The sequence below is a fragment of the Gammaproteobacteria bacterium genome, assembly GCA_028819075.1.
Lineage (GTDB): Bacteria > Gemmatimonadota > Gemmatimonadetes > Longimicrobiales > Gaopeijiaceae > BD2-11.
On record JAPPMM010000014.1, the window covers coordinates 1 to 57,671 of the forward strand.

Sequence of the window (57,671 nt, forward strand, 5' to 3'; positions counted from 1 at the left end):
TACGTGACTTCTTGCCTTGATTTGCGATACTTCCGTCATGCCAGCCCGGCGCCTCACCGCTCTCGGTGCTCGCGCGGATTCATCCACGGACTGCTAGTCATCCCCCGACATAGCGGCAGCGGCCCATGCTGCAGCGAACTCCGGTCAGCTCCTGGCTCAACTGCTTGAGCCGCGCGCGTGCGCCGGCATTGTAGGCCTGGTCGTTGCCCCGGGTGGGCCTGAGCCCGCTGAAGTACTGCCCGCTCTCGTAGTCGTCCGAGTCCACCAGTTGCATCACGGCGTCCGCGCCCTCGTCGATGGTCGAGCGCGGCTCCACGCCCGCCCGGCGCACCATTCCGGTGGGCATGTAGGTAGCCGGATGCAGTGAGCCCACCACGATGCCGGTGCCCTCAAGGTCTTCGGCCAGGTCGAGCGTGAACATGACCTGTGCGAGCTTGCTCTGGGCGTAGGCGCGCCCTCCGCTGAAGTCCTTCTCGATCATGACGTCGTCGAAGTCGATGGGCGTCTGGGCCCCCGAGGAGACGTTCACGATGCGCGCCGGCGCGCTGTCCAGCAGCCGCGGCATCAGCATGTGGGTCAGCAGGAAGGTGGAGAGGTAGTTGACCTGGAAGCGATACTCGTGGCCGTCCTCGGTCAGCAGCCTTTCATTCGGCGCCGACCCGAAGCCGGCGTTGTTGATGAGGAGGTCCATGCGGCCGTAGTCGGCGAGCAGCGTCTCCGCGAACCGGCGCACGTCCGCGAGCGAGGCCAGGTCGGCGCGGTAGAAGCGCGCGCTGCCCGGCCCTTCGGTGTTGATGGCGTCCACCACCTCCGCGCCCCGCTCCTCGTTGCGCCCGTGCACGATCACGTGATGACCCCGGGCTCCCAGCCTGAGCGCCAGTTCCCTTCCCAGCCCCGACGTGGATCCGGTCACCAGCGCCACCTGCTGATCGGAAGCAGGGACGGCGGGCGCCTGGGCGAAGGCGTGGCTCGAAGAGCCGGCCCAGACGGCAACGAGCAAGGGAGCCGCGAGCAGGGGGCAACCGCGCCACGAGGCAGCCTTCACCGGCTCTCTCCCGATTTGAACAGAGCGCCAATGTGCCGACTGCTGCCTGATCCTCGTCATGACATACTCTCCTTCCCGGGCCGTGTCCTAGACTCGGCAGCAAGTTAGACGCGGCCATCCCGGGGCGACAGAGGCCACGCCCGAGCCAACCCTCCCCACGGTGCGAAACCGTCCGCAACCCGGCCTCGTACGGGCCGCCGATTCTTCAACAGACAACGGGAGGGGCGGGGATGAAGAGGAGACACGTGGGATACATGCTCGGACTGATGGTTGCGCTGGCGGGCCCCGGCGCGGAGATCCGGGCCCAGGAACAGGGATCCGCGCCATCGTCGGGCGGCGCGCCGGTCGTACCCGGATGCTGTGACAGCGAGGACGTGCCGATTCTCCCGGCGACTCGGGTCGCCGATGCGGACGTCACGGTGGACGGCGCCATGGAGGAAGCCGCGTGGGCAGCGGCCGCCGTGGCAACCCGGTTCACCCAGTTCGAGCCCGACGAAGGCCAACCCGCGACGCAGCGCACGGAGGCGCGCGTCCTCTACGGAGCCACTGCGCTGTTCGTGTTCATGCGTGCGCACGACACCAGTCCCGGCGAGATCGCGAGCCAATTGACGCGGCGCGATCAACAGTCGTATTCGGATCTGCTGGGCGTGGTCATCGACTCCTACTTCGACCGCCGCACGGCCTTCCAGTTCGTGGTGAACCCCGCCGGCGTGAAGCAGGACGTCTACAGGTTCGACGACACCGGTGAGGACGCCGGATGGGACGCGGTCTGGGACGTCGCGACCGCGCGCGACGATGCGGGATGGAGCGCAGAGTTCCGCATCCCCTACTCGCAACTGCGCTTCCGGGACCGGGAGGAACAGACCTGGGGCATCAACTTCATGCGCCACCTCGCGCGCCGGGAGGAACTCTCGGCGTGGGCGCCCACCACCCGCGCCGACGGCGGCATCGTGTCGCGCTTCGGGGAGTTGCGCGGGCTGCAAGACCTGGATCCACCCCGGCGGCTGGAGGTCCTTCCGTACTCGCTGGCCAGCCTCAGGCGCGCCCCCGGAGACGAGGCCAACCCGTTCTATCGACCGAACGACGCGCTGGGATCGGTCGGCGCCGACCTCAAGTACGGGGTGACTTCCGACATCACCCTCGACGTGACCATCAACCCGGACTTCGGGCAGGTTGAAGCAGACCCCGCCCAAGTGAACCTGACCGCGTTCGAGACGTTTTTCCCGGAGCGTCGGCCCTTCTTCGTCGAGGGCGCGGGCATCTTCAATTTCGGCATCGCGCTGGGAGACGGGGACCAGGCCAACGAGTCGCTGTTCTACTCGCGCAGGATCGGGCGCGCGCCCCAGGGATGGGCCGATCCGCAGGGGGGATACGCGGACGCCGACGACCAGACCACGATCCTGGGCGCCTGGAAGCTCTCCGGCAAAACGGCGGGCGGATGGTCGATCGGGGCGTTGCACGCCATGACCTCCGAAGAGCGCGCCGATATCGCGCCGGGGACGGGCAGTTCGTTCCAGCAGCCTGTAGAGCCGTTCTCCAACCATGGGGTCCTGAGGCTGCAGAAGGACTTCGCGGAGGGCCGTTCGGCCGTGGGATTCATTGGCACCACCGTGAATCGCAACGCGGGAGTCGCCGAGGAGTTGCGGCTGAGGTCCGCGGCCTACACCGGCGGCGTCGACTTCAGGCACCGCTTCGGGGGCGACGCCTGGCAGCTCGAAGGGCACGTCCTCGGCTCTCACGTGCGGGGTTCGCCGGACGCCATCGCCCGAACGCAGCGTTCGCCGGCCCGGTATTTCCAGCGTCCCGATGCGGGACATGTGAACTATGACGCCGAGCGCACCAGCCTGGCGGGAGGCGCGGCCAACTTCGGCATCATGAAGTTCGCCGGAAGCCCCTGGCGCGTCGGCACCGGATTCCAGACGCGTACGCCCGGCTTCGAGGTCAACGACATGGGCTACCAGCGCGACGCGGACTATCTCGTGCACTGGGTGTGGGGCGGATATCACAATTCCACGCCCCAGGGCCCCTTCCGCAACTGGTTCGTCAACCTCAACGCCTGGAACGTCTGGAACTACGATCGGGATCGTGCCGGGACCGGAGGCAACGTCAACGTTAATTTCCAGCTCCGGAACTTCTGGCACGGTTACGCGGGCGTAAACCAGGAGCTGGGGGCCTGGTCCGCCGGCATGCTGCGGGGCGGGCCGCTCGTCCGAACCGAAGGGCAGACCAACTTTTGGGGGGGATTCGGCAGCGACGCCCGCAAGCCAGTCCGGATCAACGTCAACTCCTGGGGCAACGTTCGCCCCGAGAGCGATTCGTGGTCCTTCGGCGTTGCGCCCACGCTACGCGTGCGGCCATCGGGCAGAGCCACCTTCAACCTCGGCGTCATGGTGAGCCGCAACCTCGACGACCGCCAGTGGGTCCGGCGTATCAATACCGACGCTCCCAACTACCTCTTCGGGCGCATCAACCAGACCACCGTGGGGCTGACCGCCCGCATGGACTACGCCTTCACGCCCAACCTCTCGCTGCAGGTGTACGCCCAGCCCTTCGTGGGGTCCGGGAGCTACAGCGAGTTCAAGCGTGTGGCCGACCCGCGCGCGGAGCGCTACGCCGACAGGTTCGAAGCCGTGGAGGTGCTCCCCGAGGACAGCCGCTATCTGGCCGAACTGGGCGGGAGCCCGGTGTCGTTCGGGAATCCCGATTTCAGCTTCAGGCAGTTCCGGTCCAATACGGTGCTCAGGTGGGAGTACTCGCCGGGGTCCGTGCTCTACCTCGTCTGGTCGCAGGGCCGCAATCACAGCGCCGGCACCGGGCAGTTCGACTTCGACTCGGACCTCGGTGAACTCTTCGGCGTCATGCCGGACAACATCTTCATGGTTAAGCTCAGTTACTGGCTGTCGCGGTAGCGGGGCGGCCACGAAGCAGGTGGACTCGCGGCCGCGGTACCGGGCGGCCCGGCGGGGAGGTCGGCGTTGGGCCTCCATCGGGAACTCGAGCAGGATCCGGCGGGCATGTTCTCACGGAAGACGAAGCGGGAACGGTTCGCCGACCGGCGGGCCAGGATGGTTGCGAGGCAGTTGCGGCGCAGGAACATCCGGGACGAGGACGTGCTCGCGGCCATGGGCGAGGTTCCGCGCGAGCACTTCCTGCCCCGGGAGCAACGCGCGGCGGCCTACCAGGACCGCGCCCTTCCGTTGACGGGTGGGCAGACGATGTCGCAGCCCTACATGGTGGCCGCGATGACCGAGGCTCTGGAGCTGTCGCCCGGGCAGCGCGTACTGGAAGTCGGGACCGGCAGCGGCTATCAGACCGCGATTCTCGCGCGTCTCGCCGCGGAGGTCTTTACCATCGAGCGCCTGCCCGGGATGGCCGCAGGGGCGCGCGGGCTCCTGCGGGACGCAGGATGCGACAATGTGCACGTGCGCGTCGGCGACGGCACGCTGGGCTGGCCGGAAAAGGCACCCTTCGACGCGATCCTGGTCACGGCCGCGGCGCCGGCCGCCCCGCGCTCCCTGGAAGAACAACTCCGCCCGGACGGCGGGTGCATGGTCATTCCGGTCGGGTCGCGTCGGATTCAGCAACTGGTGCGCATCCGGCGAACGCCCGCCGGGACGACCACGGAACGGCTGATGGAGTGCGCGTTCGTGCCCCTGATGGGAGCGGAGGGCTGGTAGCGCGGGCGCAGGGGGGCGCGAGCTCGGAGCGCCGGGGTCGACGTCCGCCCAAAGCGAGTCCGGAGGTCGGGCGGGGTGCGGCTGGCGGCTAGGAGCCGGACGCGCGCAGCTTTTCCAGGGCCGCCATCTCCGCCTTTCCCAACTCCCGCCACTCCCCGCGAGCGAGGCCCCGAAACCGGATGGGACCGAAGCGCACGCGCTCGAGCCGGCGCACCGGGTGGCCGACCGCCCGGCACATCCGCCGCACCTCCCGCTTGCGCCCTTCCGTCAGGACCAGTTCGAGGACGGCGCACGGCGGATCGCGAGCCAGCACGCGGGCGCGCCTCGCCCGCGCGACGCCGTCCTCCAGCTTCACCCCGGACACCAGACGTCTGAGAGCGGCGGCCGAGGGAGTTCCGGTGACCCGCGCCCGGTATTCGCGCTCGACGCGGTAGCGGGGATGCGCGAGCAGGTGCGCCACCTCCCCGTCGTTGGTGAAGAGCAGCAACCCCTCGGTGGCCTGGTCCAGCCGGCCCACATGAATGAGCCCGCGCAGCGATTCGGGCAGCAGATCGTACACGGTGTCGCGGCCCCGGTCGTCGCGGCGCGTGGTGAGGAATCCCGCCGGCTTGTTCAGCATCACCCAGCGGACCGGTCCCGGCCGCACGCGGGCACCGTCGACGACCACTTCGTCGACTTCCGGGCGCACGCGCGTTCCGAGCACGGTCGCCGTCCGGCCGTTCACCCGCACCCGTCCCGAAACGATCAGCGCTTCGGCCCGGCGGCGCGAGGCGACGCCCGCCCGGGCGATGAACTTCTGCAGCCGCTCGCCTCGATCCGGCCCGGTGACGGCGTCCGCTGGCCCGGTCACTCGGCGGCCGGCTGCTCCTCTGCCGGCTCGACCTCGAGCGGCCCCGGCTCCCGGAGCACGACCGGGAGCTCCGCCGGTCGCGGCAGCTCGTCGAGCGACTGCAGGCCGAAGTGTTCGAGAAAGTGACCGGTGGTCCCGTAGAGAAGCGGTCTGCCGATCCCTTCTCCGCGTCCGGTGACTTCGATCAGGTCGCGGTCGACGAGGGTGCGAATCACGCCCGCGCAGTTCACCCCGCGGATGTACTCCATCTCGATGCGGCCCACGGGCTGGCGGTAGGCGACGATGGCCAGCGTCTCCAGCGCCGGCCTGGAGAGGCGTGCCGGCCGCGGTACCGTGTCGAATCGCTCCAGGTAGGGCGCGAACTCCGGGCGGGTCAGCAACTGATGCCCGCCGGCGATCTCCACCAGTTGGAAGGCCCGTTCGCCATCGTCGTACTCGCGCCCGAGCGCCGCGATGGCCTCGGCGACCACGTCTTCGTCGAGGCTCTCGTCCGCGCGCGCGATCTCCTCCGCGGTCAGCGGGGCATCGCTCGAGAACAGGATCGCCTCGACCACCTGCGCCGGGTTCACGCAGCTTCCCCGCCGGCGTTCTCGGATTCCACCGCCGAGGCAGCCCGCCGATAGAGCCAGAGCTCGGCGAAGGGCCGGGTCTGGCGCAGGCGCACCTGTCGGCGGCGGGCGAGTTCGAGCCCGGCCAGCAGCGTCATGACCCCGTGCATGCGCGCGCGCCAGGAGCCGATCAGGCGGGAGAACTCGATGCGCCCGACGGCGCGCAGCCGATCGCGGATCAGGGCGATCTTCTCCTCCATCGACACCAGGCGGGTCTGTACGCGGGGGGGGACATGGGGCCGCGGAAGCTCGACTGCGAGCGCGGCTTCCCAAACCTCGTCCCACGTCGTGTCCAGCGGCGTGTCACGGGGCGCGGGGCGCGGACGCGGCGGCACGTAGCCCTTCGCCCAGCGGCGCATCCTGCGCGCCTCCATGATCTCCAGCCGGGACGAGATCTCGCGTACCTGCTCGTACTCCAGCAGACGCCGGACCAGCTCGGCGCGGGGATCCTCGTCCTCCTCCTCCCTGCGGTGCGGAAGCAGCAGGCGCGCCTTGATGCCGATCAGGATTGCGGCCATCTCGACGAACTCCCCGGCGCCCTCGAGTTCCTCCGCCCCGATCCCGCCGACGACCTTCAGGAACTGGTCGGTGATGGTGGCGACGGGGATGTCGAAGATGTCGATGTCCTGCTGCCGGATGAGGTGCAGCAGCAGGTCCAGTGGCCCCTGGAAGCGCTCCAGCGCGACCACGAACAGCTCCCGGCGCTCTCTCGCGGCGACGTCGAAGGGTGTCAGAGCCACAGGTCGATGAAGTCCTGGGCCGCTCCCATGAAAAAGCGAACCGGTGCCAGGACGATGGAGAAGAACGGACCCGGGAACAGGAAGAACACGGCGAGGAGGATGAGCATGCCGTAGCGTCCCAGACGACGGTAGGCGACGCCGAGGCGCGTGGGCAGCAGGTGGTAGAGGACGTGAGATCCGTCGAGGGGCGGGATGGGGACCAGGTTGAAGAACGCGAGCACGAGATTGATCAGGATGCCCAGCTCCGCGATGCGCACCGCCACGTCCATCGCCCCGGCCAGTGCCCCGCCGCTCACCTGAGCGGTCTTCACCAGCAGGGCGGCGAGCAGGGTGAACCCGACCGCCAGGATCAGGTTGGCGGCGATGCCGGCCAGCGATACGCGGATGTCGCCGCCCCGGTAGTTGTGATACTTGCGGGGGTTGACGGGCACCGGCTTCGCCCAGCCGAAGAGGAACCCGGCGTTCATGAAGTAGAGGCCGAGCGGCACCAGGATCGACCCGATGAGATCGATGTGCGGGAGCGGGTTGAGAGTTATGCGCCCGAGCGTGTAGGCGGTGTCGTCGCCCTCGCGCAGCGCGACCCAGGCGTGCGCGACTTCGTGGACGATGATGGATAGGAGCAGGACGGGAATCAGCAGGAGAATGTCCATTGCACCCGGAAGCTACCCGCGGGTGCACCCGACCGCTACCCGGTTGATTCCCAAGGCGCATTTGGGTATCCTCCGCAGCTTGCAGAAGAAGGACCGCACGATCCGGGGAACAGGATGCCGAACGTCAAGAGCGCGATAAAGCGGATGAACAAGAGTCGGGAGCAGAACGCCCGCAACCGCGCGAAGCGCTCCCGTCTGCGCACAGCGCTCAAGAAGGTGCGCGAAGCCACCGATGCCGAAACCGCCCAGACCTGTTTTCGCGAGGCCCAGGTCCTGCTGGATCGGGCCGCAACGTCCCGCCTGCTGCACCCGAACGCCGTCGCCCGCATGAAGAGCGCGCTGGCACGTCAGGTGAACTCCCTGGGTTGAGGTAAGCCCCCGGGGCTTTCTTGCCCCATCGCCTCCGCGCCCCAAGCTTTCCCGTGCACTTGTTGTCGGCGCATGGGGCCGCACCACGCCTCCGGCCACCGATGTCGTCGATCCGGCCCGGAGCGCACCCATGACGACCTCGCCCACCCCGCAGGACCGCTCGGCACGCATTCCTCCCGCCCTTGCCTTCTGTTGCTTCCTGGCCATCGCGGTCGTCTTCGGCCTTCTGTTCGCGACCTCGGCGGCTACGCCGCAGGAGTGGCGGCACCACGGGGGCAACCCGGCCGAGACCTACTACAGCACGCTCGACCAGATCGACGCCGCCAACGTTGCCGGGCTTGAGGTCGCGTGGAGCTGGGAGATTCCCAAGGCCGGCGCCCGGATCGAAGCCACGCCTCTGATCGCCGACGGCGTCCTCTACGCGACGGGCCCGTTCAGCGTGGTCTTCGCGCTGGATGCCGCCACGGGCGACGAGATCTGGCGCTGGGACCCCGGCATTCCCACCGAGGACCGCGGCGGCCCGCGCACCTGCTGCGGCGACGTCAACCGGGGCGCCGCGCTGCACGGCGACAAGGTCATCGCGGGGCTCCTGGACGGGCGGCTGGTTGCGCTCAACCGGGCGGACGGATCGATCGCGTGGTCAACGCAGACCACCCCTCCCGGGTCCGACTATTCCGTAACCGGCGCGCCCCGGGTCATGGGCGACATCGTGGTCATCGGCAACGCCGGCGCGGAGTACGGGGTGCGCGGCTACGTCACCGCCTACGATGCCGACACGGGGGAGCAGCTTTGGCGGACCTACACCGTCCCCGGCAACCCGGCGCTCGGGTTCGAGAGCGACGCCATGCGGGCCGCGGCCGAGACCTGGACGGGCGAGTGGTGGATCGTCGGAGGCGGCGGCACCGTGTGGGACGGGATGGCCGCCGACCCCGATGCCGGCCTCCTGTACATCGGCACCGGCAACGGATCGCCCTGGAGCCGCGACAACCGCAGCCCCGGCGGCGGCGACAACCTCTACCTCTCCTCGATTCTCGCTCTCGACCCCGCGGACGGCGCCCTGCGCTGGCACTACCAGACCACCCCCGGCGACGACTGGGACTACACCGCCACCCAGCCGCTGATGCTGCTGGACCTGACCATCGACGGGCGCGAGCGCGAGGTCATCGTCCAGGCGCCCAAGAACGGCTTCTTCTACGTCATCGACCGGCATACCGGTGAGTTCATCTCCGCCGAAGCCTTCGCCGACGACCTCACCTGGGCCACCCACGTCGACCCGGAGACCGGCCGCCCGGTGGAGACCCCGGAGGCGCGTTACGGCAAGACGGGCGCGGTGTGGCTGTCGCCCAGCCCCGGCGGCGCGCACAACTGGCATCCCATGTCGTGGAATCCGGAGACCGGCCTCGTCTATCTGCCCGCCAGGAACAACATCTCCTTCTTCGAGAAGGAAGAGGGTTTCGAGTACACCGCAGGCGTCTGGAACACCGGCACCGTGCGCGGCGCCGACGCCGGTCCCCGTCCCGAGCGCCCGCCGCTCAAGGGCCCCGCCAACCTGCTTCTGGCCTGGGATCCCGCCGAGAACCGGGAAGTCTGGCGCGTGCCGGCGGAGGGAGGTCACGGCGGCACGGTGTCCACCGGCGGCGGCCTGGTGTTCTGGGGCACCGGTTCGCGGCTGGTGGCCCTCGACGCCCACGATGGGCGGGAGCTCTGGGCGACGGAACTGGACGGGCGTCCCGGCTCTCCGGTGACCTACTCCGCAGGCGGGCGACAGTACGTGGTGATCGGTTCCGGGCAGGCGAGCGGGAGGGTCCTCCCGCGGCTGTGGGCGTTCGCGCTGCCGGAAGGGTCTGCCCGTTAGCCTCCGTCCCTCCAGACGACCTCCCCGCGGACGACGGTCATCACAGCCTTCCCGGTGAGTTCCAGCCCGGAGAAGGGCGTGTTGCGGCTCTTGGAGAGGAAGCGCGCCGGGTCCACGGCCCAGGTGCGGGCGGGGTCGATCAGGGTCACGTCGGCCACGCTGCCCGGGACCAGGGTTCCACCCGGCAGGTTGAAGGCGCGCGCGGGTGAGAGGCTCATGCGCTCGATGGCCGTCGGGAGGTCGATGACGCCCTCGCCGACCAGATGGGTGAGCACGAGCCCGACCGCGGTCTCCAGCCCCACGATGCCGAAGGGCGCGTCGTCGAAGGCGGACTCCTTCTCGTCGTAGTGGTGGGGGGCGTGGTCGGTCGCGATCACGTCCAGGGTGCCGTCGGCGAGGCCCGCGCGCACGGCGGCCACGTCCGCGTCGGTGCGGAGCGGCGGGTTCATCTTGGCGTCGGTGCGGTACCCCTCCACCGCCGCTTCGGTGAGGATGAGGTGGTGCGGGGACGCCTCCGCGGTCGCGCGCACCCCGCGCGCCTTCGCCTGCCGGATCGCTTCGACTCCCCACGCTGTGGAGACGTGCTGGAGGTGGATGCGGCCACCGGTGAGTTCGGCCAGCAGCAGGTCGCGTACGATGTGGATGTCCTCCGACGCGTTGGGCTTGCCCACCAGGCCGAGGCGGGCGGACACGAGACCTTCGTTCATGCTGCCGTCGCGTGAGAGACCCAGGTCCTCGGGGTGGTCGGCGACCGGAATGCCGAACGGCAGGGCGTACTCGAGCGCGAGCCGCATCAGCCCTGAGTCCATGACCGGATGGCCGTCGTCGGTGATGCCGACCGCGCCCGCCGCCACCATCTCGCCGATCTCCGCCAGCCTCTTCCCTTCCTGGCGGACGGAGATGGCCCCCAGCGGGTAGACGCGCGCGCCTCCCGCCCGCCGCCCTTCCGCCACCACGAAGCCCACCGAGGCGGGATCGTCGATGGGCGGGCTGGTGTTGGGCATCGCGCACACGGAGGTGAAGCCCCCCGCGGCTGCGGCGCGCGCGCCGGTGGCGATGGTCTCCTTGTGCTCCCCGCCCGGCTCGCGCAGGTGCACGTGCACGTCGATCAGGCCGGGCGCGACCACCAGCCCGCCCGCCTCCACGACCTGCGCATCGGCCGGACCCTCCACCCTGCCACCGCACTCGGCCACCCGCCCGCCAAGCAGAAGCAGGTCGCCGGTGGCGTCCATGCCCGCGGCCGGGTCGATGATCCTCCCTCCACGAATCCACAGCGGGCGCGGGCTCACGCGACCTCCTCCGCCTTGGCCGCCTCGGCCTTCTCGGGCCGCCCGCCCGCCAGCAGGTAGAGCACGGCCATGCGCACCGCCACCCCGTTGGTCACCTGCTCGAGGATCACCGAGTGGGGGCCATCGGCCACGTCGCTGTCGATCTCCACCCCCCGGTTCATGGGTCCCGGGTGCAGGATGAGGAGCGGCTCGGGCGCCGCCGCCAGCCGCGCGCGCGAGACCCCCCAGATGCGGTTGTACTCGCGCAGGCTGGGCACGAAGCCGGCTTCCATGCGCTCGAGCTGGAGGCGCAGCACGTTCAGGGCGTGAGCCCACTCGATCGCCTCCTCCACGCGATGAAAGATGCGCACCCCGAGTTCGCGCATGTGCGGCGGGATCAGCGTCGGAGGACCGCACACGCCGACTTCGGCGCCCAGCGTCAGCAGTCCGAAGATGTTGGAGCGGGCCACCCGCGAGTGGCGCACGTCCCCCACGATGCACACCCGCCGGCCGGCGATGGCGCCCAGGTGGTCGCGCAGCGTAAGCATGTCCAGCAGCGCCTGGGTGGGGTGCTCGTGGGCGCCGTCCCCCGCGTTGATCACGCTGGAGGGAATGCGCTCCGCCAGGAAGCGGGCCGCGCCCGACGCCCAGTGCCGCATCACCACCATGTCGATCTTCATGGCCTCGAGGTTGCGGGCGGTGTCCACCAGCGTCTCTCCCTTCGCCACCGACGAGCGGCTCGCGCCGATGTTGACGGTATCCGCCGCAAGGCGCTTCTCCGCAAACTCGAACGATATGCGTGTACGCGTGGACGCCTCGAAGAAGAGGTTGACGATGGTAATCCCGCGCAGGGTCGGCACCTTCTTGATGCGCCGCTCTGAGATTTCCTTGAACGGCTCCGCGGTGTCGAGGATGCTGGTGATCTGCCGGGCGCTGAGATGTTCGATGCCGACGAGGTCCTTGCCCAGCGCCGGAGCAGCGGCGGCGGAACGGCTCACGCAGCCTCCGGCGATGTCGTGACGACGTCCACGCCGAGCACCCCGTCGATGTCGGGCACCAGGACGTCGACGCGCTGATGCGGGAGCACCGTCACCGCCCGGCCCACGATGTCGGGCTGGATGGGCAGTTCGCGGCCCGCGCGGTCCACGAGGGCGCAGTAGTAGATGCGGGACGCGCGCCCCCAATCCATCAGCTCGTTCATGGCGGCGCGGGCGGTGCGCCCCGTGAAGATGACGTCGTCCACGACCACCACCGCGCGGTTGTCGATGCCTCCCGGGGGCAGCTTCGACTCACCGATCACGGGCCTGGGCCCGATCGCCATCAGGTCGTCACGGTACAGGGTGATGTCGATGGACCCGCGGGGCACGCGGACGCCGGCCGCGCGTTCGATCTCGTCCTGCAGCAGCCGCGCGATCTGGACGCCCCGGCGGTGGATCCCCATCAGCGCGAGGCGCTCCGTTCCCTCGTTGCGCTCCAGGATCTCGCGCGCCATGCGGGCGATCGCCCGTCCCACTGCGTCTTCTCGCATGATCGGGATGCGGAACTGATTGGGCATGGTCGGCTGTTGCGTTCGGTCGCGGAAACTCGGGGCCGAAGATACGGGCGCATGTTCGCCGGTGGCAACGCTCCCCGTGCCGCGATACCTTGCCAGCGGCTGTTCCCGACAGCCGCGCGCGGGTCTCCGGGCGCCCGCGCCCGGTCATCTCCCAATCCCTTGCGAGGACTCCCGATGCGGCGCATACCGTTCGCTCTCCTGCTCGTCCTGTCGATCCTGACTTCCGGTGCCGGCCGCCTCGTGGCCCAGGAGGTCGAAGAGTATCCGGCCGTCGTCATGGGAGGATTGCCGTTCACGCTCACGCTGGCGGGTGCACCCGAAGAGTCGAGCTGGTTCGAGGTCCGCTCCGCCGGCGGCACCCTGCTTCGCTCCGGCGCCGTCGACGCCGGCCAGTCGCTGGCGGTGGCCGATCTGTTCGTGGAGTCGCGGGCGGATCTGCCCCTGGAGGTGCGCGTGGGCGCGGCGACCGAGACCGTGGAGGCGCACTACGCACCCGCGTGGTATTCCATCGTGCCGCCGCTGGTCGCCATCCTGCTCGCACTGATCTTCCGCGAGGTGCTGGCCGCGCTGTTCGCGGGGGTCTGGCTGGGCGCGCTGGCGGTGGCGGGCTTCAACCCGCTCGCCGCCACCTGGCGCACGGTGGACACCTTCATCGTGCCCGCGCTGGCCGACGATTCGGGGCAGACGCAGATCGTGGTGTTCTCGCTATTGCTTGGCGGGATGGTGGGCATCATCGCCCGCAACGGGGGCACGCTCGGCATCGTCGAGGCCGTGTCGCCGGTCGCCACCACGCCGCGCCGGGGGAAGCTCGCCACCTGGCTCGCGGGGCTGACCATATTCTTCGACGACTACGCCAACACCCTGATCGTGGGCACCACCATGCGCCCCATCACCGACCGGCTCCGCATCTCCCGGGAGAAGCTGGCGTACCTGGTCGACTCGACGGCGGCGCCGGTGGCGGCCATCGTCCCGATCTCGACATGGGTCGGCTACGAAATATCGCTCATCGACCAGGGGCTGCAGCTCGCGGCGGAGCAGCACGCGTCCACGAACCCGGAGCTCGCTGCGTCGCTCACGTCGTCGAGCGCCTTCGCCGTGTTCCTCAGCACCATCCCGTACCTCTTCTATCCCCTGCTGGCGCTGGTCTTCGTGGCGCTGGTGAGCTACACCAACCGGGACCTGGGCGAGATGGCGACGGCGGAGCGGCGCGCCGCCACAGGGGGGGGATTGACCCGGCCCGGATCGACCCCGGTCACCGACACGACGGACACGCTGCTGCAACCGGTCGAGGGCGCCCCGCGGCGGTGGTGGAACGCCGCCCTTCCCGTGCTCACCGTCGTCCTCACCGTGCTGATCGGCTTGTACGTGTCCGGAAGCGCGGCGACAGGTCCGGGAGCGCCGCTGATGGACATCCTGGGGCAGGCGGATCCCTACGCCACCCTGCTGTGGGGTTCGCTGGCGGGGTGCCTGATGGCGATGGCCCTGTCGCTGGGACAGCGCATCCTCACGCTGCAGGAGACCCTGTCGTCCCTGGTCGCGGGGATGAAGGCGATGATGACCGCGATGCTGGTCCTCGTCTTCGCCTGGTCGCTGGGGGCAATCACGGGGGAGATCGGGACCGCGGATTTTCTGGCCCGGATCCTGGGGGATGCCATTCCCTTCGAGCTGATCCCCGTGCTGGTGTTCACCACCGCAGCCGCCATGGCGTTCGCAACCGGCACCTCGTTTGCGACCATGGCCATCCTGATCCCGCTGGTGATCCCCCTGACCATCACCCTCGGGGGAAGCGTCGGCTTCGACGGAGGCAGCGCGGAGGTCATCCTGCTCGGGGCGACCGGATCGGTGCTGGCGGGCGCCATCTTCGGAGACCACTGCTCGCCCATCTCCGACACGACCGTGCTCTCCTCCACGGCGTCCGGCTGCGACCACATCGATCACGTGCGCACGCAGCTGCCCTATGCCCTGCTGGTTGGCGTGGTGGGCATGGCGCTCGGCAACGTCGGCACCGCATACGGCCTGCCGCCGTGGCTGGCGCTGTTGCTCGGCGTGGCCGTGCTGTGGGCCGTCCTGCGCTTCCGGGGAACGTCGGTCGAGGCGGGGGTGCCGGGACAGGGGTAGCCCACGCGCCCCGTCGGCGGGCGCCCCTCCCCTAGCGGCGCGCCCTGAAGAACGACCGCAGCAGCTCCCCGGAGGGCTCCGCGAGCACCCCTGGCGTGAGCTCGACCGAGTGGTTGAGACGCGGATCCTGGACCAGGTTGTCCAGGCTGCCCGCCATCCCCGCCTTGGGGTCGGAGGCCCCGAAGACCAGGCGCGTGACGCGCGCGAGGACGATGGCGCCGGCGCACTGCGCGCAGGGCTCGAGGGTCACGAAGAGCGTGGCGCCCGGCAGGATCCTGAGCCCGAGCCTGCGGGCGGCCGCACGCAACACCACGACTTCCGCGTGCGCGGTGGGATCCGCATCGGCGCGCGTCCGGTTATGCCCCTCGGCCACGACCTGGCCGTCCAGCACCAGGACGGCTCCAACGGGGACCTCGGAGCGAGCTTCCGCCAGCCGGGCCATCTCCAGCGCGCGAGCCATGAAGGCCTGGTCCCCGGGCCGGCAAGTACTCGTCCCACGTGAAGAGCCGACAGCCACTGAACTGCGCGCAGCGCGTGGACTGCTAGCGCTGCTGCCGGCCACGCCTCCCGCGTCCCTCGCGGGCATCTGCGATTCGCCGGGAACCTCGGCGCCAGCGGCGGCCCGAGGGGGTGTCGCCGGATGCGTCCGTGCCGGGGGCCTCTCCCACCTGGCGCAGGCACGCCGTCACTCTCCCGGCCACCGCCATGGCCTCCAGGCGCATCGCGGGAATCGCGGCGGCCTCCGGTGAACCGGGATGCAGGAGATCTCCAGCGTGATCGTAGCGATAGAAGCCCGCCCCGTCGGCCACATGCACGGCGAGGATGTCGCCATCGCGGATCTCCGGCGCCAGGACGGGCTGCACCAGCAGGAGATCACCGTCCTCGTATCCCAGCGCGCCCGCGTCGTCGCCGGAAACCCTTACGAAAAACGATCCCGCCGCACCCGCCAGGCGGCGGTCGATGGCGTAGGACTGCGGCGGCTCCGCCTCGCGGCCATCGCCGCGCCGTTGTGCGATCCGCGTGTAGCAGGGCACCGAGCGCGTCTCGGCGTTGAGGTCCAGGCCCACGATGCGCGCGCCTCGCGACCGGGACGGGTCGCGCTCCAGGTAGCCCTTCGCGGCGAGCGCCTTGAGGTGTTCGGAGACGGTCTTGGTGCTCTTAATGCCGAATTTCGCCCCGATCTCGCGAACCGACGGCTGGTAGGTGTGGCGACGCAGATAGGACTCCATGTAGTCCAGAATGCGGCGCTCAATCTCGTTTGGAGGTGGGAGCATGGACAGTGGTTCGGCGCGCCCGTCGATTCAGTTGGCTGGTCCGCCGACCGACTCCGCGGCAGACCGGAAAGGGAGAAATACTAGGCCGCGCAGCGGTGGAGAGCAAGCACGGAATCCCGTACTGCCATGGCCGCGCCCGCGCCTTCCCGCCACCTTGTCCGTGGCGCGTCGATCGGCAACCCTTTGATGGCATCCGATCATCGAAAATGTCCAGTTGGAAGATCGTTTCAGTGTGCCGTGGGGTACACCCTGCGGATGCCCTTGGCGCCACCTCGCACCGCGGACAACGGCCCGTAGAGCCAGCGAACCGAAGGAACACGGCCCATGAGCTTTTCGAAGACGACGCTGGGAGTCACGACCGTGGTGATCATCGTAGTCCTGCTCGGTGGGGGGATCTACCTGAGGCTGCGCCCCACCCCGGAGGAAGAGGACGCCGCAGCCTCTGCTGAAGCGACGACGCTCGAAGTGCCGGAAGCCTCGCTGGAGAGCTTCGCCCGGCGCGCGCAACCGGTCAGCGGGGCGCGCGTGCTGCGCGATACGCTCTGGATCCGCATCACGGCCTCCGGGGGCGCGGCCGCGTTTCGGCGCGCCACTCTCTCGGCTCGGGTTGCCGGCCAGGTGCGGGAGGTGCGGGTGCGCGAGAACGACCCGGTTGATTCCGACGCCTTCCTCATCCAGATCGATACCACCGAGTACGCGCTGGCGCTGGCGCGCGCCAACAGCGCCCTCACCCAGGCGCAGGCCGACTACGAACAGCTCGTGCTCTTCGACGACGAAATCGCCGATCCCGAAGTGCGGGCTGAGCGGGCGCGGGTCGCTCGCTCGCGAAGCGGGCTGAACGAGGCCACGTTGAACGTCCGCCAGGCGGAGCTGGAACTCTCGTGGACGCGCATCGGCGCTCCCTTCGCCGGGCGGGTCGCCGACCTTCGGGTCGTGCCGGGTCAGTTCGTGACCGAGGCCGAAGAACTGGTCACCGTCGTGGAGCTGGACCCGATCAAGGTCGAGGCCCAGGTGCTGGAGGGGGAGATCGGACTCCTGGAGGAGGGCCGGCGCGCCACGATGACCTTCGCCGCGTTCCCGGGCGAGACCTTCACCGGCACGGTGGAAACGATCAACCCGGTCATCGACCTCGAAACCCGCTCGGCACGCGTGACCGTGCTGCTCGCCAACCCCGGCGGCAGGATCAAGCCCGGGATGTACGCCAGCGTCTCGCTGGACGCGCAGCATTTCACGGAGCGCATCCTGGTTCCGCGCTCGGCCGTGCTGGAGCGCGACCGGCGCACCATGCTCTTCGTCTTCAACGAGGAGGAGGGGGAGATCGGCCGCACGGAGTGGCGCTACGTCACTACGGGGCTCGAGAACGACCGGGTGGTCGAGATCGTGGAAAACCCGGAAACCTCGATGGTCGGTCCCGGCGAGATCGTGCTCGTCGACGGCCACCATTTCCTCGGGCACGATGCAGCCGTCCAGCTTGCGGAGGGCGACATGCCGGCGGGGGCGGGATCTTCCGGCGGGTCGGGACGATGAGGCGCCGGGAGGCGCTGCCGGGCGTCGTTGCGGGGTGCTTCCTCGCCGCAGTGCTCGCGGCGGCCCCACTCAAGGCGCAGGCGCCGCGCGTGCTTTCGCTCGATGAAGCGCTCGAATTAGCGAGCCAGAACAACCCCCTGTTGCGCCAGGCCATGAACGAACTGGACCTGACGCCAGCGAGCATGCGGGCTGCGTGGGGCGCCTTCCTGCCGAGGCTCGACCTGGGTATGGGCACCAACGTCAATCTCAACCGGCGTTTGCAGGCAGAGGACTTCTTCGGCAATCCGATCGCCAATCCCAATGTGGAATGGGTCACCGCCTCTCGTTCGAGCCAGGACATCTCGGCTCGCTTCAGCCTGTTCGAGGGTGGCAGGCGCTTCCATGAGCGCGGAGCGGAGCGCGCGCGGGGAATCGCCCGCGAGCGGAGGGTCGATGCGGAGACGACCGCCACGTGGGGGCGCGTCGCCACGAGCTTCTACGAGACCATCCGGCAGTCGGACCTTCTCGAACTGGAGATGGCGATCCTCGAGGGCAAGCGGCTGGATCAGGAGAGCACGACGAGGCTGTTCGAACTCGCGGTCGGCAGCCGGGTCGACGTCCTGGCCGCCGAACTGGAGGTCCAGCGGCAGGAGCGGGCGGTTCGCCAGGCGGAGAACGAGCACGCCAAGGCCGTGCTGTCTCTGCGCGCGGAGATCGTCGGGCCGGACATGGGCGAATTCACCACTCGCGGCATCGCTCCCGAACCATTCGATCCGGCCGCACTGGACGAGGTCGCGCTCATCGGCAGGGCGCTGGAACAGAGCCCCCTCATCCAGCAGAATCGGGCAGAGGTGGATGTGAGCCGGGCATCGCTGAGCGCGGTCCGTAGCGCGCGCCTGCCGACGATCAGCCTGAGCACCGCCTTCTTCCAGAGCGCCAACGCCCTGGAATACGCGGCCACCTTCCAACCCTTCTCCAGCGAATCCCGCTACGCCAGCGCCAGTCTGTCCCTGTCTCTGCCCGTCTTTACGGGTTTTTCCGCCGAGCGCAATATTGCCGACGCTCAGGTTCAACTGGCCAACGCCGAGGAAGGAGTCCGCCAGACCCGCCTGGAAATCGAACGGGACGTTCGCTCCCGCCTCATCGACCTGCGCGGCGCCTGGGACAGCTACCGGCTGGCGGAACGGTCGAGCGAGATCGCGGAGGAGCGCCTCAGGCTGGCGCGAGAGGGATACCGCCTGACGACGATTCCCTTCTCCGAACTGCAACTTGCGATCGAGGGCGCGGCCAACGAGCGGCGCACCGCGATCAACGCTCGCTACGACTTCGTCGCCGCCCGCATCGCCCTCGAGCAGGTCGTGGGCGGGCCCCTGGACGGCGGCACGCCGCTTCCCTGACGCATGTCGATCCCCCGCATCTCGACGCGGCGGCCCGTTGCCGTGGCCATGCTCTTCCTGGCCATCTCCCTGCTTGGCATCATCTCCTTCCTGCGGCTGCCGATCGACCTGCTTCCCGACGTGAGCTACCCGCGCCTGGTGGTCTACACGACCTATCCCGACGTAGCGCCGGCGGAAGTGGAGCGGCTCATCACCGAGTTGGTGGAGGCCCAGGGAGCTGCGGTGCCCGGGGTCGAGAAGGTGACATCGGTGTCGCGCGACGGTGTCAGCCTGGTGACGCTGCGTTTCGCCTGGGGCACGGACATGGATTTCGCCATGCTCAACGTGCGCGAGCGCGTCGACAACATCCGCGAGTTCCTTCCCGAGACCTCGGAGCGGCCGCGCATCCTGCGCATCGATCCCGAGTCCGAACCCATCATGGTGCTCTCCGTTGCCGGAGGCGCCGACCTGTGGGCGACCAAGGACTTCGTGGAGACGGTGTTCCGGCGCAGGCTCGAGCAGCTCGACGGTGTGGCGCAGGCGGCGGTCACGGGCGGACTGGACCGCGAGATCCAGGTGGAAGTGGATCCAGATCTGCTCCTCTCGTACGGGCTCGAGATGGAGGACGTGGCGGTCGCCCTCGACCGCGCGAACTTTTCCGCACCGGGCGGATCCATCTTGCGCGGGCGCTACCGCTACCCGCTGCGCACCCTGGGCGAGTTCCAGACCGTGGGCGAGATCGGCGAGGTCGTCGTGGGACGCCAGCAGACCGAGACGGGCGGACAGCAGGAGGAGGAGGGCAGCTTTCGCCTGGTGCGCATGGACGACGTGGCCCGGGTGGTCGACGGATTCGCCGACCGGGAGTCCATCGCCCGATACAACGGCACGGAGGCGGTGGGGCTGCTGGTGTACAAGGAGTCCGGGGCCAACACCGTGGCGGTGGCCGACGAGATCCGCGACGCGCTCGGCATTCTGGCGCTCGAGTTTCCCGACATCACCGTGGACATCGCCTACTCGCAGGCGGGCTTCATCTCCGACTCCATCAGCAACGTGGTGCAGGCCCTGGTGTTCGGGGGCATGCTGGCGTTCCTGGTGCTCTTTTTCTTCCTGCGCGACCCGCGCTACCCGTTCGCCATCGCGCTCGCGATTCCGATCTCCGTCGTGGGCGCCTTTGCGCTCATGGAGGCGTTCGGGGTTTCCCTCAACATCATGAGCCTCGGAGGGATGGCGCTCGGCGTGGGGATGCTGGTCGACAACTCCATCATCGTGCTCGAGAACATCTTCCGGCACCGGGAAGCGGGCGTCCCGTCGGCGGAGGCGTCCGCCCTCGGGGGCGAGGAGGTCCAGGGGGCGATCACGGCTTCGACCCTCACGACCATCTCGGTGTTCGGGCCGATCATCTACATCGAGGGGGTGGCGGGCGAACTGTTCGGCGACCTGTCGCTCGCGGTGGCCTTCTCCCTGCTGGCCAGCCTGCTGGTGGCGCTGACCCTGCTGCCGGGGATGGCGGCGCGCTTCGTGGACCGGGCACGGGCGCCCGATCGAGCCGAACGCACCCGGCCGGAGCTCCGGCGGGGGGTGCTGGCCAGGATCGGGCGGGCGCTTCGGTGGGTCGTGGTGCTCCCCTTCCGGCTGATCGCGGGAGCCTTCGCGCTGGGGCGCGCGCTGGTGGGCTTCTGGTGGGAGGGACTCGCCGGCGTGTGCAGCCGCCTGTTCGGGCCGCTGCTCGCCGCCTTCGACCGCGGGTTCCAGCGTTTCGCCGACCGTTATCACCGACTCCTCGAGATTTCACTCGACCACCGCGGGCGGGTGATGGCGGTTTCCGCCGCCGCGCTGGCCGCCACGCTGGCGCTCGCGCTGGCCCTGGATCGAGACCTGCTGCCCGACGTCGACCAGGGCGGGTTCCGCGTGCGTCTCGAGCTGCCGGAGGGTACCGCGCTGGCCGCGACCGCGCTGGCGGTGGAGGAGATCGAACGGACGCTTCGCGACGATCCCGGCGTCGAGACCGTCTTCTCTCGCGTGGGCGAGGACGTCCGATCCTACATGGAGAGCGAGGAGACGTCGGGCGCGCACACGGGCACCCTCGAGGTCCGCGTGCACCCGGGGATCGCGACGGACGACGTGCTGGAGCGGGTGCGCGCGGTCGAGGCCCGCTTCCCACCCGGGACGCTCGCCTTCGAGGCGGGACAGGCGACCGCTCTGGGCACGGTACTGGGCGGCGCCGACGCCGACATCGCGGTGCGCATCCGCGGCGAGAACCTCGCGGAGAGCTACGCCTACGCCGAGACCGTTCGCGAAGAGCTGTCGACGCTGGCGGACGTCGGCAACGTGCGCGTGGGCACCGGCCGCGGTCAGCCGCAGGTCCAGGTCGAGATCCTGCGCGACGTGGCCGCGCGTCACAACGTGGATCCGCGCCTGATCGCGGAGGAGATCGAGCGCGCCATGCGCGGCGACCGGGCCACCGAGTTCGTCGACTTCGACCGCAAGATCGACGTGGTGGTGAGGCTGCCCGACGCGCTGCGCTTTTCCGCCGAGACGCTCGACGCCCTGCAGGTGCGCGGCGTGCCCCTGCGGGAGCTGGTCACCGTGCGCGAGGCGGTGGGCCCGGCGGAGATTCACCGCGAGGACCAGGGGCGCGTAGTCACCGTCTACGCCGACGTGATCTCCGGCGGCCTCAACCGTGCCATCGCCACGGTGGACGACGAACTGGCTGCGCTTCCGCCGCCGTTCGACGTGCGCGTCGACGTGGGCGGGGAAAACGAGGAGATGCGCCGCTCGTTCCGCGACCTCGCCTTCGCGTTTGCGCTCGCCCTGGTACTTGTCTACATGATCCTGGCGGCACAGTTCGAGTCCTTCAGACACCCGGTGATCATTCTCATTTCGGTTCCGCTCGCGCTCTCCGGCGCAGTGCTGGCGCTGGCGCTCTCGGGCCAGAGCCTGAACACCATGAGCCTGATCGGGGTCGTCATCCTGGTGGGCATCGTGGTCAACGACGCGATCGTGAAAGTGGAGTTCATCAATCAGGCACGCGCCCGGGGCGCCGCGTTGCGGGAGGCGATCCTGGAAGCCGGGAGAGTCCGCCTGCGGCCCATCGTCATGACCACGGTGACCACCGTCTGCGGGCTTACGCCGCTGGCACTGGGCATCGGGCGCGGGGCCGACCTGCGCGCGCCGCTCGCCATCGCCGTGATCGGGGGGCTGGTTGTGGCCACCGCGCTCACACTCATCGTGGTGCCGGTGGTGTACTCGGTGGTCGAGAGCGGCCACGCGCGGTTGCGGGGGAGGGCTCGCGCGCCTCGCCCGGCCCGGGCGGCGGAGGTGCTCCCGTGAGCGCGGCCGGCGGTTCCGGGCGTTCCGGCATCGTGCCCGCGCCGGCGGCGGAGGTGGCGCGGTGATCGCCGGGAGCATCCGGCGGCCGGTGGCGGTGGCCATGGGCTGCCTGGCGGTCGCCCTCATGGGAGCCAGCGCCTGGCGCAATATCCCCATCGAACTGCTGCCGGAAACCCAACTGCCGCGGCTCAACGTGGAAGCGCGCTGGCCCGGCGCCTCCCCGGAGACGGTGGAAGCGTTCCTGACCTCCCCCATAGAAGCCGCCGTCCAGCAGGTCAAGGGAGTCGAGAAGGTCATCTCCCTCTCCCGGGAATTCCAGGGAACGGGAACATCCAGCATCGAGGTCCACTTCAGCCGTGACACGGACATGGACTTCGCGCGCCTTGACCTCTCCGAGCGGCTTTCGGCCCTCGAGGAGGAGCTGCCCGCGGCCGTACAGCGGATTCTCGTGCAGCCGTACGTCCCGCCCGAGTTCGAGTCCCGCAGCCAGCGCGGCTTCCTGCGCTACACCTACACCGGCCCCTATACGCTGGAGGCGCTCCGGGCCGATCTCGACGACCGGGTGGTGCCGGATCTCACGCAGATCGAGGGCGTGGCGCTGGTGCAGGCGAGCGGAGGACGCGAACGCCTCATAGAGATCGAGCTCAACGAGGATCGAGTCAGCTCGCTCGGGCTTTCGCCGGGTGTGGTCAACCGTCGGATCAACGACCTCGATCTTGTGCGCGAGGCGGGGGCCGTCCGGGCTGGCGATCAGGAATGGTCGGTCACCATCCAGAACCGCGTTGCGCGCGCCGACGAGATCCGGAATACGGTGCTGCTCGAGAACGGCGGAACACTGGTGCGCGTCTCCGATGTGGCGGATGTGCGCGACAGCTACGAGGAACCCCGAACCTACAACCGTATCAACGCCCAGCCCTCGGTCTCGTTCCTGGTGATCCGCGAGATCGGAGCCAACACGGTGCGCGCGGCGGACGCGGTCAAGGCCCGGGTGGCGCAACTGCAACGCGCGGGCCTCGCCGGAACCAGCCTGATCCTCGACTACGACGAGAGCGAGCAGATCAAGGAGCAGCTGACCGATCTGCGCACGAGGGCGCTCATCTCCGCATTTGTCATTTTCTCGGTGCTGCTCCTCTTCCTGCGCTCGTTCCGCTTCGCGGGGGTCGTCTTCATGACGATCGCGTTCTCGGTGCTGATCTCCCTGAATCTGATCTACTTCGGGGGCATGACCCTCAACCTGCTCACGCTCATGGGGCTGGCGATGGGGTTCGGTCTGATCGTGGACAACGCCATCGTGGTTCTGGAGAGCGTGTTCCGCCGCTGGCAGGCGGGACGGAACGCCGTGGGTGCGGCAACCGAGGGCGCCCGCCAAGTGGTGCTGCCGATCCTCACCTCCACTGCCACCACCCTCATCGTCTTCGTGCCCTTCGTGTACCTGCAGGGGGAGCTGCGGGTGTTCTACGTGCCTCTGGCGATCGTGGTGGCGCTGACGCTGGGGGCCTCGCTGCTGGTGGCGTTCACCTTCATTCCGGCACTGGCTGCGCGCGTCCTGCCCCGGGTGCGGAGGGACGAAGCCGCGACCAGTGCAGCCCATCGAAGCCAGCCCCGTGCCGCGGGGGCCGTCCCCGAGTCCGGCGACCCGGGCGACGCGCACTCCGCAGGTGCGCCGGTCGGGCGCGGACGGAAGACGCCGCTCTATACCCGCCTCTATTCCACCATCATCGGCTTCACCCTGCGCCGTGCCTGGCTCGCGGTGACGGTGGCGGTGCTGGCCTTCGGCGGGTCGTGGTATCTGTTCGAGAACCACGTCACCCGGGGCGTGCTCTGGGGCGGGGGAATGGGCGGCCTGGACACCTACGTCCTCATCAATATCGAGCTGCCGCGCGGCTCCGACCTCGAGCGGACCGACAATCTGGTTCGCTCGTTCGAAGAACGGCTGGCCGCGATTCCGGAGGTGGAACGCTTCACGTCGAGGGTGACCGGCACCTACGGGCAGATCACCGTCAACTTCCCCGATTCGCTCGAGAACACCGGCATCCCGATGGCCATCAAGGAACAGATGTTCAGCCACAGCCTGGGCTTCACCGGGGCCGAGGTGCGGGTGATCGGCCGCGGCCTGGGATTCTACGGCGGAGGCGGAGGCGCCTCGCCGAACTATTCCATGAAAGTACTTGGGTACAACTACGAACAGGTGCGCGAGATCGCCGAAGATCTGGGCGACCGGCTCGCACGGGTGCCGCGGGTGCGCACCATCGACACCAACTCCGCCGGGCGATTCGTCCGCGAGCGCGCGACCGAGTTCGTGGTCGAGATCGAACGGGACCAGCTGGCGCGCCACGACATGTCGGTGCAGGAGCTGGTCGCGCGCATGAACGCGGCCGTCAGGGGCCAGACCAGCGAGGCGCAACTCAAGATCGGCGGCGACGAGGTGCGCTACGAGGTAAAGCTGGAGGGATACCGCGACACCGATGTGCAGGAGTTGCTCGAAACCATCATCGCCACCTCAACCGGCACCGGCATCCGTCTGGGCGACGTGGTCTCGATCGCCCCCGTGGACGTGCTCGCCTGGATCCGCCGCGAGGACCAGCAGTACGAGCGCACCGTGGCGTACGAGTTCGCGGGTCCGCGCCGGCTGGGCGACCAGTACTACGACGGCATCGTCGAGTCCACCGAACTCCCGGTCGGCTACGTGATCGAAGAGGATCAGGGATTCCGGTGGAGCGAAGAGGACCGTCGCCAGATCTACGCGGTGCTGGCGGTGTCGATCCTCCTCATCTACATGGTGACCGCCGCGCTCTTCGAGTCGGTGCGCCTGCCCCTGTGCGTCCTGCTCACGGTGCCGATGGCGCTGATCGGGGTATTCCTGATGTTCTTCTACACGGGCGCATCGTTCACCCGGGAGGCGTACGTGGGGGTCATCATGATGGGCGGCATCGTGGTCAACAACGCGATCCTGCTGGTGGACAACATCAACCGCGTGCGGCGCGAATCCGGGGGTGATCTGCATGCTGCCATTCTCGCCGGCACCCTCGAGCGGGTGCGGCCGATCCTGATGACCACCGCCACCACGGTGCTCGGGCTGCTCCCGCTGGTGCTTTTCTCCGAGACGGCCGACTCCACCATCTGGAACGCGCTCGGCTACGCGCTCATCGGCGGGCTGCTGTCGTCCACGGTCTTCGTGCTGGCCACCACCCCGGCCATCTACCTGCTCATCGAGGGCCGGGGCGCACGAGCCGGGCAGGTGGCCGCGCGGGCGCCGGCCGCCTGATCCGTGCGCGTTCGCTTCGCTCCGTCGCCGACGGGGTTTCTGCATGTCGGCGGCGCCCGCACCGCGCTTTTCAACTGGCTGCTCGCGCGCCGGAGCGGCGGGACCTTCGTGCTGCGCATCGAAGACACCGACCGCGCCCGCTCGAGCGAGGCGATGACCGGGGCCATTCTGCACGGGCTGGAGTGGCTCGGCATCGACTGGGACGAGGGGCCCTTCTTCCAGAGCGACCGGGTGGGCGAGCACACGGCCGCCGGCCGCAAGCTGCTGGCCGGCGGGCATGCGTACCGGGACTTCTCCACGCCCGAAGAACTCGCCCGCGACCGCGCCAACATCGCCGTCCTGGCGGGCGAGGCCACCCGGGCGGCCCGGCGGCGGGCGGAGGCGCTGGCGCCCGGCGAAGCCGAAGAGCGCGCCGCGGCGGGCGAACCGCACGCGATGCGCTTCCTCGTCCCGGAGGGCTCGACCGAATGGGAGGACGCCGTCCACGGCCGCATGCGCTTCCGCAACCGGGACATCGACGACCTGGTCATTCTGCGCGCCGACGGCAGCCCGACCTACAACCTCGCGGTGGTCTGCGACGATGCCCACGCGCGCATCGACATGGTGCTCCGGGGCGACGACCACCTGTCCAATACGCCCAAGCAGATCCTTCTGGCGCGGGCCCTGGGCTTCCCGGTGCCGCGCTTCGGCCACGTGCCGCTCATCCTGGGACGGGACGGCAAGCGCCTCTCCAAGCGCCACGGCGCCACCGATATCGCCGAGTATCGGCGCGACATTCTGCCGGAGGCGATGGTCAACTTCCTGGCCCTGCTCGGCTGGTCCCCCGGCGACGACCGCGAGGTGATGGAGCTGGACGAGATCGTCCGGCGCTTCTCGCTCAAGCGCATCCTGCGCAAGGGCTCGGTGTTCGACGCCGACAAGCTCGCCTGGCTCAACGGCCGCCACCTGTCGCGCATGGATCTCGCCCGGCTGGGGTCGCTCGTGAAGGCGCAGCTCCCGCAGGCAGCGGATGCGACGATCAAGGACCGGCCGGGCTGGTACGAAGGCCTGCTCGACCTGCTGCGCACGCGGGCGCGCAGCCTGGACGCGCTGGCCCGCAACGTGTTGCTCTACCTGCCGGGCGAGATCTCTTACGAACCCAAGGCTGTACGCAAGCACTGGAAGCGCCGAGCGCAGGTAGAGGAGTATCTGAACGCCCTCCGCCGGAGGTTCGAGCACTGCGAGTGGCAGCCCGAGCCGCTGGAGAGCTCGCTCCGGAGTCTCGCCGAGGAGTTCGGCGTGGGCGCGGGGCGCCTGATCCATCCGCTCCGGGTGGCGCTCACCGGCCAGGCCGCGAGCCCCGGCATCTTCGACGTGCTGTACCACCTCGGGAAGCCCGTCTCCCTCGACCGCATCGGGCGCGCGCTGGAGACGCTGGCCGCAGGAGAGGCCGATCCCGCGCCCGCCGGCCAGACCGCTGCCGCGCCGGGTAGCCGGTGAGGCCGGTGATGCGCAAACGAGTGCCTACCGGACGGACGAGGCGACCAGACCCGGCGGTGTGGTATCCGGGGCGCCGGAGGCGAACAGCACGGTCGGCCGCCTTCGCGGTGGCCGCGATGACGACGCTGATCGCCCTCGCGCCTCCTGCGCTTTCGGCGCAACGGGCCAACCGCAAGGCCGTCGAGGTCATTTTCGACGTGCTGCCGCCAGGCGAGCAGCCCACCTTCTTCGCCGAACAGGTCGGGCGCCCACCCGGCGCCACCGGCCGCGCCCTGCTGGACGACGAGAACCGGAGCGCGCTGGAGCAGCTCGGCTACGTCGAGGTCGCCGCGGTCGAGGACGTGCTGCTCTGCCCCGACTTCCCGTCCCCCGAGGGTTGCCGCATCCGGGACGCGGGCGTGCTCTACCAGCTCGTCATGCCCGAACCCATCGCCGGCGGACGGCTCTCGATGCGCGTGGTTCGTCTGATCGACGGGGCCGGCACCAACGGCCTGATCCGCCGCGAAGTGTGGGACATCCTGATGGTGCCCGACGCCGAGATGGGATGGCGGGCCGTGCGCACGCGCCTCGACGCCACCAGCGATGGCCCTTGGGCCCCGCCGCCCGGTTCGTACGGGCTCGAAGGAGGACGCGTCAACATGAACAGATCCACCGCACACGACGATCCGGCCATAGCCGGCATTTCGGGCGGCTCCAGGCGGTGAGCGGGGCGGAGAAGCACGCGCGGGCACTCATCGTGAAGGCGTGGCGATCGCGCTGGGAGGCGCTGCAATCGCCACCGGCCGACGAGGCGGACCTGGGTGTCCTCATGGCACGGATCGAGGCCGACCTCGTCAGGGCCTGCGAGATCTCCCGGCAGGCAGGTGCGAGCAAGGAGCTGTCCGCCGCGCTGGGCAAGCTCGGCCACGTCGCGCTGGACCTGGGCCACCCGGACAAGGCCCGGACTCTGTTCGAGGAGTCGGTCGCGGCCGCGCGGGAGACCCGCGATCCGCTGCGGCTCGCACACGCGGTGCGGCACCTTGGCCAGGTGAACCAGCGCCTTGGTCGGCTCGATTCAGCGGGACGGTGTTACGAGGAGGCGCTCGACCTGTACGATCGCGACAGGACGGCCCATCCCCTGGACCACGCCAACGCCGTTCGGCCCATGGCCCTGCTCAGGGAGGAACTCGGCGACGCTGAAGGGGCGCGGCACCTGTGGCGCAGGGCCGCGAAGCTGTACCGAGCCGCCGGTGTCGAGGAGGGTGTGCGCGAATGCGAAACGCATCTGTCGAGCCCGTAGCCTCCGCCCCGCCTCCGGCTCAGGCGCCCGCGCCCGCGCCCGCCGTCTCCTTCATCCCGTACCGGCGACGCACGTAGTCGTCCACGATCTCCTTGAACTCGTCCGCCAGGCCTTCGCCCTTGAGCGTGCAGTAGTGGGCTCCGTCCACGTAGACCGGGGCCTTGGGCTCCTCGAAGGTGCCGGGCAGCGAGATGCCGATATCGGCGTGCTTCGACTCCCCGGGACCGTTCACCACGCAGCCCATGACCGCGACGCGCATCTCCTCGACCCCGGGATGCATCGACTTCCAGACCGGCATCTGCGCGCGCAGATAGCCCTGGATGTCCTCCGCGAGCTCCTGGAAGAAAACGCTGGTGGTCCGTCCGCATCCCGGACATGAGGTGACCTGGGGCTCGAAGTTGCGGATCTCGAGCGACTGCAGGATCTGCTTCGCGACTTGCACTTCCTCGGTTCGGTCCCCACCCGGACGGGGCGTCAGCGAGACGCGGATGGTGTCGCCGATCCCCTCGAGCAGCAGCGGGGCCAGCCCCGCGGCGCTGGCTACGATGCCCGGAATGCCCATGCCGGCTTCCGTCAGCCCGAGGTGAAGCGCGTAGTCGCTCAGGGGCGCCAGCTTGCGATAAACGGTCACAAGGTCCTGCACCTTGGAGACCTTCGCGCTTATCACGATGCGGTCGTGGCCCAGCCCGACCTCCTCGGCGAGGACGGAGGAGCGCATTCCGCTCTCCACCATCGCATCCAGGACCACCTCTCCGGCGTCACGGGGCCGCGCGCGCTTCGCGTTCTCGTCCATGAGCTCGGTCAGCAGCCGCCGGTCCAGCGAGCCCCAGTTGACGCCGATGCGCACAGGCTTGTCGTATTCGATGGCCAGCCGAATGATGCTGCTGAAGTTCTCGTCGCGCCGCTTGGCGCCGACGTTGCCGGGGTTGATGCGGTACTTGGCGAGGGCGCGCGCACACGCCGGATGCTCGGCGAGCAGGATGTGCCCGTTGTAGTGGAAGTCGCCCACGATCGGCACCTCCACGCCCTGGTCGCGCAGGCGCGCCACGATCTCGGGGACCGCGCGGGCGGCCGGGTGGTGGTTGACCGTGATCCGCACCAGCTCGCTCCCGGCGGCGGCCAGGGCGGCGACCTGCGCGGCGGTGGCCGCGGCGTCGGCGGTGTCGGTGTTGGTCATCGACTGCACGACGACCGGGTGATCCCCCCCGACCATGACTCCGCCGATATCCACGGCCGCCGAGGGCCTGCGTTTCACGTGACTCATGGCGCTTCCATCGCTCCGGGTTGTCATTCGCGCTCAATGGTGACAAATCTAGCACCCGGACGGCGGCCATACATGCGTGGCTGAATCTCCCCCCAATCCAGTGAGGAAACGAATGTCACAAGTGACCATCCGCGTCATCAGGAACGGACCCTGTCGAATCGATGGCGAAATCGAACTCCAGAACGACGCGGGAGACCCCATCGCGACGCGTCCCGGCAAGGCGACCTTCCTTTGCCGCTGCGGGGGCTCGGCGAACAAGCCTTTCTGCGACGGCAGCCACAAGCGCAACGGCTTCGAGGCGGACTGATGGACCGCGCGAGGCTCAGCCCCCAAGCCGTGACGCTTGCCTCGCTATTGGCGCTCCTGGCCGCATGCGGTGATGGATCCGCCCCCGGAGGCTCATCCGCCGCAGATGGCACCGCCGGCGGAGCGGGAATCGGCCTGTCCGCGATTGAATCCGTCCAGGCCACCACCGGCGACGCCTCCGGGCTCGCCGCGCGCGTAACGGCCCGGCTCGACGGCCTCCCGGCCCGCACCTCGCTCTTCGCCCGGCACCTGCCGTCGGGCCGCGAAATCGCCATCCGCGCCGACGAGCCGATGAACGCGCTCAGCGTCATCAAGATCCCGGTCATGGTGCTCGCGTACCGCGACGCGGAGGCGGGCAGGCTCGACCTCGATGAGCGCTACCGCATCCGGCCCGAGGATCTGCGCCGGGGAAGCGGCCTGCTCCAGACCTTCGCGCCCGGGTTGGAGCCGACCTGGCGCGACCTGATCACCCAGATGATCATCACCAGCGACAACACCGCCACCGACATCATGATCGCGCGCCTCGGCCAGGAGCGCGTCAACGAAATGCTGTCGGAACTTGGCTACGAGCAGACCCGCCTGCGCGCCACCATCGGCGATCTCTTCCGCCGGGTGTGGGTCATGGCCGACCCCGCCAACGAGGCGCTGTCCCACCGCGAGGTCTTCGAGCGCGGCTTCCCCTCCGACCCCGAGGCGTCCGCGCGCACCTTCCGCTTCGAGGGCGACCCGGAGGAATGGCTGGGCAGCATCACCGCCCGCGAGATCGCGGGCCTGCTGGCGCAGATCCACAACGCCGAGGTGGCGTCGCGCGCGTCGAGCGACGAAATGATCCGCATCCTGGAGCGCCAGTTCTACAGCACGCGCCTGCCCCGCTATATCCGTTTCCGCGCCTCCGTGGCCCACAAGACCGGCGACTGGCCGCCCTATGCCGGCAACGACGTGGGGATCCTGTACTACGAAGGCGGACCCACCGTGATCGCGGTCTTCACCAACCAGAACACGGGCGACTTCATCGAGCTGGAGTCCACGCTGGGCCGCATCGCCGAGGACATCGTCAACAGTTGGCGCTAGCTGGGCCGCGATCCTCCCGCGGCAGGCATACCCACTACCGGTAGGGGCATCCCACTACCGGTAGTGGGTGTTCAGGGCTCATTGGCCGCCGGGGCTCGTGAACAGCGGATCGACGCGGGCGTAGCTTGCCTCCATGCCCTGCTCCATCCCGGTTTCGATCATCGTCTCTCGGGTCGCCTCATCGGCGAAGACCATGCGCATTGTCAGGAGAGCGCCTTCGCCGTCGGCTTCGAACCGGGTCTCAACGCGGTATTCGGCCGTCGCGTCGTCCAGCTCCATCCGCTCGCTGTGGACGATGCGCGCGCCGGGCTCGATCTCGAGCATCTCACCCGTGATCCCGAACCGCTGGCCATCTTCATGCTGCCATTCGTAATGGATACGCCCCCCGGGCCTGGCCTCGTTCACGCACACCGTCATTGACCATCCAGGCGGCCCGAGCACCCACTGCCGGATGAGCTCCGGGTCGGTGTGCGCGCGGTAGAGCGCCTCGGGCGAGGCCTTGAAACGGCGCGTTGCGACGATGTCCGTCTCCCCGTCCCCGGTGAGCGCCAGGTTGCTCATTCGGCCCCCTTCGTGTGTGCAGATCACTTGGCTCCACTACGACAGCTGCCCCTTGGGAAAGCCTGGCGAGGATGGGCTGTAGACGGCAAGGTCCTGCAGGCCCACCGCGGAGTGGCCATCGAGGAAATGGTGATGATCGATCTCCCGTCTTCCCTGGTCCCTTGACTCGCTCGGCCGCTTCCCCTACTGTTGCATCTGTAGTACATGACTACAACAGTTGAGGCGCCATGAAGATCAGACTCAGCCACGCCGACGGCCGACCGCTGTACGTCCAGATCATGGACGCGGTGCGCAGCGGTCTCGTTCGGGGAAGTCTCCGTCCCGAGGATCCGCTCCCTTCGGTGCGCGATCTCTCCTCGAGTCTCCGCGTGAATCCGCGGACCGTATCGCAGGCGTATGCGGCGCTCGAGCGCGACGGCGTGGTACAGGTGCGGCACGGGAAGGGCACGTTCGTGGCGCCGGGGGTGCGGCCGGAGGAAAAGGAGCGGCCGCGCCTTGCGAGGGAGGTGGCGAGGCGGGCCCTGGCTGACGCCTCGCGGAACGGACTCGCGCTGGCCGATCTGATGACGGCGCTGCGGGAGGTGGAGGGTGGAGATGCTCATGGTGACGGAAGGAAGGAGGACGGACGATGACGGACACAGCTACCGCGGCGCTTCCCATCGACCTCGGGAACGGTCCATTCGCGGTGACGACACGGGGGCTGGCGAAGCAGTTCGGTTCTACACGCGCTCTGGACGGCCTGGATCTGCAGGTTCCGGAAGGGTCCGTATACGTGCTCGTGGGTCCCAACGGCGCGGGCAAGAGCACGCTGATTCGGACCCTCATGGGTCTCGTGCGATACCAGGACGGAGCGGTCAGCGTGCTGGGGCGGGACCCGGCCGACCGGGGAGCCGAAGTGCGCGCGGGTATCGGCTATGTACCTGAGGACTACCGGGTCGGCTACGCCTGGATGACGGTGGGCCGGCTGCTGGAGCACCAGGCGGTCTACCACCCGTCCTGGGACGCGGAGTATGCCCGCGGATTGAGGGCCAGGTACGGGATCGATCCCCGACGCAAGTGCCACACGCTGTCGAAGGGTGAGAGCCGACGCGTGCAGCTCGTTCTGGCACTGGCGCACAGGCCGCCGCTGCTCCTTCTGGACGAGCCGACCGACGGCCTGGACCATGTGGTGCGCGACGAGACCTTGAGCATCCTCAGCGAACACCTCGCCGATTCTCCGACCACCGTTGTGATCTCCACGCACCGGGTCTACGAGGTGGAGCCCTTGGTGGATCACGTGGGCGTGCTATCGGAGGGACGGCTCCTGGGCCAACTGCCGCGCGACGAGTTGTACGGGGGCCTGTTGCGCTACTGGGCGGATGTTCCCGAAGGCTGGAGGGGACCCGGCGAGTTGGCGGGGCGCGTGGTCAGGCGCAGCGACGCGGCCCGCGCGATCGAATGGACGGTGTGGGGCGACCGTGACGCCGTTACGCGCGGCCTGTCGCAGGCGGGCGCGGCGGTGCGGGAAGTCGCTCCCCTGTCGGTGGACGAAGCAGCGCTGGCTCTACTCTCCGAAAGGGAGGCAACATGACGGACTCGACCGCAGGCCGCATACCCGCAATGAAGGCGGTGTGGGGCGAACAGCTTCGCGTGGTCGGGCTCGCGATCCGCCGCGAGGGCGCCCTGGCAGCCCTGGCGCTGGCGCTCGGCTCGGTGGCCCTCATCGCCTTCAGCAGAATGCCTGTCCTGCAGGCGATGGTCGATGGGGAGATCGGTGAACTCGTCTTCGATCCCGGGGAGCCGCCCTGGGGCTTCTTCGGCGTGCTCGGCGCCCTGCTGCTTCCGCTCGTGGTGTGGAAGGGCGAGCGGCGGTTCGGCGACACCCCGCTGTGGTCGATGCCCGTCGATCACCGGAGACACGCGCTTCTCAAGGTCGCGGCCGGATGGGTCTGGCTCATGGCGATCCTGGGTGCGGCTCTCGTTTGGGTCACGCTCACGACGCTGGCGAGCGGCGGGTCCCTGGGGGTCGACGAGGTTCGCCTGCTTGTCCTCGACCCGGCGGGAGCCACCGCGGGCACGCCGGGTGCCGTGCAATCGGTGAACTGGACCACTCCGTGGTGGGAGTGGGCACTCCCGTTCACCTCGGCGACCGCAGCCTACCTGCTTGCCAGCACCCTTGTGCTCGCCACACGCCGCCCGCTGTTCTGGGCCGCCGGGCTGTGGGTCGCGGGCGGGGTCGTGCTGGGCATCGCCGACTTCCGGGACATCGACTGGATTCAGCGGGTCAGCGACTTCGTTGCCTGGTACATCGGTGGAGGCTCGTTCGCATGGGGGATGAGCGGTGGGAGGGAGGTGTGGACGCTCCTGCCGAACGTGAAGATGTGGACGGCATTATCCGCGTTCTGGATCGGCCTGGGGCTGGCGGGGGTGCTGGCGGCGTCGAGCCGAGCACGGAATCACTGACCCGGGCGGCACACTCTGGATCGTTACCGCTGCACGCGCCCGCTGGCACCCCCACTCATGAGAGCCTCGACTTCGGTCACGCCCACCCGGTGGAAGTCGCCCGGGACCGAGTGCTTCAGGCACCCGGCCGCCGTCGCGAACTCCAAAGCGCTGCGGTCGTCCGCATGGGTCGCGAGACCGTAGATGAACCCCGCGGCGAAGGCGTCGCCGGTTCCGACGCGGTCGACGATGTCCGGCACCTCGTATCTGCCGCTCACCATGAAGTCCCGGCCGTCGTGCAGGCAGGCGCCCCAGGTGTTGTCGTCGGCGCTCCGGCTCTCGCGCAGGGTGATGACCTGCTTCTCCAGGTTCGGAAAGGCGGCCAGCACCCGCTCGGCCAGCACCCGGTAGCGCTCATGATCCAGGGCGCCGGCCTCTACGTCCACGTTCGATGCGATCCCGAGCGAGCGCTGGCAGTCCTCCTCGTTCGCGATGCCGATCTGCACGTGCGCCACCAGCTCGCGCATCACCTCCGGGGCGGTTTTCCCGTACTTCCAGAGCTTGCTCCGGTAGTTGTAGTCGCACGAGACGGTCACCCCCCGCTCTCTCGCCCGGCGGACCGCCTGCAGGGAGAGTTCGGCGGCGGCGGAGCTGAGCGCCGGCGTGATGCCGGTGATGTGGAACCAGTCCGCACCCTCCAAGACGGCATCCCAGTCAAAGTCGCCTCGGCCGGCGCAGGCGATGGACGAGTTCGCGCGGTCGTAGACCACCCGGCTGGGCCGCTGGTTCGCTCCCGTCTCCAGGTAGTAGATGCCCATGCGCTCACCTCCCCGCCGGATGTGCCGGGTGTCCACGCCGAAGCGGCGCAGTTCGCCGATGGCCGCATCGGCGATCGGGTTCGCGGGCAGGACCGTGCAGAAGGCCGCGTCCAGCCCGAAGTTGGTGAGCGAGACCGCCACGTTGCTCTCGGCCCCGCCGAAGGTCGCCTCGAGACGCGGGCTCTGGAGCAACCGCTCGCGTCCCGGGGCCCGGAGCCGCAGCATGAGCTCGCCGAAGGTCACGATGCGCATGGGGGAGGTCATGGGCGCTCTCTCCGGACGACGGCGACGGTCCGCGCGGCCTCGTCGCGGATCCGGTCGAAGGCGCCCGCGTCGATCGACGCGGGCGGCGCGAGCCAGGAACCGCCGCACGCCAGCACCCGATCGAGCTTGAGGTAACCGGGGAGGTGCTCGCGCTTCACTCCTCCGGTGGGGATGAACCTCAGGCCGGGGAAAGGCGCCGAGATCGCCTTGAGGAAGGACGCTCCTCCGAGGGGCCCGGCGGGAAAGAACTTCAGCACGTCGAGCCCCGCCTCGAGGGCGCTCTGAATCTCGGTGGGCGTGCATACGCCGGGATAGACGGGGAGTTCGTGCGCCCGGCAATAGTCGACCACGCGGGCATCGAAGCCCGGGGAGACCACGAATCGCGCCCCCGCCTCCCTCGCGGCCTCCGCCTGCCCGGGTGTGAGGACGGTGCCGGCGCCCGGCAGGACGTCGGGGACCTCCGCCGCGATGCGGCGCAGCGCCTCCGCGGCCCCGGAAGTCCTGAACGTGATCTCGGCGCACGGAAGGCCGCCCTCGGCCAGTGCGCGCGCCAGCGGCACCGCGCGGCGCGGGTCGCGGATGACGACCACGGGGACCACGCCCAGCCGGCCGATCCGTTCGTTCAGGGACGTCATCGCGATCCACGCTTCTCGCGGACCGCCATCCCTTCCACCCCTTCCCACAGCCCCTGCAGGTACATCGCCCCGAGCGCTCGATCGTACAGGCCGTAGCCCGGCTGGCCCGTCTCGCCCCAGATCATGCGTCCGTGGTCGGGGCGCATCGGCCCGGCAAACTCCACCTCGCGCAGCGCGCGGACCACCTCCAGCAGGTCGACATCCCCCAGCCGCGACGGGTGGGGACTCTCGTGGAAGCGCCGATCGCCGGTCACGCGGACGTTGCGGCAATGCGCGAAGTGGATCCTCGAACCCAGGCGGCGGATGATCGCGGGCAGGTCGTTGTCGGGACGGGCGCCCAGGGAGCCGGTGCAGAAGGTGATCCCGTTGGCGGGCCGATCCACCAGCCCCAGCAGCCGCTCGAGCGCCGGACCATCTGTGACGACGCGCGGCAGCCCGAAGACGGACCACGGCGGATCGTCCGGATGCATCGCCATCAGCACACCGGACTCCTCCGCCACGGGTACCACGGCCTCCAGGAAGTACCCCAGGTTCTCCCAGAGCTGCTCCTCTTCCATCGCGCGGAAGGCGGCGAGCAGCTCGGAAAGCCGTTCGGGCTGGACGGGCGACCACGCCGGAAGCGCGGCCGGGCCCCGCGCGGGATCAAGCGCGGCCAGCTCCTCCGGGTCGTACGCGAGCGTGGCCGACCCGTCCGCCAGCCGCTTGTCGATGCTCGTGCGGGTCCAGTCGAGCACGGGCATGAAGTTGTAGCAGATGACCGGCACGCCGATCTCGCCCACGGCGCGCACGCTCTCGCAGTAACGCTCGATGAACCGATCCCTCGAGGGCCGCCCCAGCTTGATGTCGTCGTGGACGGGAATGCTCTCCACCACCGCGAAGCGGAGCCCCGCGTCGTCGATCGCCTCGCCCAGCCGGCTCAGCTCGTCCCGCGGCCACGCTTCCCCCGCGGGGATGTCGTGCAGCGCGCTGACCACCCCCTCGACGCCGGGGATCTGGCGAATCCGCGACAGGCTCACCGAATCCCCGGGACCGAACCAGCGGAAGCTCATCAGCATGGGCGCCTCAGATGCCGCTGAAGGCGCTGAAGCCCCCGTCGACGGGGATCACGGCGCCGGTGACGAACGACGCGGCGTCGCTCGCAAGCCAGCGGACTACCCCCGCCACCTCCGCGGGCCTCCCCAGCCGCCCCATCGGGGTGTGTTCGATGATGCGCCTGGCCCGCGCGGTGTAGCTCCCGTCAGGCTTCACCAGCACGGCCCGGTTCTGCTCCGCCAGGAAGAAGCCGGGCGCGACCGCATTGACTCGGAGACCGTCCCCGTGCCGGCGGGACAGTTCGACCGCCATCCAGCGCGTGAAGTTCTCGATGGCGGCCTTGGCGGCCGAGTAGGCCATGACGCCCGTGAGAACCCGAAGCGCCGCCATCGACGAGATGTTCACGATGCAGCCGGCGCCCCGAGCGGCCATCGCCTCACCGAAGACCATGGACGGTACGACCGAGCCGTGGAGGTTCAGGCGGAGGGCCTCGTCGAAGGCATCTGCGGGAACCGCGAAAATGCTCCCCTCGTCGCTGCGCGCACGCTTCATGTTCCCCCCCGCGGCGTTGACCAGCACATCCACCGCTCCCCACCGGTCCAGGAGCTCGCGACGTGCCCGGCGAAGCGCCTCTTCGTCCAGCACGTCCGCCTCCAGCGCGATGGCTCCACCGATCCCGGCAGCCTTCGCTTCAGCCTGCTCGCGGCGGCGGCCCAGCACCGCAACCCGCGACCCCGCACGCCCCAGCTCCGCGGCGATCGCTCCGCCCAGCACGCCGTAGCCGCCGCACACCACCGCCACCCTGCCGGTGAGGTCGAACGGATCGGTCTCCCCGCCCGAACTCACCCGCCCCGCTCTGCGAGCTGACGCTCGATGGAATCGCGCATGTAGGGAAGATGCCGGAGCGCGTTCTCGAAGTAGATCTTGCGCAGCACTTCGTCCGGAAGGCCGATCCCGTAGATGTTGTAGCGCCCGTGGCCCGGCGAGCCGCCGGGGGTGCGGACCTGGGCCGGATGAAAGAAGTGCTCGTCGAACGTCTCCAGGAAGCGCCAGTGCGGGGTCCAGAAGTCGTCGATCGTGCGGCGCCGGTTGCCGTCGGTGCCGAAGAGGATGCGGTCCTGGTACTTGAGGAAGAACTCTCTCCACAGGCGGGGCGCGCGGCCCAGGTCCTGAATCGCGGCGGATGTCTCCAGGTCGGCGTTCGGATAGGTGTCCAGCAGCGTTCCGAGCCTCCCCGGGTCGTAGTAGAGCATCGCCATATGCCCGAGCACGAAGCGCGTGCGCGGATGCTTGGCGAGCATCCTCTCGCGCGCGACCTCGATCACCTCGCGGGGCGGGCCCGACTCGTAGAGATTGCCGCTCTTGTCCCCCGGATGCCGCCACAGGCCGGCCTCGTAGCGCTCGTTGAGAGGACCGATGGGATAGAAGCGTCCGACCGAGTCGCTGGTGTGAATCATGATCGGCTTGTCGTGCTTCGCGGCCATCGCCCACACGGCATCGAGGCGCGGATCGTCGGCCTGGATGAAGCTGCCGTCCGGGTTGCGCGCGCCCTGGCCCAGTGCCTTGGACACCTTCAGGCCGCCGGCGCCGGCCAGAAAGCCGCGTTCCAGCTCCCCGGCCATCCACTCTGACCAGCCGGGCTCGTTGATGCCGTCGAGGTTCAGGGTGACGAAGTTCACGACCCGGTCCCGGTACGCCTGCCCCGCCGCCAGCGTGGAGTCGAGGTGGGCCCCGGTGCCGCCGTTCAGGTTGATGATCGCGCCCATGCCGATGGAGTCCATGAGGGCGACCATGCTCTCGTACGCCTCGGAGGTGGTGAGTTCGCCGGCGTGCACGTGGAAGTCGATGGCCGGGAATCCTGCCCGCGTGATGTTGGTTCTCGGGAGCCGGAGCAGGATATAGGGCATGGGCGGCTGCTCGTATCCGACCGGTTCCCAGCCCTCCGGAGGCAGGGTCGCCTCCAGAGGCGGCATCGGCGGGATCCAGACGGCGCCTTCGGCCATCCCCTCGGGCGCGCGCGGGATCACCGGAATGGGGGTTCCGTCGCGGGCCCTTATGGTGTCGTTGCCCTGCCGGGCTGCGGCCGGCTGGCCCGGGAGAACGGCGAACAGCGCCGCGGCGAACAGGGCATGAGTCACGAACGAACAACGCATGGGTCCTACCTCCTGTCCCGCTCCCTCAACCTCTCGGGAGGGCGCGTGTCATGTAGTCGACGATCGCCGCGCGCTGCTCCGGCGTGGTCGCGTTGATGAAGCCGCGGGCGTACTTCTCGCCCACGAACAGCCGCCACTCTTCGGCGCTGCGGCGGTTGTTGATGATCCGGTCGGCCGAGTGGCACCGCGTGCAGGCTTCGCGCGCCAGATCGCTCCCGGGCAGATCCGGCAGCTCCGCTCCACCCATGCCGCCCAGGAACCCGTCGGGAGGCGGCTCGACCGGGGGAGGCGGCGGGGGCGCCTGCGGCTCCATCGACGGCGCGGGCAGGTCCGCGTCCAGCGCGAAGGTGTAGACCCGGCCCGGCGCGTAGCTGCCGCCCCGGCCGGTCACCACCGAGACGTATTGCCGGCCGTCCAGCATGTACGTCACGGGATTGGCGAAGCCGGGCGCGAGCGGGTATTCCCACAGCATCTCGCCGTCGTCCGCGCGATAGGCGTTGAAGGACCCGCCCCCGTTCCCGTGGAACACCAGGTTGCCGGCGGTGGTCAGCGTACCGCCGGAGACGCCCCGCTGCTCGAAGCGGTGCCGCCAGCGCTCCTCCCGGGCGACCGGATCCCACGCGGCCAGAAAGGCACCGGAGCCCCCCATCCCGACCACCATGGGGTCGATCTCGCGATCCCGGGGCCCGGCCTGGGGCAGGACGGCGGGAAGCTCGGCGGCCACGTCGACGCCCCTGATCGGCCCTGCGGCCGGCCGGCGGCGTCCCATCCCGAAGCCCGGCTGCCCGGGCTCGATCGCGAAGTCCGGATCCACGGAGTACCAGCGGGAGGTCTCCTGCCCGGGCAGGTAGACGAGGCCGGTGGCCGGATTCCACGAGGTGGCATGCCAGTTGTGGGCGCCATCGGAGCCGGGAGAGATGAGCGCGCCCTCGATGCCGTAACGCGCGAAGTCGGTCTCGATCGGGCGCCCGGTCTCCGGGTCGTACCCCATCGCCCAGGTCACCCGCGCGAACGGCTCCGCGGAGATGAACTCGCCGGTCACGCGATCGATCACGTAGAAGAAGCCGTTCTTGGGCGCCTGCATGATGACCTGCCGCTCGCGCCCGCCGATGACCAGATCCGCGAGGATGAGGGGCTGGGTGGCGGCGTAGTCCCAGTCGTCGCCGGGCGTGGTCTGGTAGTGCCAGACGTACTCGCCCGTGCGCGGGCGCACCGCCATGATCGAGGTGAGATAGAGGTTGTCGCCGCCCGCCGGGCTCCGGATATCGCGCGCCCAGGGCCCTCCGTTGCCCACCCCGAAGTAGAGCAGGTCCAGCTCCGGATCCCAGGCCATCCCGTCCCACACCGTCCCGCCGCCCCCGTACCGCCACCAGGCGCCGGTCCAGGTCTCGGCCGCCCGCTCCAGGGCCTCGCTCTCGAAGGGCTCGGTGGGATCGCCCGGCACCGTGTAGAAGCGCCAGATCAGCTCGCCGGTCTGCGCGTCATAGGCCGACACGAAGCCGCGCACGCCGAACTCGGCGCCGCTGATTCCCGTGATCACCATGCCGTCGACGATGCGCGGGGCGCCGGTGATGCTGTAGTCGTCGAGCGGGCTCCGCACCTGCACCCGCCACACCTCCTCCCCCGTTCCCGCGTCCAGCGCGGCCAGGCTCCCGTTCAGGAGCCCCACGTAGACCTTGCCGTCGTAGAGGGCCACGCCCCGGTTGACCGGGCCGCAGCACAGGCTCGGCCCCCGCCGGTGCCGGATGCCGCGCGCGTCGGTGACGTACTGGGTCTGCGGGATCCCCGGGTCCCAGCGCCACTTCTCCTCGCCGGTGCGTGCGTCGACGGCGAAGACGACGCTCCAGGTGAGCGTGCCGTACATGGTGCCGCCCGCGACGATCGGCGTCCCCTCCAGTTGGCCCGGGTACGAGCCGGTGTCGTAGCTCCAGGCCAGGCCGAGCCGGTCCACGTTGCCGGCGTCGACCTGGTCGAGGGGGCTGTGGTGGGTGCCGTCCTGGTCGCGGCCGTAGTTGAGCCACTCCCCGGCGGGCGGGTTGAGCAGGATCTCCTGGTGCGGGTAGCCTCCCGACTCCTGCTCTCCGGCGATAAACGCGCCGGCACCGGCCACCACGGCCAGGAGAAGCCACATCCTTCGGTTGCGAATCAAGCCCGGGACCTCGCGCGGTTGGGTGCGTGTCTCATGCCGAAATAGTATGCCCGCGGCCGCGTCACGCACACGGCAGGCCGTCCATCCGCCACCCCGACGACTGCAGCCGGTCGATCAGGTAGGGGAGCCCGAAGGCGTGGGTCCAGCCGAAAACCCGGACTCCGCTTGAGAACGCCCAGTTGGGCATGCGCCCGCCGGCGAAGGGATCGCTCTCCCGGCCGGGCAGGCTGCTCACCGCCTCCATCTGCGTGACGAGTTCGCGCTGGGTCGTGTAGCTGTCGAACGGCCGCGCCATCTCATCGATTCGCAGGTACGCCGCCCGCCGGCACGCTTCGGTAAGGAACTCCGGGCCGCCGGTCAGGTCGTACCCGACCACCAGCGGGTGGATGCTCGCCAGATACGACTCCATGTCGTGGTCGAGGGGAGGGGTAGCGAGCAGGCTGCGGGCGTGCTCGATCTGACCGAGTTCCACCTCCCGGTCGTCGAACAACTGGAGGTACTTGCCCAGCCCGTGGGTGAGGTAGTGCTGGGAGTAGCCGAAGCGGTCGATGACCATGCGGCCGCCCTGCGTCCTCTGCAGCTCCAGAACCCGGTTCAACCGGTCCTCGAGTTCCTCGCGATGGATGTCCTCCCGGGTCACGTCGTAGAGTTCGGCCAGGTTCCACACCGACAGATAGAGCCTGCGCCCGGTGAGCCCGTGCTCCCCGAAGACCCGCTTGCGGTAGTAGTCCCCCGTCAGCCGGGCCACCTCGAGTCCCCGGTGATACCCGCTCAGGTAGTAGCTTGCCAGCCAGCCCGCGATCCAGACGTGGGCCGAGTACAGCGCGACCGCCTGCTGGTTGGTGTGGCGGGTGCCCATCCCCACGTACGGGCTTCCCTCCGGCTCTTCGAGCGATGTCCAGTAGTCGAGCGCGGCATTGGTGTCGCCCCGGTAGACCGGGCCCGCGGGCCAGTGCAGGTTGTCCACGTCCATGGTGTGGCGGCTCATGGCCTCGGCCTGGAGGTAGTCGTCCCGGCTGCCCGTCCGCATGAAGTTGAACCACCACTGGAAGTCCTGCGCCGGCTCGTTGTTGCCCCACTGCACCCAGCCGCCCCCGCGGTAATAGGTCTTCAGGTCGCCGTAGTCGAACATCCCGTACCAGGGCGCCCAGTCGCGGTTGAAGTGCATGTAGCGGAACTTGTACTGAAGACCCCGTTCCAGCGCCGGAATCCCGTTGTCGGCAGTCGCGAAGGTGCCGTAGACCCCCGAATCCCGGTACCACGCAGGCGGCGCGTGGGCGACGGGCGGATCGAGGACCGCGAGGGCGGACGCCCTCACGGCCGCCAGATCGGCGTCGCCGTCGTGGAAGTCGAGCACCAGCTCGGTCGTCTTGGTGATGCCCCGCGCGAAATTGCCGACCATACCCCCGTCGGCCTGGGGGCTCGCCCGCTGGAAGCCTTTCGGCGGATGGTCCGGAGGCCAGGCATAGGCATGCATCCGGCGCGCCTCCAGATCCACGGCGAGGCGATTGGGGTATTCCTCCAGCATCCCGCGCATGCCGATGCTGATGCCCCTCTCTCCGTCGGAGAGGTCGATCCACCCCTCGGCGCGTTCGGCCTCGGCGATTACGCGGTCCGACGCCACGATGGCCGAGAATCCCCCGATCCGTTCATCCGGGCCGGACTCGGGGATGGGTGGGACGCCGTCCGCGTCCGGGCCGGTCTGGAGCACCGAGAAGGTGGAAGCGCCCTCGGTGTTCTCCTCCAAGAAGATCGGTTCGCCGCTCTCCCACCAACGGCCCGCGCGGAGCGCGGTGCGGAACACCGGGTCCGCGCCCAGACGGTACGCGAGTCCGATCCCGGCCGAGGCGATCATGTCGTCGGGCCGGGTGATGCCGGCGTCCATCGAGCGTTCGAACTCGTCGACGATCAGCTCCCCCTGGGTGGCCACGTCGCGATGCTGCCGGCCATCCAGCGGGGCGCCCTGGTCCGGGTTTCCCGTGTAGGTGATGGTGTGGAGAACCTTCAGGTGCGCCCTTCCCGCGTACGCGTGGATGTAGGTGACGAAGGGGGAGGGAGGGTGTTCGGGCCGCTGGTAGCGGTACTCTCCCTCGATCCGCAGGATGGCGTGCATGGGCCCCGAGCCCCTCTCGACGAACGTCTGATGGATCACGGCCGACGAGGCATCCACGCCATCGGCGTCCACGAGGTCCAGAAACGACCCGCGCGCGCCGATCCCCGCGGCGATCACGTGCCCGGGCCCGAAGCCGTCGCCCGCCGGGTTGAACTCGACCCGGTCGATGAACCCGCTTCCGCCCTTCTGCACCCGCAGGCGCAGCGGCCCGGTATCGATCTCGGCGAACCCGTTCTGCCGCTGGTTGTTCACAAACCGGATCGGAGACTCGACCTCCACGGTGCGCCGCACCTCCGGCCCGTGCTCTACCGTGTACCGTCCGGAGCCATCGGTGAAGAAATCGACCCAGATCCACTTGAGGCTCCCGTCCGCCAGGCCCCAGGTGGTCACCGGGGTGATCTGGGAGGGGATCTCTTCGCCGGCGCCGTTGCGTACCCGCACGTTCTCCGTGGAGACCAGCTCCCCCTGCGGAAACGGAATACCGAACGTGACGGGCGCCCCCGGACGCTCCCCCTCGACCGTGATCGGGATCGGTGCCGCGCGCGGGGAGCACGCGAGGAGCAATGCGCCCGCGGTCAACGCGGCGACGAGGAGGAGTTTCTGCGCGTTCATGGCTTCACACGCGGGCCGCCGAGGCGGGGTCCAGGAGAAGTGTGGCGTTGTGGTGTCGGCGCAGAATCGACGCCGGACACGCGGTTGCGATCGGGCCGTTGAGCGCGTCGTGCACGGCGTCCGCCTTGCGCTCTCCCGGCACCACGCAGCTGATGACCGCGCTGCTCATGATGGCCGGAACCGTCAGGGTGAGCGCGCGCCTTGGGGTCTCGTCGAACGAGGAGAACCAGCCGTCGTGCATCTGCTGCAGGCGGCAGGCATCGTCGAGTTCGACCTCCTTCACCAGGAGCGGATCGTCGAAATCGGCCACGGGGGGATCGTTGAAGGCGATGTGCCCGTTCTCGCCGATGCCGATGCAGGCCACGTCCAGCGGGTGCGCCTGGAGGAGCGACTCGTATCGCTCGATCTCTCCCTGCAGATCATCCGCATCACCGCGCATCAGGTGCACGCAACCCGGCCGCGCCGCGTCCAGTATGTGCTCGCGCAGGAACCTGCGGAAGCTCGCGGGATGCTCCTCCGGGAGTTCCGTGTACTCGTCGAGGTGGAAGACGGTGACCCTCGCCCAGTCGATGGCCTTCCGCCCCAGGGCTCCCAGGAAGGACAACTGAGACACCGCAGCGGCAAACACCAGATTGGCTTCCCCTCTGCTCGCGATCGCGGAGGCCAGCCCCCTCTCGACGCGCGCGGCGGCCGCCTCCCCCAGCTCCCCGGGCGTCCCGTACACCTCCACGCGGAGCGCGCCCCTGCGGAACGACCGGATGGGTTCCACCTCCCGGCTGCGAGCGCGTCCCGCCCGAGGATCCTCCCTCGACGCACGTCCCTGGAGCGACGTTGCCTTCATCCCAGGAGTCCCGTGACCGCGAACCAGGTCGTGACCAGCGAGAACGCGATCACCGCGATCAGCCCCGCGTTCCATCCCGGCGAAGCCACATGCTCGTTCCCCATCACCTCCCTGCGGTTCAGCAAGTAGAACGCGGGGATGGCCACGGCGGGCAGGATGGCCGCCTGCAGCGCCATGGCGATCACCATGAGCACCGGCGGCGTCTGCGCCAGGAACACCGAACCGAAGGAGAACAGGAGCCCCAACCCGATCAGGAGCCTCGACGACCGCGAGCGCAGATCCCGTTTCCACCCGGCGTAGTCGGCGACCAGCCAAGGCGCGATCAGCACCAGGGGAAAGACCGTGGACAGCCCGGCCCCCGAGATGCCGACGATCAGCAGGAAGGCCGCGACGTCGCCCCCGATCGGCTCCAGCAGCCCGATCATCTCCAGCGTCGACTCCATGGTCATGCCGTGCACGAACAGGGTGCCGGCCGCCACCGCCATGACCATCGCGCTCAGGAAGACCATCACCGAAGCCGACACCAGCGCGTCCCGCTTCTCGCGGCCGAGATCGTCCACGGTCCACCCCTTCTCGGCCACCACCGTGCTCCGCACGATGAAGACCGCCGCCGAACAGGTCGTGCCCGCCATGGCGGCCACCAGGCGGCTGGCGTCCGGCGTGTCCGGGATCGACGGGACCATGCCCGCGACCACCGCGGAGTACGTCGGCGACACCATGAAGAAGACGGCGACGAAGCAGAACACCATCAGGATGACGAAGCCGGTCAGGACCTTCTCGAAGAGCCGGTAGTGCCCGAACCAGAGCATGAGGAAGATGGCGCTGGCGACCGCCAGCACGATCCAGCCGGTCGGGACCACGAGCGCATCCCCCGGCGAGGCGAGCCGGATCCCCTCCTGGAGCAGCTCCGCAACGATCCCCATCACCCCGGTCAGCGCGACCAGCTCGCCCAGCACCAGCGCAGCCAGCACGTACAGCGCCAGGACCTTCCCGACCCTGGGGATCCCGGTCTTGAAGCTCTGCAGCGCCGTCCGCCCGGTAACCAGCGTCAGGCGCCCGAACCCCACCATCAGGACGTACGTGAAGATCCCCGACAGCACGAGCGCCCAGAGCAGGTTCATGCCGTACCGGGCGCCCGCCATCCCCATGGTGGTGATGCTGCCCGTGCCGATGTTGTACCCGATCAGGAAAAGCCCCGGCCCCACTGCACTCAGTGCGACCAGGGTCTTCCCGGAAAGCGACCGCCCTCTCGTGGCGGACTGCTTCACCGGCTGCGTACCGCGGGGCTGATTCATGGCCTTTGCGCGGCTGGGCCGTCCCAGGGGAAGTTCAGCGTCGGCTGGTGCTCGTAGCGACGCAGCCCGATCGTCAGCGTGGCCCCGGCGCCCGGCTCCAGGCGCACGTCGAAGTGGGGGGCATCGATGGGAATCACCCGTTCCCCAAGGGTCACGCGGGTCGCGTGGTGTTCGCCGTATGCCCCCGCCTGCACCGTGACCGTGCGCGCCTCGAGGGGTCCGACGTTGACGAGGGTGAGCGTGACGCCGTCGGGCGCGATGCGCTCCACCAGCGCGGCCACATCCTCCGGGAGCCCGGCCCGCCCCCGCCCGGGGTCGAAATGACGGACCTGCGCGTGGAGCGGGAGGGGCCCGTGCGTGGATCCCCCGGGGTCGTTCGCGCCCAGGGTCAGGTTGATCAGGGCGGTGGTGGAGACCGGGTTCGCCCCCAAGCTGCCGCTTGCGCGCAGCCGGCGGGCGGCCTGCCGCACGTCGTCAACGGCGTTCCGCAGGGCGGCCACCGGATAGTCCGGGTCCTTCCCCTCCAGGAAGTCGATCCAGCGGAGATCGGGGTGATGGCGCATGCGCGCCGCCTCCGCCGCCGGAAGGCGCTCCCGGTCCTCCGGCCTCTGCGACCACATGTAGATGTCGAGCAGCACGTTCACGTGGTTGCCGAGGGCGCCGGAGGGCGGATCCCCCACGGGCGCGTACCCGTACCATCCACCGTCGCCGTGGTAGCGCGGCAGCAGCACGCGCCCGTCGCCGCCGACGCGGCTCGCTGCGAAGAGGTTGTCGAACTGGCGCCGCAGCACACCCGTGTAGCTCTGGTCGCCCGTCAGCAGCAGGGCGGCCCCGAAGGCCTCGGGAGACCCCCGAAGCGTGTAGTTGCGCCCGCCGCCGTCCGGGGAGTTCCATCCGAACACGCCGCTGTACCACTTCCCGTCCCACGCGCCTCCGATGCTGCCGTCCAGACCGATGTTCGACGGAATGTTGCCGCCGGCCGCGTCGATCCGCTCCCGCCACGCGTCCACGTACTCGAGCACCCAGGCCCGGTACTTCGCCTCCCCCGTGACCATGTAGGCGTGGAGGGCGAGCATCGTCGCGTTGAGGTTGAGGGGATGGTCTCCCACGATGTTGCCGGACTCGATGAACCGCGTTCGCCGGGGCGAGGCGGGGTCCACTTCGGGACCCACCGGACCGTCCCAGTCGTCGACCGTGGCCGGCGTCATCTTCGGGCCCAGGCTCCCGTTGAACAGGCTGCGGATGATCCTGAGGCCGGGATCGTAGTTGGCCGCAGCGGGATCCTCGTTCATGTAGAAGCCGGCAAAACGCCGGAGGCGTTCCTCGTAGACGGGGTCGTTCGGCCGGCTCAGGCCGTGGAAGTAGAACGGACCCAGCCCCTCGCCGATGTGCTCCCAGTCATACGAGGTCATGAACTCGCGCTGGTAGATGCCGTCCCGCGCCATCTCGAGTTCCGGAACCCGCGCCTGCCCGACCTGGCGCAGGTGCCCTTCCCACGCCTTTTCCCAGGTCTCGATGATGGATTCGGGACCGCCGAGGGCATGCGCCAGAGGCCAGTTGCGGATGTTTTCCATGAGGTCGTCGGGACCGTCGCCGACCCCCCACCTCGGGGTGACCGGCAGAAACCCGCGCTCGTCCAGGAACGCGTCCGCGTAGAGGGCGACACCCTGTGCGTTGATCTCGAGCAGGGCGCGCTGGGCGAGCGCCCACGCGGGGGCAGGCAGCGGAGTGTCGATCACGACCGTCCCGGCGGGCCGAGAAACGGACCCTTCTCCGCGGCTCCTGGCGGAGACCTCGTCCCGGAGCGACCCCAGGACGCTCCCCGACCCGGCGGCGAGGCCCGCCAGGATGAGCGCGACCGTACGAGAGGTCATTTGCCCCAGCCTCTGTCAGGTGCCCGGACCGACCCCCGAGAAGACGCGCGGGCCGGTCCGGGCCTCAGGCCTCAGCCCGGGTTCTGCACCATCTCTCCCGGCGACACGTCGATCTCGCGCTGCGGGATCGGATACACCAGCCGGATGTCCCCGGCCGACAGACCGGCCGCCCTCAGGGGCTCGAAGCTCGACATCACCTGCTGTGCGACCCCGAAACGGAGGAGGTCGGCCCAGCGCTTGCCCTCGGTGATGAACTCGAGCTGCCGCTCGAACAGCAGCTTCTCCTGGAACGTCCCGGGGGTGCCGGCATCGATGGGCGACGCTCCGGCACGCGCGCGCACCTGGTTGATCAGCCCGTACGCCTCCCCGCCCTCGCCGAGCGCCTCGGCCAGCATCAGCAGCACGTCCGCGTAGCGGAAGACGGGGAAGTTGTTGTCGGCGTCGGCCTGCGCGAAGGGGATGCTCTCCCACTTCTTGACGTACACGTTGCCTTCGTCCGAGACGGCGAAGGTCCCGCCCATGCCGCGCGCGTCGTTCTCCGCCATCATGTACTGCATCGAGTGGATCTCGTCGATGCCCGGGGAGAGGACCTGGGGCGCGTTGCCCGCACCGACCCCGCCGGATCCGCCGAACGGCGTGTAGTAGTCGGTGAACTGGCTTCCGGTCCCGGTCCCGCCGGCCTTGTACTGGAGCTCGAAAACCGACTCGGCGTTGTTCTCGTTGGCCACGCCCCAGAGGTCGGCGTAGTTCGGAAGCAGGGTGTACTGTCCGGAGCTCACCACCCGGCGCAGCGCCTCCGCCGCGGCACCCGACTGGCCGTTGGTCAGATAGACCAGACCCAGCAGGGCATTGGCGGCGCCGCTGGTGGCGCGCCCCACGTCCGCCCCGCTGTAGGAGGCCGGCAGCAGCCCCTGGGCGGCCTCGAGGTCCTCGGCGATCTGCGTGTAGACCACGTCCGCGCCCACCTGGTTGACCTCGACGTTGGGCGAAGTCACCGCTTCGAGCTGCAGTGGCACGTTCCCCCAGAGGACGCCGAGGTGGTAGTAGAACAGCGAACGGATGAAGAGCGCTTCACCGCGGATGCGGCTGGCGACGTTCTGGTCCTCGAGATTGTCCACCCGATCGAGGATGAGGTTGGTGCGCGCGATGCCCTGGTACGCCGTCGTCCAGGGAATGGACAACTCCTCCTGCGTCGACAGCTCGGAGAAGTGGGCGATGCGGTGGAACACCTCCGCGAGACCTGTCGCGCCGCCTCCGTTCATCGTGTTGTCGGAGCGCATCTCGTGCAGGAGGACGTAGGACCGGTTGTAGGCGCCGTTGCTCGCAAGGGTGGCGTAGGCGCCGTTGATGGCGACGTCGAAGTCTGTGGGCGTCTGGTAGAAGGCCTCCACGTTCCGCTCGGAGATCGGGCTCAGCAGCGTGAAGTCCTCGCTGCAGGCGGAGAGGAGGAAAACCACCGGGAGCGTCAGTATGGCTCGTGTTGTCGTTTTCATTTTCATCCCCCCTTAGAATCCGATCTCGGCGCCGAACTGGAACGCCCGCATCAGCGGATACGCTCCGTAGTCCTGCCCCGGCGTGAGCCCGGTGGACTGGACGCTCGCTTCGGGATTCCAGCCCCAGTAGTCCGTCCACATGAAGACGTTGTTCACGGCGCCGAAGACCCGCACGCTGCCCGGCGCCTGGCCGAAGATCCCGCCAACCAGATCCGGCGGCACGTTCCAGGAGAGCGAGATGCTCTTGAAGCTCGTGTAGGAGCCGTCCTCCATCTGGTAGTTGGACGGCCTGGTGTTCCCGCCGTGGTCCTGCCGGTCGGGCTTGGGGTCCCAGCCGTTGCCCGGCTCCTCCGGCGACCTCCAGTAGTTGCCGACCAGGTTTCCGTACGCGTTGAAGTTGCCTTGAGCCGTCAGGTGCCGGCGGGTGAGGTTCAGCACCTCGCGCCCGACCACGCCCTGGAAGAAGACGCTGAGCTCGATATCCCCGAAGGCGAAGCGGTTGAACAGGCCCCACGTCATGTCCGGGTTGTAGCTGCCCAGCTCGGTGCGGTCGTCGGCGGTGATGCGCCCGTCGCCGTTGACGTCCTTCCACTTGATGTCTCCGGGCGTGACGTTCCGTGAGTCGACGGGGCTGGAGGCGATGTCCGCCTCGCTCTGGTAGATGCCGTCGTGGACGTAGCCGTAGTAGGCGCCGATCTCGCCCCCGACCTGGGTGATGTGCCGGACGCCCGCCACGCCGGCGGCGAGGATCGGGTCGCCTTCGGGGCCGAGCTTTACGACCTCGTTGGTGTTCATGCCCAGGCTGAGGTCCGTGGACCACTGGAAGGCGCCGACCAGGTTCCGCGAAGTGATCTGCGCCTCGAAGCCCGTGTTGCGGACCTCGCCGACGTTGGTCAGGACGGTCGCGAAGCCCGTGGAGGACGGCACGTTCACGTTCAGCAGCAGGTCTTCGGTGTTCGAGACGTAGTAGTCGAAGGCACCGTAGATACGGTCGGCCAGGATCCCGAAGTCCACGCCCATGTTGAGCTGCCGCGTGGTCTCCCACGTCAGTTCGCGGTTGCCCAGCGTCCGCGGAGTGGCTCCGGCGACCACGGCGTCGCCCAGCACGTAGGGCTGGCGCCCGACCAGGCCGATGGAGCCGTAGTTCGGGATCTGGAAGTTCCCGGTGACGCCGTAGCTGACGCGCGGCTTGAGCTGGCTGAAGAAGGTGCTCCCCCGCATGAAGGGCTCCTCGGTCATCTGCCACCCGAGCGACAGCGAGGGGAAGTAGCCCGTCTGATTCCCCCACCCGAAGCGCGATGAGCGGTCGGACCGGAAGGTCGCGGTTGCGAGATAGCGGTTCAGGAGGGTGTAGTTGACCCGTCCCAGCGCGGATACCAGCGACCACTCCGACTGTTGCTGGTCCCCGCCCGTGATCTCGCCGCCGTTGATGGTCCTGACCTGATCGTCCGGGAAATTCCGGGCTATCACGTCCTGAGTGTCGTCGAACTGATGCTCGGCCGTGTACCCGGCCAGCACGTTGAAGCTGTGCGGGCCTGACGACCTGTTCCAGGTCAGGGTGTTCTCGAGCAGCCAGTTGCGGCTCTGACCCGAGAGGGCCTGCGCGTACGGGTCGGGGACGTTCCGCCCGCGGTACTGCAGGCGCGTTCCCTGGTAGAAGTGCCGGTTTCTGGTGTCGTAGTCGTAGCCGAAGAGCGCGCGGTAGCGGAGGTCGTCCCGCAGGTCCAGGTCGGCCGACACGCTGCCGAACACGCGTCCCGTCTGCAGATCGTCGTCGATGTAGTCGCGGGCGGCCAGGGCGTGATTGGTGCTGGTCATGCCGTTGCCCAGGGCGTTGATGCTGTTCTCGCCCCGCTGCAGGTAGTTGCCCTCGGCGTCGTAGATGCGCGCCACGGGCGAGGACACCATCGCCGAGTAGATGAGACCCGGCGGCCTGCCGAAGTAGGGCGCGTGCGCCGCCTTGCGGTCGTGGTCGGCGTAGGCCGAGTTGACGTCCACGTTCAACTGGAGCCGGTCGCTCGGATCCAGGGTCAGGTTGGCGCGCAGCGCGAGCCTCCGGAAGTTGGAGCCCTTGATGACGCCGGACTGGTCCATGTAGGAGCCCGATACGAAGTACGCGAGATTCTCCGAGCCTCCCCGGACGGAGGCGTCGTAGTTCTGCAGCACCGCCTCCTCGAGGACGGCGCCGATCCAGTCGCTGTCGGTCCCGTCCCAGTTCACGTAGGCCTCCGGGATCAACTGCGATCCGCTCGCCCCGTTCTCGGCGCGGCCGGCGTTGTTGTCCGGATTGTAGAGCGGGTTGTAGGCGGGACTCGCGGGATTCAGGGGATCCCGGCCCTGCAGGTAGGAGTTGTTGCGGGCATCCTTCACGTACTGGATGTTCTCCGCTGCGTTCATCAGGCGCGGCCGATTGAAGGCGGTCTGCACACCGCCGTAGGCCCGGAAGCTCACCTGCGGCGGCGCGCCGCGCTCCCCGCGCTTGGTCGTGATCAGGATGACGCCGTTGGAGCCGCGCGAGCCGTAGATGGCCGCGGCTGCTGCGTCCTTCAGGACCTCGATGGTTTCGATATCGTTGGCGTTGAGGTTGGCCAGCGGGTTGGCCCGCGTCACGCCGAAGCTGGCCCTCTGCAGGCTCACCTCGCCTTCGATGTTCAGGTTCATCGAGTACGGCACGCCGTCGATGACATAGAGGGGCTCTGTGCCGGCGGAGATCGAGCCTCTGCCGCGGACCAGAACCTGCGGAGCCGTGCCCGGTTCTCCGGACGACTCGGCGACGTTTACGCCGGCCAGCCGCCCCTGAAGCGCGGTCTGCAGGTTGGGCGTCACCGAAGCCTGGGCGATTTCGATGCCCGGGACCGAGGTCACCGCGCCCGTCACTTCCCTGCGCAACTGGGTTCCGTACCCGACGACCACCAGCTCGTCCAGGCCGAGCACGGTTCCGGTGAGGGCCACGTCCTGCACCACCGCCTCACCCTCCGTGACCGTGATCTCGCGGCGCTCGGTCTCGAAGCCGAGGTACTGGAAGAGGACGACCTGCGGCCCGGAGGGGACGTTGATCAGGAGGTACCGGCCCTCTTCGTTGGTCAGGCCCCCGATGCCCGTGCCCTCGATGGACACCTGGACGGTGGCGAGCGGTTCTCCGGTCTCGGCGGATGTGACGGCGCCGGTCACCTGGGCCTGCAGCGGCAGCGCCGTCGCGAGCACGCCGACGAGCAGTCCAAACGAGTTTCGTAAGTTTGTTCGCATAGTTCCTCCGGGGGAGTAGAGTCGCAGGGGCCGCGAACTGAATCCGCCCTGGGGGCGATCCGAGACTGGGAGATCGGAAGGCTCAGAGCGGCAGTCGCGTATTCCTCGAAAACTTATGGAGACAAGGCAAGAAACGCACCAGCGGGAAACGCCTTTGAGCGCCCCGTCCCGAGGTCCTGATCCTATCTGCGCGTTGTGATCACGATGACGCCGTTCGCGCCGCGGCTTCCGTAGATCGCCGTGGCGCCGGCATCCTTCAGGACGTCGATGCGTACGACATCCCTGGGGCTGATGGCCATGAGGGCCGAGCCGGCCGGCGCCATGATCGTCCGGCCGTCGATCACGAACAGCGGCTCCCCGCCCCCCATGAACGACCCGGCCCCCCGCACCCGGATCGAGACATCGCCATTGCCCAGGCGCCGGACGGTCACGCCCGGCAGGCGGCCCTCCATAAGGTCGATGATGCTCGTGACCTCCCGTCCGGCGTCCTCCGCCCTGATGGAGGACACCGCGCCCGTCACCTCATCCCGCTCCTGGGTTCCGTAACCGACGCGCACCTGGTCGTCGGAGGCGCCTTCGGGGGTGGACGCGGCATCGGCAGGTGCCGAGTCGATGCCGGGGGTGGTGGCGCAACCTGCCGCGAAAGCGGCCGCCGTCACCAGGAACATTGCGCGCATGCGCGGGAACGCGGTCGGCGTGCTCATCACCCACCTCTCTTCGCTGGAACCGCGACGCCCACTGCCAACGACGGGTAGTGGGTACCTACCACCGGTAGGGGTGTCGCGTCCCCCTTGTCAACTCCCGGAGCGCATCGCCTGCAGCGCCATCTTGTAGTAGCGCAGCCCCACGTTGGGATCGTAGATGATGAGCCGCGCACCGCGCCGCCCCAGCCGCTCCGGGCTAGCCCCGGAGTATGCCATCAGGTAGCGTGCGAGCGCCTCGGGATGGTTCGCGGACACGAAGGCCGCCGGATCGGTTCGTCGCTGATCGCCCTGGGAACCCTCGCTGGCGCCCGATCGGCCCGCCGCTTGGTCCGCCGCATCATCCGCAGCCGCGCCCGATCCACCCGGCCGCCACGCTTCGGCCCGCGTGAACATCGCGTCCATCGGCAGGTTGGGGGCGTTCGCGTCGGCGAGCTGGATCGAGACCTTCGCCATGATGGCGTTGTGGGGAAAGTTGCAGTGGAAGGAAAGGGGCGAGTACGCCTCCCGGCCGGGGCGCAGCCGTTCGAATTCCTCCAGCAGATCGTCCCGGTGCTCCGCGAACGCATCGCGGAAGCCCGCGTGCTCTTCCTCGTAGCGCCGAAGCGCCTCCGGGGGCGCGCCCGCGAAGGCCCAGGGGTCCGGGGTCAGGCCATCGATGAGGGCTTCGAGGACGCGGGTGCGCCGATCGGCCAGTCCCGACCGGCTCCCCCCGTCCTCCCCCCGCAACCGTACGTACTCCTCCATGAGCGTCGCGACCGAGAAGAGCAGCCACGGGTAGTCGCCGACGTTGTCGCTCCGCATGCGCCCGAGATCGCGCCGGTAGAGCACCGCAAACCCCCAGCGCAGGTGGCTTCCGAGGATCGCGGCCTCGGCCAGTGCGAAGTGCACCCGGTGGACGCGGTCCAGGGTGCGGATCTTCTCCAGCAGACGGGGATAGGCGCTCTCGTCGGGGTGGAAGTGGGAGATGGCCATCAGCATCAGGGTCTCGGCGCGCGCGACGAACTGGTGCCCGCTCCCGTGGGAACCCTGCAGGTGACCGAGCAGCCCGGTGACGCGGTCCAGATTCTCGTTCGGATCGCCTTCGTCCCACGCCCGCATGGCCATGACCGCCAGCACGTAGAAGAAGTAGTGGTCCAGCAGCAGCGCCTGGACGCGGGGCGTGGCGCGCGCCGCCGACCATTCCTCGGCGAAGCGGTCCAGCATGAGCACCGGCGTGTTCTCACGGGTGAAGTGGTGCTCCCGATGGTTCCACGAATGGAGGACGTGGAATCCCTCCTCACGGGTGCGCACGTCGAAGTCGCGCACGAAGCCGTCCAGCACGAGCGGGGCGAAACGCCCCCGGAATACATGCGCGCGCATCCCGGCGCGCAGCCGCTGGAGCCCCTTCGCGCCCCCATCCGGCGAGCACGCGCGCAGAATCTCGCGCCGGGTTCCGCCGGAGAGCGCCCCCGAGAGGAGCGAACAGGCTCCTTCGAAGTCGGTGCCTACTGATCCGCCCCCCGGAAGCGCGCTCCCACCCCCTCGCGATCCATCGCCGTCCCCCGCAGGTACACCGCGTCGATCGCGCGCGTGTTGGTGATGTCGTCCAGCGGATTTGCGTCGAGCACGATGAAGTCGGCGCTCTTGCCGGCCTCGACCGTCCCCAGATCATCCGCGCCCACGAACTCCGCGGAGGCGCTGGTGGCCGCCACGATCACGTCCGCCGGGCTCATCCCGCTCCGCACCATGTCGGCCAGCTCCTGGTGCGCTGCCCAGGGCGAGCTGCCGTCGGTGCCGAAGGAGATGGTGATGCCCTCCTGGCTGAGGCGGTCCAGGTTGCGCGCCTGGATGCCGAAGAAGTCCTGGAGTTCCGGCCGGTCGAACGAGTTGGTCTGCATGAGCTCGACCTGGGGCGCAGGCACCGACCCCGCCAGCCAGCCCATGTCCTCCGCCACCCCGGGCGCGGGCAGGTTGGGGACCAGCACCACGTTCGGGCGTTCCTGCCAGAGCGTGACCAGTTCGTCGTCGACGTCCATGTCCCGGATGCCGTGCGCGAAGGCGTCCACGCCGGCCCGCAGCAGCCCCTTCGCGTCCTCGAGCGTGAAGACGTGGGCGGTCACGCGCAGGCCGTTGGCGTGCGCCTCGTCGATGACCGCACCATAGAGCTCGGAGGAGAGCCGCTCGTACTGGCCGCTCCGGTCGTCCACCCAGATCTTGACGATGTCCACCTGGGCGGCGGCCAACTCCCGCACCGCCGCGCGAGCCTCCTCCTCGGTGGTCACCCAATGCGGAATCTCCGTGCGGCCGGGCTCCGGTGAGGTGATGCCCCGTCCCGCGCTCTGCGAGCGGGCGCCGTCGGGCACCACTTCGCCGCGCATCTGCAAGCCGACGCTCCCATCCTCCGTCCCCAGGCTCACCACCATCGACTGGCCGTAGTACGCGTAGTGCTGCAGCTGGTCGGTACGGGTCTCGCGGTCGGAAGCCAGGTGGATGTGCGCGTTCACGATCGCCGGCATGACCGTCTTGCCGCCGAGGTCCATGTGGGCGGCCCCGGCGGGCCCCTCCACTTCCCCCGCCGCACCAACCGCCGTAAAGCGGCCGTCCTCCACGACGAAGACGGCGTCCTCGATCACTCCCCCGTCGCCGACGATCACGCGCGCGCCCTCGAAGACCACGGCGTCGGAACTCCCGGCTTCCGGTGCCTCGGCACACGCGGACAACAGCAGGCCCACGGCGAATGCGGCAGGCAGGATCGGCGCCCCAAACAACTTGTTTCTCGCGTCCATGCGAACCTCACATCTGAATGGACATTTCATTTCACCGCGCCGGCCGGGTCCAGAGGTTGAGCGGAATCGGCATCATCGGCTTGCGGGCCATCTGCTCCATGAACTGATTGGTGTAGATGCGGATTTCGGAGCCCCAGGAGAAAACCTCCATCAGATAGATGTCCGAGACCGCATAGGTCTCCAGCTCGTCAAGCCCTCCCCATGCGAGCGCCTCGTCCACATAGACCCAGGGTTCGATGGCTCGTCCCCGCCGACGCACGCACCGGCTGGCCAAAGCCCCGGGCGGACACGTCACGATGTGCACCATGGTCCGCTGATTCAGGAAGTCCAGCGGGGTGCCGGTCATCGCGCGAAACAGCTCCTGCCGGTCGTAGGCCTGAGTGGCGAAACCGGCGGCCCTGCGGCGGAAGCGCAGGCGGGCTTCCATCTCCGTTACGTTCTCGACCGTCGCGGTCACGCCCGCGAGCATGATGGGGCGGGGCGTGAGCGCCACCTGCATCATTCCGCTCGACTCGAGGGTGACGGTGGCGGCGATCGCCCTCTTCTGGTATCCGAACTGGGTGACCACGAGCAGTTGGGGTCCGGCTTCGACATCCTCCAGCCGGAAGACGCCCTGATCGTCGGTGAGCACCCCCCGGCGGCCGTTCTCAAGCGAGACGGCGGCGGTCGGAATTGCGGTACCGGTCACGACGTCGTAGACGACGCCCATGATGGTCACCCGCGCGTCGTCGGACTCCGGCTCCTGGCCGGACACGGCCCCGGGGAGACCCAGAACTGCCGCGATGACCAGCGGGACGGCCAGCCGGGCGGATATCGGGTTGGCGGTGCATCCTTGCATGACGTTGGCCTTTCCCTGGAAGTCCGTGGAAGGGTCCGCGCAGCCGAAGGCCGCGGCATTGCGCCTCTTTCTTACTACTACGCCACCGGAAGTGCTCCCGCCACTCCCGCGAGTAGAATCACCAGTAGATGTCAGTATACGCCAGTACAAACGGTATCCGGAGTCAACGCCCTCCCCCGCGGCATCAATCCCCGGCGAGTCCCGTCTCGTCGACGGCAAGCAGCGTCAGGAGCAGCACGTTGGCGCCGTTGACGATGTCGGAGTCCTCGGTGCGTTCCTCGGGGGCGTGGCTGATGCCCCCGATGGAGGGCACGAAGATCATCCCCACCGGGGCGAGCAGGGCGATGCTCTGGGCGTCGTGTCCGGCGCCCGAAGGCATGCGGCGCGAAACCAGGCCGAGTTCGCGGGCGGAGGCCGCAAAGAGGTCGCGGATGCGCGGGTCGGTGGGAGCGGCGCGGCTGGTGTAGAAGCGCTGGAAGGCAAAGGTCACGCCGGTTTCTTGCGCGATTCGTTCGCTCCGCGCGCGCACAGCCTCAAAGACGCTCTCGATGCCCGCCATCGACAGATCGCGGATCTCAAGCGAGAGAACCGCCCGCCCGGGAATCACGTTGGGGACGCCGGGCTCGGCGGCCAGCCGTCCCACCGTCGCTACCTGCCGCCCCGGCATGCCTCGCGCGGTGCGATGCACCATGTCGATGAAGCGCGCGGCCCCGACCATCGCGTCCTGACGCCGGTCCATGGGAGTGGTGCCGGCGTGGTTGGTCATGCCCTCGACGGCGACGTTCCAGCGCATGATGCCGACGATTCCCTCCACCACCCCGATGTCGATGTCGTCGGTCTCCATGACCGCGCCCTGCTCGATGTGCAGCTCGAGGAAGGCGGCGATGGAGCCGGGCTCGCGGCGGGCGTCCACCAATCGGTCCGGGTCGCCGCCCAGGCGCCGCAGGCCTTCCCCGATGGTGTAGCCCGAGG

General features: G+C 69.1%; 46 protein-coding genes (1 of these 46 running past the window's edge). 17 read left to right on the forward strand and 29 right to left on the reverse strand.

Annotation, left to right across the window (positions count from 1 at the left end; all coding sequences use genetic code 11):
* Window positions 1-97 precede the first annotated feature (97 nt).
* Window positions 98-1,045 carry an SDR family NAD(P)-dependent oxidoreductase gene (locus OXU32_01195; protein MDE0072585.1) on the reverse strand — a complete coding sequence of 316 codons (948 nt, stop codon included), beginning with the start codon at window positions 1,043-1,045 and terminating at the stop codon, window positions 98-100.
* A 230-nt stretch (window positions 1,046-1,275) separates the two neighbouring features.
* On the opposite strand from OXU32_01195, the gene OXU32_01200 reads away from it, so the two are divergent.
* Both OXU32_01200 and OXU32_01205 read left to right on the forward strand, forming a co-directional pair.
* Window positions 1,276-3,954, forward strand: a complete 2,679-nt coding sequence (locus OXU32_01200) for a DUF5916 domain-containing protein (GenBank protein ID MDE0072586.1) — start codon at window positions 1,276-1,278, stop codon at window positions 3,952-3,954.
* Between the two features lie 66 nt (window positions 3,955-4,020).
* Window positions 4,021-4,722 carry a protein-L-isoaspartate(D-aspartate) O-methyltransferase gene (locus OXU32_01205; GenBank protein MDE0072587.1) on the forward strand — a complete coding sequence of 234 codons (702 nt, stop codon included), beginning with the start codon at window positions 4,021-4,023 and terminating at the stop codon, window positions 4,720-4,722.
* 88 nt (window positions 4,723-4,810) lie between these two features.
* On the opposite strand, the gene OXU32_01210 is transcribed toward OXU32_01205, so the two are convergent.
* The 4 genes from OXU32_01210 to OXU32_01225 are packed head-to-tail and all read right to left on the reverse strand — an operon-like array spanning window position 4,811 to window position 7,570.
* The gene (locus OXU32_01210; GenBank protein MDE0072588.1) at window positions 4,811-5,572 is read right to left on the reverse strand and encodes a pseudouridine synthase; all 762 of its coding nucleotides are present in this window, start codon (window positions 5,570-5,572) and stop codon (window positions 4,811-4,813) included.
* Window positions 5,569-6,141 carry an SMC-Scp complex subunit ScpB gene (gene scpB / locus OXU32_01215; protein ID MDE0072589.1) on the reverse strand — a complete coding sequence of 191 codons (573 nt, stop codon included), beginning with the start codon at window positions 6,139-6,141 and terminating at the stop codon, window positions 5,569-5,571. The genes OXU32_01210 and scpB overlap by 4 nt, the downstream gene beginning before the upstream one ends.
* Complete coding sequence (locus OXU32_01220; protein ID MDE0072590.1) at window positions 6,138-6,920, reverse strand: segregation/condensation protein A; 783 nt, start codon at window positions 6,918-6,920, stop codon at window positions 6,138-6,140. The genes scpB and OXU32_01220 overlap by 4 nt, the downstream gene beginning before the upstream one ends.
* Entirely contained in the window at window positions 6,911-7,570 is a 660-nt protein-coding gene (locus OXU32_01225; GenBank protein ID MDE0072591.1) for a site-2 protease family protein, read from the reverse strand. The genes OXU32_01220 and OXU32_01225 overlap by 10 nt, the downstream gene beginning before the upstream one ends.
* Before the next feature lie 114 nt (window positions 7,571-7,684).
* On the opposite strand from OXU32_01225, the gene rpsT reads away from it, so the two are divergent.
* A complete protein-coding gene (gene rpsT / locus OXU32_01230) occupies window positions 7,685-7,939 on the forward strand; it encodes a 30S ribosomal protein S20 (GenBank protein ID MDE0072592.1) in 255 nt (84 codons plus the stop codon).
* A gap of 130 nt (window positions 7,940-8,069) precedes the next feature.
* Window positions 8,070-9,794 (forward strand): PQQ-dependent dehydrogenase, methanol/ethanol family, encoded by a 1,725-nt coding sequence (locus OXU32_01235; GenBank protein MDE0072593.1) that lies wholly within the window; start codon window positions 8,070-8,072, stop codon window positions 9,792-9,794.
* Here OXU32_01235 and OXU32_01240 read toward each other — a convergent pair.
* The 3 genes from OXU32_01240 to pyrR are packed head-to-tail and all read right to left on the reverse strand — an operon-like array spanning window position 9,791 to window position 12,590.
* Complete coding sequence (locus OXU32_01240) at window positions 9,791-11,026, reverse strand: dihydroorotase (protein MDE0072594.1); 1,236 nt, start codon at window positions 11,024-11,026, stop codon at window positions 9,791-9,793. The two genes, OXU32_01235 and OXU32_01240, sit on opposite strands and share 4 nt — an antisense overlap.
* 53 nt (window positions 11,027-11,079) lie before the next feature.
* Entirely contained in the window at window positions 11,080-12,060 is a 981-nt protein-coding gene (locus OXU32_01245) for an aspartate carbamoyltransferase catalytic subunit (protein ID MDE0072595.1), read from the reverse strand.
* Window positions 12,057-12,590, reverse strand: coding sequence for a bifunctional pyr operon transcriptional regulator/uracil phosphoribosyltransferase PyrR (gene pyrR / locus OXU32_01250; GenBank protein MDE0072596.1), 534 nt, complete (start codon window positions 12,588-12,590; stop codon window positions 12,057-12,059). The genes OXU32_01245 and pyrR overlap by 4 nt, the downstream gene beginning before the upstream one ends.
* A 201-nt stretch (window positions 12,591-12,791) precedes the next feature.
* Between pyrR and OXU32_01255 the strand changes: the two genes are divergently transcribed.
* Window positions 12,792-14,735, forward strand: a complete 1,944-nt coding sequence (locus tag OXU32_01255; GenBank protein ID MDE0072597.1) for a Na+/H+ antiporter NhaC family protein — start codon at window positions 12,792-12,794, stop codon at window positions 14,733-14,735.
* A gap of 31 nt (window positions 14,736-14,766) precedes the next feature.
* Here OXU32_01255 and tadA read toward each other — a convergent pair whose 3' ends face one another.
* Together tadA and OXU32_01265 are read right to left on the reverse strand one after the other, a co-directional pair.
* On the reverse strand, window positions 14,767-15,195 hold the full coding sequence (gene tadA / locus OXU32_01260; GenBank protein ID MDE0072598.1) for a tRNA adenosine(34) deaminase TadA: 429 nt from the start codon (window positions 15,193-15,195) through the stop codon (window positions 14,767-14,769).
* A gap of 82 nt (window positions 15,196-15,277) precedes the next feature.
* Window positions 15,278-16,009 carry a hypothetical protein gene (locus tag OXU32_01265; protein MDE0072599.1) on the reverse strand — a complete coding sequence of 244 codons (732 nt, stop codon included), beginning with the start codon at window positions 16,007-16,009 and terminating at the stop codon, window positions 15,278-15,280.
* Between the two features lie 324 nt (window positions 16,010-16,333).
* Between OXU32_01265 and OXU32_01270 the strand changes: the two genes are divergently transcribed.
* From OXU32_01270 to OXU32_01300, 7 genes are all read left to right on the forward strand, one after another.
* Window positions 16,334-17,536: an efflux RND transporter periplasmic adaptor subunit gene (locus OXU32_01270; GenBank protein MDE0072600.1), complete on the forward strand. Its 1,203-nt coding sequence runs from the start codon at window positions 16,334-16,336 to the stop codon at window positions 17,534-17,536.
* Complete coding sequence (locus OXU32_01275; GenBank protein ID MDE0072601.1) at window positions 17,533-18,912, forward strand: TolC family protein; 1,380 nt, start codon at window positions 17,533-17,535, stop codon at window positions 18,910-18,912. Before OXU32_01270 ends, OXU32_01275 begins: the two co-directional genes overlap by 4 nt.
* A 3-nt stretch (window positions 18,913-18,915) precedes the next feature.
* The gene (locus OXU32_01280; GenBank protein ID MDE0072602.1) at window positions 18,916-22,221 is read left to right on the forward strand and encodes an efflux RND transporter permease subunit; all 3,306 of its coding nucleotides are present in this window, start codon (window positions 18,916-18,918) and stop codon (window positions 22,219-22,221) included.
* Window positions 22,222-22,282: 61 nt separating this feature from the next.
* Entirely contained in the window at window positions 22,283-25,486 is a 3,204-nt protein-coding gene (locus OXU32_01285) for an efflux RND transporter permease subunit (GenBank protein MDE0072603.1), read from the forward strand.
* 3 nt (window positions 25,487-25,489) lie between these two features.
* Entirely contained in the window at window positions 25,490-26,965 is a 1,476-nt protein-coding gene (gene gltX, locus OXU32_01290; GenBank protein ID MDE0072604.1) for a glutamate--tRNA ligase, read from the forward strand.
* 116 nt (window positions 26,966-27,081) lie between these two features.
* On the forward strand, window positions 27,082-27,669 hold the full coding sequence (locus OXU32_01295) for a hypothetical protein (protein ID MDE0072605.1): 588 nt from the start codon (window positions 27,082-27,084) through the stop codon (window positions 27,667-27,669).
* Window positions 27,666-28,244, forward strand: a complete 579-nt coding sequence (locus OXU32_01300) for a tetratricopeptide repeat protein (GenBank protein MDE0072606.1) — start codon at window positions 27,666-27,668, stop codon at window positions 28,242-28,244. Before OXU32_01295 ends, OXU32_01300 begins: the two co-directional genes overlap by 4 nt.
* Window positions 28,245-28,263: 19 nt before the next feature.
* Here OXU32_01300 and ispG read toward each other — a convergent pair whose 3' ends face one another.
* Complete coding sequence (gene ispG, locus OXU32_01305) at window positions 28,264-29,508, reverse strand: flavodoxin-dependent (E)-4-hydroxy-3-methylbut-2-enyl-diphosphate synthase (GenBank protein MDE0072607.1); 1,245 nt, start codon at window positions 29,506-29,508, stop codon at window positions 28,264-28,266.
* A 112-nt stretch (window positions 29,509-29,620) separates the two neighbouring features.
* Here ispG and OXU32_01310 point away from each other — a divergent pair, with 112 nt between their 5' ends.
* Window positions 29,621-29,815 carry a CDGSH iron-sulfur domain-containing protein gene (locus OXU32_01310; protein MDE0072608.1) on the forward strand — a complete coding sequence of 65 codons (195 nt, stop codon included), beginning with the start codon at window positions 29,621-29,623 and terminating at the stop codon, window positions 29,813-29,815.
* Window positions 29,815-30,885: a class A beta-lactamase-related serine hydrolase gene (locus tag OXU32_01315; GenBank protein ID MDE0072609.1), complete on the forward strand. Its 1,071-nt coding sequence runs from the start codon at window positions 29,815-29,817 to the stop codon at window positions 30,883-30,885. Before OXU32_01310 ends, OXU32_01315 begins: the two co-directional genes overlap by 1 nt.
* Window positions 30,886-30,963: 78 nt before the next feature.
* Here the strand turns inward: OXU32_01315 and OXU32_01320 are convergent, their stop codons facing one another.
* Window positions 30,964-31,446: an SRPBCC domain-containing protein gene (locus OXU32_01320; protein MDE0072610.1), complete on the reverse strand. Its 483-nt coding sequence runs from the start codon at window positions 31,444-31,446 to the stop codon at window positions 30,964-30,966.
* Window positions 31,447-31,673: 227 nt separating this feature from the next.
* Between OXU32_01320 and OXU32_01325 the strand changes: the two genes are divergently transcribed.
* From OXU32_01325 to OXU32_01335, 3 genes are read left to right on the forward strand one after another with little or no spacing between them, the layout of a single operon-like run.
* The gene (locus OXU32_01325) at window positions 31,674-32,078 is read left to right on the forward strand and encodes a GntR family transcriptional regulator (GenBank protein ID MDE0072611.1); all 405 of its coding nucleotides are present in this window, start codon (window positions 31,674-31,676) and stop codon (window positions 32,076-32,078) included.
* Window positions 32,075-33,016 (forward strand): ABC transporter ATP-binding protein, encoded by a 942-nt coding sequence (locus OXU32_01330; GenBank protein MDE0072612.1) that lies wholly within the window; start codon window positions 32,075-32,077, stop codon window positions 33,014-33,016. The genes OXU32_01325 and OXU32_01330 overlap by 4 nt, the downstream gene beginning before the upstream one ends.
* Window positions 33,013-33,888, forward strand: a complete 876-nt coding sequence (locus OXU32_01335) for a hypothetical protein (GenBank protein MDE0072613.1) — start codon at window positions 33,013-33,015, stop codon at window positions 33,886-33,888. Before OXU32_01330 ends, OXU32_01335 begins: the two co-directional genes overlap by 4 nt.
* Window positions 33,889-33,911: 23 nt before the next feature.
* Here the strand turns inward: OXU32_01335 and OXU32_01340 are convergent, their stop codons facing one another.
* From OXU32_01340 to OXU32_01420, 17 genes are all read right to left on the reverse strand, one after another.
* Complete coding sequence (locus tag OXU32_01340; protein MDE0072614.1) at window positions 33,912-34,949, reverse strand: sugar kinase; 1,038 nt, start codon at window positions 34,947-34,949, stop codon at window positions 33,912-33,914.
* On the reverse strand, window positions 34,946-35,584 hold the full coding sequence (eda, locus tag OXU32_01345; protein MDE0072615.1) for a bifunctional 4-hydroxy-2-oxoglutarate aldolase/2-dehydro-3-deoxy-phosphogluconate aldolase: 639 nt from the start codon (window positions 35,582-35,584) through the stop codon (window positions 34,946-34,948). Before eda ends, OXU32_01340 begins: the two co-directional genes overlap by 4 nt.
* Window positions 35,581-36,639 (reverse strand): mannonate dehydratase, encoded by a 1,059-nt coding sequence (gene uxuA, locus OXU32_01350; GenBank protein MDE0072616.1) that lies wholly within the window; start codon window positions 36,637-36,639, stop codon window positions 35,581-35,583. Before uxuA ends, eda begins: the two co-directional genes overlap by 4 nt.
* 7 nt (window positions 36,640-36,646) lie before the next feature.
* Window positions 36,647-37,462, reverse strand: a complete 816-nt coding sequence (locus OXU32_01355) for an SDR family oxidoreductase (protein ID MDE0072617.1) — start codon at window positions 37,460-37,462, stop codon at window positions 36,647-36,649.
* Window positions 37,459-38,769 (reverse strand): amidohydrolase family protein, encoded by a 1,311-nt coding sequence (locus tag OXU32_01360; GenBank protein ID MDE0072618.1) that lies wholly within the window; start codon window positions 38,767-38,769, stop codon window positions 37,459-37,461. The genes OXU32_01355 and OXU32_01360 overlap by 4 nt, the downstream gene beginning before the upstream one ends.
* Before the next feature lie 25 nt (window positions 38,770-38,794).
* Window positions 38,795-40,918, reverse strand: a complete 2,124-nt coding sequence (locus tag OXU32_01365) for a PQQ-dependent dehydrogenase, methanol/ethanol family (GenBank protein MDE0072619.1) — start codon at window positions 40,916-40,918, stop codon at window positions 38,795-38,797.
* Window positions 40,919-40,979: 61 nt separating this feature from the next.
* Window positions 40,980-43,643 carry a hypothetical protein gene (locus OXU32_01370; protein ID MDE0072620.1) on the reverse strand — a complete coding sequence of 888 codons (2,664 nt, stop codon included), beginning with the start codon at window positions 43,641-43,643 and terminating at the stop codon, window positions 40,980-40,982.
* A gap of 4 nt (window positions 43,644-43,647) precedes the next feature.
* The gene (locus OXU32_01375) at window positions 43,648-44,412 is read right to left on the reverse strand and encodes a glucosamine-6-phosphate deaminase (protein MDE0072621.1); all 765 of its coding nucleotides are present in this window, start codon (window positions 44,410-44,412) and stop codon (window positions 43,648-43,650) included.
* Window positions 44,413-44,480: 68 nt separating this feature from the next.
* The gene (locus OXU32_01380) at window positions 44,481-45,779 is read right to left on the reverse strand and encodes an Nramp family divalent metal transporter (protein MDE0072622.1); all 1,299 of its coding nucleotides are present in this window, start codon (window positions 45,777-45,779) and stop codon (window positions 44,481-44,483) included.
* On the reverse strand, window positions 45,776-47,653 hold the full coding sequence (locus OXU32_01385; protein MDE0072623.1) for a hypothetical protein: 1,878 nt from the start codon (window positions 47,651-47,653) through the stop codon (window positions 45,776-45,778). Before OXU32_01385 ends, OXU32_01380 begins: the two co-directional genes overlap by 4 nt.
* A 71-nt stretch (window positions 47,654-47,724) precedes the next feature.
* Window positions 47,725-49,146 carry a RagB/SusD family nutrient uptake outer membrane protein gene (locus OXU32_01390; GenBank protein ID MDE0072624.1) on the reverse strand — a complete coding sequence of 474 codons (1,422 nt, stop codon included), beginning with the start codon at window positions 49,144-49,146 and terminating at the stop codon, window positions 47,725-47,727.
* 12 nt (window positions 49,147-49,158) lie between these two features.
* Window positions 49,159-52,392: a TonB-dependent receptor gene (locus tag OXU32_01395; GenBank protein ID MDE0072625.1), complete on the reverse strand. Its 3,234-nt coding sequence runs from the start codon at window positions 52,390-52,392 to the stop codon at window positions 49,159-49,161.
* A 182-nt stretch (window positions 52,393-52,574) separates the two neighbouring features.
* Window positions 52,575-53,096, reverse strand: a complete 522-nt coding sequence (locus OXU32_01400) for a TonB-dependent receptor plug domain-containing protein (GenBank protein MDE0072626.1) — start codon at window positions 53,094-53,096, stop codon at window positions 52,575-52,577.
* A gap of 90 nt (window positions 53,097-53,186) precedes the next feature.
* Window positions 53,187-54,455 (reverse strand): hypothetical protein, encoded by a 1,269-nt coding sequence (locus tag OXU32_01405; GenBank protein MDE0072627.1) that lies wholly within the window; start codon window positions 54,453-54,455, stop codon window positions 53,187-53,189.
* A 125-nt stretch (window positions 54,456-54,580) separates the two neighbouring features.
* A complete protein-coding gene (locus tag OXU32_01410; GenBank protein MDE0072628.1) occupies window positions 54,581-55,861 on the reverse strand; it encodes an amidohydrolase family protein in 1,281 nt (426 codons plus the stop codon).
* Window positions 55,862-55,892: 31 nt separating this feature from the next.
* Window positions 55,893-56,699: a carboxypeptidase-like regulatory domain-containing protein gene (locus tag OXU32_01415; GenBank protein MDE0072629.1), complete on the reverse strand. Its 807-nt coding sequence runs from the start codon at window positions 56,697-56,699 to the stop codon at window positions 55,893-55,895.
* A gap of 184 nt (window positions 56,700-56,883) precedes the next feature.
* Window positions 56,884-57,671: the 3' portion of a Zn-dependent hydrolase gene (locus OXU32_01420; protein MDE0072630.1), read on the reverse strand. It continues 559 nt past the right edge of the window; the window shows 788 of its 1,347 coding nt (coding positions 560-1,347); its start codon lies beyond the right edge, outside the window — the gene reads right to left on this strand; the stop codon is at window positions 56,884-56,886.

What these genes read in the sequence shown, in the direction of transcription:
- ispG (MDE0072607.1), bottom strand. Translation starts at nt 29,508, where the DNA reads ATGAGTCACGTGAAACGCAGGCCCTCGGCGGCCGTGGATATCGGCGGA.
- OXU32_01310 (MDE0072608.1), top strand. Translation starts at nt 29,621, where the DNA reads ATGTCACAAGTGACCATCCGCGTCATCAGGAACGGACCCTGTCGAATC.
- OXU32_01295 (MDE0072605.1), top strand. Translation starts at nt 27,082, where the DNA reads ATGACGACGCTGATCGCCCTCGCGCCTCCTGCGCTTTCGGCGCAACGG.
- OXU32_01275 (MDE0072601.1), top strand. Translation starts at nt 17,533, where the DNA reads ATGAGGCGCCGGGAGGCGCTGCCGGGCGTCGTTGCGGGGTGCTTCCTC.
- OXU32_01335 (MDE0072613.1), top strand. Translation starts at nt 33,013, where the DNA reads ATGACGGACTCGACCGCAGGCCGCATACCCGCAATGAAGGCGGTGTGG.
- tadA (MDE0072598.1), bottom strand. Translation starts at nt 15,195, where the DNA reads ATGGCTCGCGCGCTGGAGATGGCCCGGCTGGCGGAAGCTCGCTCCGAG.
- OXU32_01330 (MDE0072612.1), top strand. Translation starts at nt 32,075, where the DNA reads ATGACGGACACAGCTACCGCGGCGCTTCCCATCGACCTCGGGAACGGT.
- OXU32_01200 (MDE0072586.1), top strand. Translation starts at nt 1,276, where the DNA reads ATGAAGAGGAGACACGTGGGATACATGCTCGGACTGATGGTTGCGCTG.
- pyrR (MDE0072596.1), bottom strand. Translation starts at nt 12,590, where the DNA reads ATGCGAGAAGACGCAGTGGGACGGGCGATCGCCCGCATGGCGCGCGAG.
- OXU32_01360 (MDE0072618.1), bottom strand. Translation starts at nt 38,769, where the DNA reads ATGCGTTGTTCGTTCGTGACTCATGCCCTGTTCGCCGCGGCGCTGTTC.
- OXU32_01265 (MDE0072599.1), bottom strand. Translation starts at nt 16,009, where the DNA reads ATGCTCCCACCTCCAAACGAGATTGAGCGCCGCATTCTGGACTACATG.
- OXU32_01315 (MDE0072609.1), top strand. Translation starts at nt 29,815, where the DNA reads ATGGACCGCGCGAGGCTCAGCCCCCAAGCCGTGACGCTTGCCTCGCTA.
- OXU32_01280 (MDE0072602.1), top strand. Translation starts at nt 18,916, where the DNA reads ATGTCGATCCCCCGCATCTCGACGCGGCGGCCCGTTGCCGTGGCCATG.
- eda (MDE0072615.1), bottom strand. Translation starts at nt 35,584, where the DNA reads ATGACGTCCCTGAACGAACGGATCGGCCGGCTGGGCGTGGTCCCCGTG.
- OXU32_01410 (MDE0072628.1), bottom strand. Translation starts at nt 55,861, where the DNA reads ATGGACGCGAGAAACAAGTTGTTTGGGGCGCCGATCCTGCCTGCCGCA.
- OXU32_01340 (MDE0072614.1), bottom strand. Translation starts at nt 34,949, where the DNA reads ATGACCTCCCCCATGCGCATCGTGACCTTCGGCGAGCTCATGCTGCGG.
- OXU32_01225 (MDE0072591.1), bottom strand. Translation starts at nt 7,570, where the DNA reads ATGGACATTCTCCTGCTGATTCCCGTCCTGCTCCTATCCATCATCGTC.
- OXU32_01400 (MDE0072626.1), bottom strand. Translation starts at nt 53,096, where the DNA reads ATGAGCACGCCGACCGCGTTCCCGCGCATGCGCGCAATGTTCCTGGTG.
- OXU32_01415 (MDE0072629.1), bottom strand. Translation starts at nt 56,699, where the DNA reads ATGCAAGGATGCACCGCCAACCCGATATCCGCCCGGCTGGCCGTCCCG.
- OXU32_01390 (MDE0072624.1), bottom strand. Translation starts at nt 49,146, where the DNA reads ATGAAAACGACAACACGAGCCATACTGACGCTCCCGGTGGTTTTCCTC.
- OXU32_01235 (MDE0072593.1), top strand. Translation starts at nt 8,070, where the DNA reads ATGACGACCTCGCCCACCCCGCAGGACCGCTCGGCACGCATTCCTCCC.
- rpsT (MDE0072592.1), top strand. Translation starts at nt 7,685, where the DNA reads ATGCCGAACGTCAAGAGCGCGATAAAGCGGATGAACAAGAGTCGGGAG.
- OXU32_01380 (MDE0072622.1), bottom strand. Translation starts at nt 45,779, where the DNA reads ATGAATCAGCCCCGCGGTACGCAGCCGGTGAAGCAGTCCGCCACGAGA.
- OXU32_01320 (MDE0072610.1), bottom strand. Translation starts at nt 31,446, where the DNA reads ATGAGCAACCTGGCGCTCACCGGGGACGGGGAGACGGACATCGTCGCA.
- OXU32_01255 (MDE0072597.1), top strand. Translation starts at nt 12,792, where the DNA reads ATGCGGCGCATACCGTTCGCTCTCCTGCTCGTCCTGTCGATCCTGACT.
- uxuA (MDE0072616.1), bottom strand. Translation starts at nt 36,639, where the DNA reads ATGCTGATGAGCTTCCGCTGGTTCGGTCCCGGGGATTCGGTGAGCCTG.
- OXU32_01385 (MDE0072623.1), bottom strand. Translation starts at nt 47,653, where the DNA reads ATGACCTCTCGTACGGTCGCGCTCATCCTGGCGGGCCTCGCCGCCGGG.
- OXU32_01325 (MDE0072611.1), top strand. Translation starts at nt 31,674, where the DNA reads ATGAAGATCAGACTCAGCCACGCCGACGGCCGACCGCTGTACGTCCAG.
- OXU32_01370 (MDE0072620.1), bottom strand. Translation starts at nt 43,643, where the DNA reads ATGAACGCGCAGAAACTCCTCCTCGTCGCCGCGTTGACCGCGGGCGCA.
- OXU32_01395 (MDE0072625.1), bottom strand. Translation starts at nt 52,392, where the DNA reads ATGCGAACAAACTTACGAAACTCGTTTGGACTGCTCGTCGGCGTGCTC.
- OXU32_01240 (MDE0072594.1), bottom strand. Translation starts at nt 11,026, where the DNA reads ATGGACGCCACCGGCGACCTGCTTCTGCTTGGCGGGCGGGTGGCCGAG.
- OXU32_01405 (MDE0072627.1), bottom strand. Translation starts at nt 54,455, where the DNA reads ATGCGCGCGCATGTATTCCGGGGGCGTTTCGCCCCGCTCGTGCTGGAC.
- OXU32_01270 (MDE0072600.1), top strand. Translation starts at nt 16,334, where the DNA reads ATGAGCTTTTCGAAGACGACGCTGGGAGTCACGACCGTGGTGATCATC.